This is a genomic window from Enterobacter sp. PGRG2 (assembly GCF_030291195.1).
Lineage (GTDB): Bacteria > Pseudomonadota > Gammaproteobacteria > Enterobacterales > Enterobacteriaceae > Enterobacter_D.
Genome location: NZ_CP127837.1, coordinates 333,402 through 391,072 on the forward strand (window position 1 = coordinate 333,402; position 57,671 = coordinate 391,072).

52 protein-coding genes, 1 tRNA gene and 1 pseudogene (1 of these 54 only partly in view) are annotated in these 57,671 nt (G+C 57.4%); 30 read left to right on the plus strand and 24 right to left on the minus strand.

Annotated elements, in window-relative coordinates; translation table 11 throughout:
• Nucleotides 1-21: 21 nt before the first annotated feature.
• The 6 genes from mscS to epd all read right to left on the minus strand — a co-directional run bounded on the left by mscS (nt 22) and on the right by epd (nt 7,081).
• Nucleotides 22-894, minus strand: coding sequence for a small-conductance mechanosensitive channel MscS (gene mscS / locus QRD42_RS01390; protein ID WP_072569819.1), 873 nt, complete (start codon nt 892-894; stop codon nt 22-24).
• A 152-nt stretch (nt 895-1,046) separates the two neighbouring features.
• On the minus strand, nt 1,047-2,378 hold the full coding sequence (tdcC, locus tag QRD42_RS01395; RefSeq protein ID WP_321988024.1) for a threonine/serine transporter TdcC: 1,332 nt from the start codon (nt 2,376-2,378) through the stop codon (nt 1,047-1,049).
• 20 nt (nt 2,379-2,398) lie between these two features.
• Nucleotides 2,399-3,388 (minus strand): bifunctional threonine ammonia-lyase/L-serine ammonia-lyase TdcB, encoded by a 990-nt coding sequence (gene tdcB / locus QRD42_RS01400; protein WP_321988025.1) that lies wholly within the window; start codon nt 3,386-3,388, stop codon nt 2,399-2,401.
• Between the two features lie 286 nt (nt 3,389-3,674).
• On the minus strand, nt 3,675-4,754 hold the full coding sequence (gene fbaA / locus QRD42_RS01405) for a class II fructose-bisphosphate aldolase (RefSeq protein WP_321988026.1): 1,080 nt from the start codon (nt 4,752-4,754) through the stop codon (nt 3,675-3,677).
• A 95-nt stretch (nt 4,755-4,849) separates the two neighbouring features.
• Nucleotides 4,850-6,013, minus strand: a complete 1,164-nt coding sequence (gene pgk / locus QRD42_RS01410) for a phosphoglycerate kinase (protein WP_072569815.1) — start codon at nt 6,011-6,013, stop codon at nt 4,850-4,852.
• Nucleotides 6,014-6,061: 48 nt separating this feature from the next.
• Complete coding sequence (epd, locus tag QRD42_RS01415) at nt 6,062-7,081, minus strand: erythrose-4-phosphate dehydrogenase (RefSeq protein WP_318363766.1); 1,020 nt, start codon at nt 7,079-7,081, stop codon at nt 6,062-6,064.
• A gap of 372 nt (nt 7,082-7,453) precedes the next feature.
• Here epd and QRD42_RS01420 point away from each other — a divergent pair, with 372 nt between their 5' ends.
• The 9 genes from QRD42_RS01420 to QRD42_RS01460 all read left to right on the plus strand — a co-directional run bounded on the left by QRD42_RS01420 (nt 7,454) and on the right by QRD42_RS01460 (nt 18,216).
• Complete coding sequence (locus tag QRD42_RS01420) at nt 7,454-7,873, plus strand: PPC domain-containing DNA-binding protein (protein WP_318375653.1); 420 nt, start codon at nt 7,454-7,456, stop codon at nt 7,871-7,873.
• 26 nt (nt 7,874-7,899) lie between these two features.
• The gene (locus tag QRD42_RS01425; protein WP_321988027.1) at nt 7,900-8,478 is read left to right on the plus strand and encodes an ECF transporter S component; all 579 of its coding nucleotides are present in this window, start codon (nt 7,900-7,902) and stop codon (nt 8,476-8,478) included.
• Nucleotides 8,479-9,186 carry an energy-coupling factor transporter transmembrane component T gene (locus QRD42_RS01430; RefSeq protein ID WP_321988028.1) on the plus strand — a complete coding sequence of 236 codons (708 nt, stop codon included), beginning with the start codon at nt 8,479-8,481 and terminating at the stop codon, nt 9,184-9,186.
• Nucleotides 9,174-9,848, plus strand: coding sequence for an ABC transporter ATP-binding protein (locus QRD42_RS01435; protein ID WP_321988029.1), 675 nt, complete (start codon nt 9,174-9,176; stop codon nt 9,846-9,848). Before QRD42_RS01430 ends, QRD42_RS01435 begins: the two co-directional genes overlap by 13 nt.
• Nucleotides 9,845-10,522: an energy-coupling factor ABC transporter ATP-binding protein gene (locus QRD42_RS01440; RefSeq protein ID WP_321988030.1), complete on the plus strand. Its 678-nt coding sequence runs from the start codon at nt 9,845-9,847 to the stop codon at nt 10,520-10,522. The genes QRD42_RS01435 and QRD42_RS01440 overlap by 4 nt, the downstream gene beginning before the upstream one ends.
• A 273-nt stretch (nt 10,523-10,795) precedes the next feature.
• Nucleotides 10,796-12,409: a PTS transporter subunit EIIC gene (locus QRD42_RS01445; RefSeq protein WP_321988031.1), complete on the plus strand. Its 1,614-nt coding sequence runs from the start codon at nt 10,796-10,798 to the stop codon at nt 12,407-12,409.
• Nucleotides 12,406-13,623, plus strand: a complete 1,218-nt coding sequence (locus QRD42_RS01450) for a CehA/McbA family metallohydrolase (RefSeq protein ID WP_321988032.1) — start codon at nt 12,406-12,408, stop codon at nt 13,621-13,623. The genes QRD42_RS01445 and QRD42_RS01450 overlap by 4 nt, the downstream gene beginning before the upstream one ends.
• A gap of 4 nt (nt 13,624-13,627) precedes the next feature.
• Nucleotides 13,628-15,652, plus strand: a complete 2,025-nt coding sequence (locus QRD42_RS01455) for a DUF5054 domain-containing protein (protein ID WP_321988033.1) — start codon at nt 13,628-13,630, stop codon at nt 15,650-15,652.
• A complete protein-coding gene (locus QRD42_RS01460) occupies nt 15,649-18,216 on the plus strand; it encodes a glycoside hydrolase family 38 C-terminal domain-containing protein (RefSeq protein WP_321988034.1) in 2,568 nt (855 codons plus the stop codon). The genes QRD42_RS01455 and QRD42_RS01460 overlap by 4 nt, the downstream gene beginning before the upstream one ends.
• 249 nt (nt 18,217-18,465) lie before the next feature.
• Here the strand turns inward: QRD42_RS01460 and QRD42_RS01465 are convergent, their stop codons facing one another.
• The gene (locus tag QRD42_RS01465) at nt 18,466-19,236 is read right to left on the minus strand and encodes a DedA family protein (RefSeq protein WP_321988035.1); all 771 of its coding nucleotides are present in this window, start codon (nt 19,234-19,236) and stop codon (nt 18,466-18,468) included.
• Between the two features lie 82 nt (nt 19,237-19,318).
• Nucleotides 19,319-20,164, minus strand: a complete 846-nt coding sequence (gene araC / locus QRD42_RS01470) for an arabinose operon transcriptional regulator AraC (RefSeq protein ID WP_072569802.1) — start codon at nt 20,162-20,164, stop codon at nt 19,319-19,321.
• Between the two features lie 337 nt (nt 20,165-20,501).
• Between araC and araB the strand changes: the two genes are divergently transcribed.
• From araB to rluA, 6 genes and pseudogenes are all read left to right on the plus strand, one after another.
• A complete protein-coding gene (gene araB / locus QRD42_RS01475) occupies nt 20,502-22,196 on the plus strand; it encodes a ribulokinase (protein ID WP_321988036.1) in 1,695 nt (564 codons plus the stop codon).
• A gap of 11 nt (nt 22,197-22,207) precedes the next feature.
• Nucleotides 22,208-23,710, plus strand: coding sequence for an L-arabinose isomerase (araA, locus tag QRD42_RS01480; RefSeq protein ID WP_321988037.1), 1,503 nt, complete (start codon nt 22,208-22,210; stop codon nt 23,708-23,710).
• Between the two features lie 71 nt (nt 23,711-23,781).
• A pseudogene (araD, locus tag QRD42_RS01485) lies at nt 23,782-24,474 on the plus strand (L-ribulose-5-phosphate 4-epimerase); the annotation flags it as partial.
• 79 nt (nt 24,475-24,553) lie between these two features.
• A complete protein-coding gene (polB, locus tag QRD42_RS01490; protein ID WP_321988038.1) occupies nt 24,554-26,911 on the plus strand; it encodes a DNA polymerase II in 2,358 nt (785 codons plus the stop codon).
• Between the two features lie 142 nt (nt 26,912-27,053).
• Nucleotides 27,054-29,960, plus strand: coding sequence for an RNA polymerase-associated protein RapA (gene rapA, locus QRD42_RS01495; RefSeq protein ID WP_321988039.1), 2,907 nt, complete (start codon nt 27,054-27,056; stop codon nt 29,958-29,960).
• 12 nt (nt 29,961-29,972) lie between these two features.
• Nucleotides 29,973-30,632: a bifunctional tRNA pseudouridine(32) synthase/23S rRNA pseudouridine(746) synthase RluA gene (rluA, locus tag QRD42_RS01500; protein WP_321988040.1), complete on the plus strand. Its 660-nt coding sequence runs from the start codon at nt 29,973-29,975 to the stop codon at nt 30,630-30,632.
• A gap of 100 nt (nt 30,633-30,732) precedes the next feature.
• Here the strand turns inward: rluA and QRD42_RS01505 are convergent, their stop codons facing one another.
• Genes QRD42_RS01505 through trmB form a run of 3 tightly spaced genes read right to left on the minus strand, consistent with a single transcriptional unit; the run spans nt 30,733 to nt 32,554 of the window.
• Entirely contained in the window at nt 30,733-31,452 is a 720-nt protein-coding gene (locus QRD42_RS01505) for a DUF2884 domain-containing protein (RefSeq protein ID WP_321988041.1), read from the minus strand.
• Between the two features lie 56 nt (nt 31,453-31,508).
• Nucleotides 31,509-31,835 carry a YggL family protein gene (locus tag QRD42_RS01510; protein ID WP_072569793.1) on the minus strand — a complete coding sequence of 109 codons (327 nt, stop codon included), beginning with the start codon at nt 31,833-31,835 and terminating at the stop codon, nt 31,509-31,511.
• Nucleotides 31,835-32,554, minus strand: a complete 720-nt coding sequence (gene trmB / locus QRD42_RS01515; protein ID WP_318375638.1) for a tRNA (guanosine(46)-N7)-methyltransferase TrmB — start codon at nt 32,552-32,554, stop codon at nt 31,835-31,837. Before trmB ends, QRD42_RS01510 begins: the two co-directional genes overlap by 1 nt.
• A gap of 146 nt (nt 32,555-32,700) precedes the next feature.
• Between trmB and mutY the strand changes: the two genes are divergently transcribed.
• The 3 genes from mutY (at nt 32,701) to mltC (ending at nt 35,204) form a co-directional block, all read left to right on the plus strand.
• On the plus strand, nt 32,701-33,759 hold the full coding sequence (gene mutY, locus QRD42_RS01520; RefSeq protein ID WP_321988042.1) for an A/G-specific adenine glycosylase: 1,059 nt from the start codon (nt 32,701-32,703) through the stop codon (nt 33,757-33,759).
• A gap of 24 nt (nt 33,760-33,783) precedes the next feature.
• The gene (locus QRD42_RS01525) at nt 33,784-34,053 is read left to right on the plus strand and encodes an oxidative damage protection protein (RefSeq protein WP_072569790.1); all 270 of its coding nucleotides are present in this window, start codon (nt 33,784-33,786) and stop codon (nt 34,051-34,053) included.
• Nucleotides 34,054-34,121: 68 nt separating this feature from the next.
• On the plus strand, nt 34,122-35,204 hold the full coding sequence (gene mltC / locus QRD42_RS01530) for a membrane-bound lytic murein transglycosylase MltC (protein ID WP_072569789.1): 1,083 nt from the start codon (nt 34,122-34,124) through the stop codon (nt 35,202-35,204).
• A gap of 12 nt (nt 35,205-35,216) precedes the next feature.
• Here mltC and QRD42_RS01535 read toward each other — a convergent pair whose 3' ends face one another.
• Complete coding sequence (locus QRD42_RS01535) at nt 35,217-37,358, minus strand: ornithine decarboxylase (RefSeq protein ID WP_321988043.1); 2,142 nt, start codon at nt 37,356-37,358, stop codon at nt 35,217-35,219.
• Between the two features lie 397 nt (nt 37,359-37,755).
• Here QRD42_RS01535 and QRD42_RS01540 point away from each other — a divergent pair, with 397 nt between their 5' ends.
• From QRD42_RS01540 to fucR, 8 genes are all read left to right on the plus strand, one after another.
• The gene (locus tag QRD42_RS01540) at nt 37,756-38,475 is read left to right on the plus strand and encodes a DUF554 domain-containing protein (RefSeq protein ID WP_072569787.1); all 720 of its coding nucleotides are present in this window, start codon (nt 37,756-37,758) and stop codon (nt 38,473-38,475) included.
• Nucleotides 38,476-38,579: 104 nt separating this feature from the next.
• A tRNA-Phe gene (locus tag QRD42_RS01545) sits at nt 38,580-38,655 on the plus strand.
• A 150-nt stretch (nt 38,656-38,805) separates the two neighbouring features.
• The gene (locus QRD42_RS01550; protein WP_072569786.1) at nt 38,806-39,345 is read left to right on the plus strand and encodes a DUF2058 domain-containing protein; all 540 of its coding nucleotides are present in this window, start codon (nt 38,806-38,808) and stop codon (nt 39,343-39,345) included.
• A gap of 81 nt (nt 39,346-39,426) precedes the next feature.
• Entirely contained in the window at nt 39,427-39,909 is a 483-nt protein-coding gene (locus QRD42_RS01555; protein ID WP_072569785.1) for a cold-shock protein, read from the plus strand.
• Between the two features lie 135 nt (nt 39,910-40,044).
• Nucleotides 40,045-40,605 (plus strand): DsbA family protein, encoded by a 561-nt coding sequence (locus QRD42_RS01560; RefSeq protein WP_321988044.1) that lies wholly within the window; start codon nt 40,045-40,047, stop codon nt 40,603-40,605.
• 95 nt (nt 40,606-40,700) lie between these two features.
• Entirely contained in the window at nt 40,701-41,567 is an 867-nt protein-coding gene (gene yghU / locus QRD42_RS01565) for a glutathione-dependent disulfide-bond oxidoreductase (protein ID WP_321988045.1), read from the plus strand.
• Between the two features lie 131 nt (nt 41,568-41,698).
• Nucleotides 41,699-42,679, plus strand: coding sequence for a sensor domain-containing diguanylate cyclase (locus tag QRD42_RS01570; protein WP_321988046.1), 981 nt, complete (start codon nt 41,699-41,701; stop codon nt 42,677-42,679).
• A gap of 8 nt (nt 42,680-42,687) precedes the next feature.
• Nucleotides 42,688-43,395: an L-fucose operon activator gene (gene fucR / locus QRD42_RS01575; protein ID WP_321988047.1), complete on the plus strand. Its 708-nt coding sequence runs from the start codon at nt 42,688-42,690 to the stop codon at nt 43,393-43,395.
• Here fucR and hybG read toward each other — a convergent pair.
• The 9 genes from hybG to QRD42_RS01620 all read right to left on the minus strand — a co-directional run bounded on the left by hybG (nt 43,392) and on the right by QRD42_RS01620 (nt 51,688).
• Complete coding sequence (gene hybG / locus QRD42_RS01580; protein ID WP_321988048.1) at nt 43,392-43,625, minus strand: hydrogenase maturation factor HybG; 234 nt, start codon at nt 43,623-43,625, stop codon at nt 43,392-43,394. The two genes, fucR and hybG, sit on opposite strands and share 4 nt — an antisense overlap.
• 12 nt (nt 43,626-43,637) lie before the next feature.
• Nucleotides 43,638-43,979 carry a hydrogenase maturation nickel metallochaperone HypA gene (gene hypA / locus QRD42_RS01585; RefSeq protein ID WP_072569779.1) on the minus strand — a complete coding sequence of 114 codons (342 nt, stop codon included), beginning with the start codon at nt 43,977-43,979 and terminating at the stop codon, nt 43,638-43,640.
• Nucleotides 43,972-44,439: a hydrogenase-2 assembly chaperone gene (hybE, locus tag QRD42_RS01590; protein WP_072569778.1), complete on the minus strand. Its 468-nt coding sequence runs from the start codon at nt 44,437-44,439 to the stop codon at nt 43,972-43,974. Before hybE ends, hypA begins: the two co-directional genes overlap by 8 nt.
• Nucleotides 44,436-44,921, minus strand: a complete 486-nt coding sequence (locus QRD42_RS01595; protein WP_321988049.1) for a HyaD/HybD family hydrogenase maturation endopeptidase — start codon at nt 44,919-44,921, stop codon at nt 44,436-44,438. Before QRD42_RS01595 ends, hybE begins: the two co-directional genes overlap by 4 nt.
• Nucleotides 44,921-46,624: a hydrogenase 2 large subunit gene (gene hybC, locus QRD42_RS01600; protein WP_321988050.1), complete on the minus strand. Its 1,704-nt coding sequence runs from the start codon at nt 46,622-46,624 to the stop codon at nt 44,921-44,923. The genes QRD42_RS01595 and hybC overlap by 1 nt, the downstream gene beginning before the upstream one ends.
• A complete protein-coding gene (hybB, locus tag QRD42_RS01605; RefSeq protein ID WP_321988724.1) occupies nt 46,621-47,802 on the minus strand; it encodes a Ni/Fe-hydrogenase cytochrome b subunit in 1,182 nt (393 codons plus the stop codon). Before hybB ends, hybC begins: the two co-directional genes overlap by 4 nt.
• Nucleotides 47,789-48,772: a hydrogenase 2 operon protein HybA gene (gene hybA, locus QRD42_RS01610; protein ID WP_321988051.1), complete on the minus strand. Its 984-nt coding sequence runs from the start codon at nt 48,770-48,772 to the stop codon at nt 47,789-47,791. Before hybA ends, hybB begins: the two co-directional genes overlap by 14 nt.
• Before the next feature lie 2 nt (nt 48,773-48,774).
• The gene (hybO, locus tag QRD42_RS01615) at nt 48,775-49,890 is read right to left on the minus strand and encodes a hydrogenase 2 small subunit (RefSeq protein ID WP_321988052.1); all 1,116 of its coding nucleotides are present in this window, start codon (nt 49,888-49,890) and stop codon (nt 48,775-48,777) included.
• A gap of 154 nt (nt 49,891-50,044) precedes the next feature.
• Entirely contained in the window at nt 50,045-51,688 is a 1,644-nt protein-coding gene (locus QRD42_RS01620; RefSeq protein WP_321988053.1) for a methyl-accepting chemotaxis protein, read from the minus strand.
• Between the two features lie 758 nt (nt 51,689-52,446).
• On the opposite strand from QRD42_RS01620, the gene QRD42_RS01625 reads away from it, so the two are divergent.
• Entirely contained in the window at nt 52,447-53,487 is a 1,041-nt protein-coding gene (locus QRD42_RS01625) for an aldo/keto reductase (RefSeq protein WP_321988054.1), read from the plus strand.
• A 40-nt stretch (nt 53,488-53,527) separates the two neighbouring features.
• Here the strand turns inward: QRD42_RS01625 and QRD42_RS01630 are convergent, their stop codons facing one another.
• Nucleotides 53,528-54,046 carry an ESA_00282 family adhesion-associated protein gene (locus QRD42_RS01630; protein ID WP_072569770.1) on the minus strand — a complete coding sequence of 173 codons (519 nt, stop codon included), beginning with the start codon at nt 54,044-54,046 and terminating at the stop codon, nt 53,528-53,530.
• Nucleotides 54,047-54,151: 105 nt separating this feature from the next.
• Between QRD42_RS01630 and QRD42_RS01635 the strand changes: the two genes are divergently transcribed.
• Together QRD42_RS01635 and QRD42_RS01640 are read left to right on the plus strand one after the other, a co-directional pair.
• Nucleotides 54,152-54,556 carry a hypothetical protein gene (locus tag QRD42_RS01635; RefSeq protein WP_072569769.1) on the plus strand — a complete coding sequence of 135 codons (405 nt, stop codon included), beginning with the start codon at nt 54,152-54,154 and terminating at the stop codon, nt 54,554-54,556.
• Between the two features lies 1 nt (nt 54,557).
• Complete coding sequence (locus tag QRD42_RS01640; RefSeq protein WP_234007206.1) at nt 54,558-54,980, plus strand: cytoplasmic protein; 423 nt, start codon at nt 54,558-54,560, stop codon at nt 54,978-54,980.
• A 190-nt stretch (nt 54,981-55,170) separates the two neighbouring features.
• On the opposite strand, the gene exbD is transcribed toward QRD42_RS01640, so the two are convergent.
• Both exbD and exbB read right to left on the minus strand, forming a co-directional pair.
• Nucleotides 55,171-55,596, minus strand: a complete 426-nt coding sequence (exbD, locus tag QRD42_RS01645) for a TonB system transport protein ExbD (RefSeq protein WP_072569767.1) — start codon at nt 55,594-55,596, stop codon at nt 55,171-55,173.
• A 6-nt stretch (nt 55,597-55,602) separates the two neighbouring features.
• Nucleotides 55,603-56,337, minus strand: a complete 735-nt coding sequence (gene exbB / locus QRD42_RS01650) for a tol-pal system-associated acyl-CoA thioesterase (RefSeq protein WP_072569766.1) — start codon at nt 56,335-56,337, stop codon at nt 55,603-55,605.
• Between the two features lie 248 nt (nt 56,338-56,585).
• Between exbB and metC the strand changes: the two genes are divergently transcribed.
• Nucleotides 56,586-57,671 carry the 5' portion of a cystathionine beta-lyase gene (gene metC, locus QRD42_RS01655; protein WP_321988055.1) on the plus strand. The gene runs 102 nt beyond the window's last position, so only the first 1,086 of its 1,188 coding nucleotides appear in the window; the start codon lies at nt 56,586-56,588; its stop codon lies off the right edge, out of view.

Genomic DNA, 57,671 nt, shown 5'->3' on the forward strand with positions numbered 1-57,671 from the left:
AGCCGGGCATTGATGCTCAGGTCAGGCTTCCGCTTCCGCCTGCTTTTCCGCTTTTTCGCGTTTCAGATGCACATCCATCTGCGGATACGGGAAGTTAATGCCGTTGGCATCGAAGGTTTTCTTGATGCGTTCCAGCACGTCCCAGTAAACGTTTTGCAGATCGCCGCTGTTGCTCCAGACGCGGATCACAAAGTTCACGCTTGAGGCGCCCAGTTCGTTCATGCGCACGGTCATCTCGCGATCTTTCAGAATGCGGTCGTCCGATTCGATGATCTCCGTCAGCAGTTTTCTCACAAGATCGATATCCGCGTCGTAATCCACGCCGATGATAAATTCGTTGCGGCGTACCGGCTCACGGGAAAAGTTGATGATATTCCCGGCGATGATTTTACCGTTCGGGATCACCACATAGCGGCCATCGGCAGAGCGCAGCGTGGTAGAGAAAATCTGCACATGCAGCACGGTACCGGCCACACCGCCCAAATCAACATATTCACCGGAGCGGAACGGGCGGAAGGTCACCAGCAGCACGCCCGCGGCCAGGTTCGACAGCGACCCCTGTAATGCCAGACCAACGGCCAGACCGGCGGCGCCCAGCACGGCGATCACCGAGGCGGTTTGCACCCCGACTCGCCCCAGCGCGGCAATCAGCGTAAAGGCGATAATGCCATAGCGCACCAGCGCCGATAAAAAGTCCGCCACGGTGGCGTCAATATGTCGCGCCAGCATCAGGCGATTGAGGCCGTTGGAAATGATACGCGCGATGATCATCCCGATGATGATAATGGCGATAGCCGCCACGATATTCACCGCATAACTCAGCAGTAATGCCTGGTTATGTACCAGCCATCCCCCTGCGCTATTGATGCTGCCAACCACGTTAAGATCGTCCATTTACGGTTCCTTTTTTTCTTGCCAAAACGGCGTAACACTCACGTTGCAGGCGTGAGACAGGTCAACAAAGGGTAACCATAAAAAAGATCATCTGCCAGATTTCAACGGATTAACGGAGAGGTTTCCCTCTCCGTCGTGGCATTTTTAGCCGATCAAAATAGTTTGTAGAGGATGTTGAGAATGGTCAGCAGGCCGATCAGGGTAACGAACAGGTTGTCGGCTTTGCCCTGATATTTCGCAAGCTGCGGGACTTTGCGCACGGCATACATCGGCAATAAACACAGCAGCGAAGCGATAATAGGCGCGCCCATGGCTTCGATCAGATCGAGAATATTCGGATTCGCATAGGCCACAATCCAGGTGGAACCCATGATAAACAGCATGCTGATGGTATTCAGCTTGCCGGTGGAGACGCGGGTTTTATCGCCTTTGTAAGCAAACTTGACTACCAGGCCGTTCAGCCCTTCCAGGGTGCCAAGGTAATGGCCAAAGAAGGATTTAAAAATAGCCACCAGCGCAATAATGGACGCGCCATACTCCAGCACGGTGGCAAAGGTGGATTTACTGCCGCTCATGGCGGCGAAGTGGTTTGCCAGATAAGAGAGCACCGGAATATTTTGCGCTTTGGCGTCCGCCATATCCTGCGGCGACAGGGTAAACAGGCAGCTGAAGGCGAAAAACATCACCACCGCCACCATCAGCACGCTGGCGCGGGAGATAATTTGTGCACATTTGCGTTCAGTAAAATCCCGGCCAAAATCCGCTTCATACTCCTCGCGTTTGGAGACCACGAAAGAGGAGACAATGGGCGAGAAGTTAAAGGAGAACACCATAATGGAGATACCGAGCCACACCGTCACCAGAATACCGTCATGACCGGCCAGCGAAATCTCGCTCAGGTTAACCTGGTCAATCACCGCGCTGTTCCAGTAGGGGATCAGCGACAGGGAGATCAGTACCAGGCTTGCGATAAACGGAAATACCAGCCAGCTCATCACCCTGACCATCAGATCCTTACCGAAGCAGATCACCACCGCCATTAACAGCAGCAGCGCCAGCGCCACCAGGCCACGGTTTAGCGGCATCAGCTGGAGCTGATTTTCCCAGAAGGTCATAAAGGTGTTGGTAATGGTAACGCCGTAAATCCACAGCAGGGGGCAGATGGCGAAGAAGTAGAGAAAGGTGATCACCACGCCGCCGGTCCTGCCGAAGTGCTCTTCCACCGTTTCGGTAATATTGCCCGATACCTTGCTGCCGGACAGGCACAGCCGGGCCAGCGCGCGGTGACAGAGAAAGGCAATCGGGTACGCCAGCAGCAGCATACAAAGAATAGGAATTAAGCCGCCGAATCCGGCGCGGATCGGGAAGAATAATACCCCTGCGCCAATGGCCGTGCCGAATAATCCCAGCGTCCAGGTGGTGTCGGATTTACGCCATAGCGCTTTGCCCTGCTGGCTGAGAATGGTGCTGTCAGTTGTGCTCATAAAATATCCTTTTTATGCCTTCAGAATTCACCGGCGCCGGTAATAGCGGAGACCCGCGAGAGATCGATATTCCCGCCGGAAATAAGGCTGACGGTTTTTCGCCCTTTGATAATATCGTCGAGCTTGCCGCTTAATAATGCAGCCGTGGCCAGCGCCCCTGCCCCTTCGGCGATAATCTTATTACGCTGGATCAGCGCTAACATGCTGTGGCGAATGTCCTCTTCGCTCACCAGAATCATATCTGAGACTAATGCATTGACGATCTCAAAGGTTAAATCCCCGGGACGTGAAACGTCGCAGCCGTCCGCCAGCGTACCTGTGGTGCGATGGCTGGTTATTTTCCCGGCGCGAAACGAGGCCGTCATACCGTGCACATTTTCCGCCTGCACGCCGATAATATTAATGGTGGGGTTAATAGATTTGATAGCCAGCGCGACCCCGGCAATTAAGCCGCCGCCACCGACCGGTAAAATGACGTTATCGACATCATAGAGATCTTCTAAAATCTCCAGGCCAATCGTCCCCTGCCCAGCAATGACCTTTTCGTCGTTGTAAGGCGGAATGAAAATACGCCCTTCCATTTCGACGATTTCGCTGACTTTGGCGATGGTGTCATTAAAATTTTCACCGTGCATTACCACCTGGGCGGAATAATCGCTGGTGGCGGCGACTTTCGATTTCGGCGCGCTGACGGGCATTACCACTTTGCCGTTGATGCCGAGCATGGCGCAGGAGAGCGACACACCCTGCGCATGATTACCGGCGGAGCAGGCTACCACCCCGCGCTGACGTTCCTCATCGCTAAGCGAGCTGAGTTTGTTAAACGCACCGCGAATTTTAAACGAGCCGGTGCGCTGCATATTTTCGAATTTTAAATAGATTTCGCCGTGGCAGCATTCACTGAGGTAATTTGAGCGCGGCATCCCGGTTTTGTAGATATGTCCGGCGAGCCTTTTCTTGGCGTCTAAAATATCATCGATAGTGACGGGCAGATCGTGTTGAATGTGCATCCTTTCCTCGCAATAACCAGAGATAAATTACAGCGTGCTGTAATTTACGCTTAACGGAGATATTCGCCTGAATACCCTCGCGACTCATTATGGTTATTGTGTTTGCAATAGCTTCATTATTATTTTCAACGCAACGATAACGATCATACTTATCCCACATGGCAGGTTATGTGCCTTGACTCACAATTAGCAGATGAATAAGTGTGATGAATGTTTTAAAGCGAAATAATAGCCCGGAAATAAAAATGGCTTCCCGGGGGAAGCCATTTGCACAGCTTATTTCAAATTACAGAACGTCAACCGCGTTCAGTTCTTTGAAAGCCTGCTCCAGACGGGTGATCATGGACGTCTGTGCAGCACGCAGCCATACGCGCGGATCGTAGTATTTCTTGTTCGGCTGATCTTCGCCTTTCGGGTTGCCCAGCTGGCCCTGCAGATAGGCTTCGTTTTCTTTGTAGTAGTTCAGGATACCTTCCCAGGTTGCCCACTGGGTGTCGGTATCGATGTTCATTTTGATAACGCCGTAGCTTACGGAGTCTTTAATTTCCTGCGCAGTAGAACCGGAACCGCCGTGGAAGACGAAGTTCAGAGCGTTGTGCGGCAGGTTGTGTTTCTTGCTGACGTATTCCTGAGAATCACGCAGGATGGTCGGGGTCAGTTTCACGTTACCCGGCTTGTAAACGCCGTGTACGTTACCGAAGGACGCCGCGATGGTGAAGCGCGGGCTGATAGCGTTCAGTTTGGTGTACGCGTAATCAACGTCTTCCGGCTGGGTGTACAGTGCAGAAGCGTCCATGTGGCTGTTGTCCACGCCGTCTTCTTCGCCACCGGTGCAACCCAGTTCGATTTCCAGGGTCATGCCGATTTTGGACATGCGCTCCAGGTATTTGGAACAGATTTCGATGTTCTCTTCCAGAGACTCTTCAGACAGGTCGATCATGTGGGAAGAGAACAGCGGTTTGCCGGTTGCCGCAAAGTGTTTTTCACCCGCGTCCAGCAGACCGTCGATCCACGGCAGCAGTTTCTTCGCGCAGTGGTCAGTATGCAGGATCACCGGCACGCCGTAGTGCTCAGCCATCTGGTGTACGTGATGCGCGCCAGAGATAGCGCCCAGGATTGCTGCGCCCTGCGGCACGTCGGTTTTCACGCCTTTACCGGCGATGAAGGCTGCGCCGCCGTTAGAGAACTGAACGATTACCGGCGCTTTCACTTTCGCAGCGGTTTCCAGAACGGCGTTGATGGAGTCGGTACCAACGCAGTTAACTGCCGGCAGAGCGAAGTTGTTTTCTTTAGCTACCTGGAACACTTTCTGAACGTCATCACCAGTGATCACGCCAGGTTTTACGAAATCGAAAATTTTAGACATGTTACGTAGTCCTGTATCTTGGCCGTTAGAAAAAGGGAGCGCGTGCTTGAGCAAAGCGCGCTGAAAATCAGGCGGGTTTCCCCGCCTGATCAAACTTACTGCTTAGCGCGCTCTTCGAGCATAGCTACTGCAGGCAGCACTTTGCCTTCCACGAATTCGAGGAACGCACCGCCGCCAGTGGAGATGTAGGAAATTTTGTCAGCGATACCGAACATATCGATGGCTGCCAGGGTATCACCACCACCGGCGATGGAGAACGCTTCGCTGTCGGCGATAGCGTGCGCCACAATTTCGGTACCTTTACGGAAGTTCGGGAACTCGAACACACCTACCGGGCCGTTCCACAGAATAGTTTTGGCGTTTTTCAGGATTTCAGCCAGTTTCTGTGCGGAAACGTCGCCCATATCGAGGATCTGCTCTTCATCTTTGATGTCGCTGGCAGATTTCAGTGTCGCGGTCGCGGTTTCAGAGAACTCGGTCGCCACGCGAACATCCGTCGGAACCGGGATGTCACAGGTGGTCAGCAGACGTTTTGCTTCGTCAACCAGGTCTGGTTCGTACAGGGATTTACCCACGTTATTACCCTGAGCGGCGACGAAGGTGTTCGCAATACCGCCGCCCACGATCAGCTGGTCAGCGATTTTGGACAGGGAATCCAGAACGGTCAGTTTGGTGGAGACTTTAGAACCACCGACGATAGCTACCATCGGGCGAGCCGGTTCTTTCAGCGCTTTACCCAGCGCGTCCAGTTCTTCCGCCAGCAGCGGACCTGCGCACGCCACGTCCGCGAATTTCGCGATGCCGTGGGTGGAAGCCTGCGCGCGGTGTGCCGTGCCGAAGGCGTCCATCACGAATACGTCGCACAGCGCGGCATATTTTTTAGACAGGGTTTCGTCGTCTTTCTTTTCGCCTTTGTTAAAGCGAACGTTTTCCAGCACTACCAGCTCGCCTGCGGCAACTTCAACGCCGTCCAGGTAGTCTTTTACCAGGCGAACCGGGCTGGACAGTTTGTCTTTCAGGTAGTTAACTACCGGCAGCAGAGAGAATTCTTCGTTGTACTCGCCTTCGGTAGGACGGCCCAGGTGAGAAGTAACCATCACTTTCGCACCCTGTTTCAGCGCCAGCTCAATCGTCGGCAGAGAAGCACGGATACGCGCGTCGCTGGTGACTTTGCCATCTTTAACCGGTACGTTCAGATCCGCACGGATAAAAACACGTTTACCAGCCAGATCCAGATCGGTCATCTTAATTACAGACATGGTGAATCCTCTCGTTTTTTTTAAAGTTTGGCAGATGCAATGTGCATCTCACCTGAAACCAGTCGCTGCCATGGCTAACGTCGTGTCGAGCATTCGGTTAGCAAAGCCCCATTCATTATCACACCACACCAGCGTTTTGATGAGGTGCGCGCCACTGACCCGCGTCTGCGTACCATCCACAATGGCACTGTGCGGATCGTGGTTAAAATCTGCTGAGACCAACGGTAATTCCGTATAGTCAACTATACCATGAAATGCACCCTGTGCCGCTTTTTGCAGCAACAGGTTGACTTCTATGGCTTTTACCGGTTGCTTCACCGTGACGCTTAAGTCGATTGCGGTGACGTTTATCGTCGGCACACGCACGGAAATGGCTTCGAATTTATCTTCAAACTGCGGGAAGAAACGGGTGATGCCCGCCGCGAGTTTGGTATCGACCGGGATGATGGACTGGCTGGCGGCGCGCGTGCGGCGCAGATCCGCGTGCCAGGCGTCGATCACCGGCTGATCGTTCATCGCCGAATGGATCGTCGTTACCGTGCCGGAATCAATGCCGTAAGCGTCATCAAGAAGTTTGATCACCGGAATAATGCAGTTAGTGGTGCAGGAGGCGTTAGATACAATGCGGTCATCTTCACGCAAGGTATGCTGATTTACGCCAAAGACCACGGTGGCGTCGAGATCGTGGCTGCCGGGATGCGAAAACAGCACCTTTTTAGCGCCTGCCGCCAGATGCGCTTCGCCGTGCTGGCGATTGCCGTACACGCCGGTGCAGTCGAGCACCACATCCACGCCCAGCTCACGCCAGGGCAGCGCCTCAATGGTTTCCTGATGCAGCAGGCGGATGGCGTCATCGCCGATATACAGCAGTTCGCGTTCCTGACGGACATCCCATGCGAAACGCCCGTGGGTGGTGTCATATTTCAACAAATGCGCCATGCCCGCAGCATCCGCCAGTTCATTGATTGCCACCACGCTCACTTCCGCACGACGCCCGGATTCATATAAAGCACGAACCACGTTACGCCCGATGCGACCGAAGCCATTTATCGCCACGCGTACGGTCATAGATCTCCTGCAAGGCTGTCCCTGATTTGCTGTGGCTGACAGAATAATGCAGCGGCACAACAAGGGAAACCTTACCTGTCGCAAACTGCGACCTGTTAATATTTTGTCGAAAATTTAATCGACTGAAACGCTTCAGCTAGAATAAGCGAAACGCGGAATAAAAGGAATCGACGCCCGGCGATGAACGACAGTAATCTGATCTGCATCACACTTTTACCCCCTCACGCTGCGGCCATCCTTTCCCGTAACGGGCATTTCTAAAGAATAAAAGCGTCATAACGGCGGAATATTTTAATGATATACATCAGTACACAGAACCGCCGTCACTCTTAATATTCGGCCCACGTCCGAGTTTCGGAGTTTACTCATCCCATGAATCAGTCCATTGCCTCTGCGGCGCGGTTTTACGCGCTGCGCCTCGCTCCTGGTCAGGAGCTGTTAACGGAATTACGTCAGTTTATGGCCCTTCACGGGCTACAGGCCGCATGGATTGCCGGCGCTACCGGCAGCCTGACGGAGGTCGCCCTGCGCTATGCGGGCCGCGATGAAAGCACCCGGCTTACCGGCACCTACGAACTCATCTCGCTGTCCGGCACGCTGGAATTAACGGGGGAGCATCTGCACCTGAGCATTGCCGACGAACAGGGCGCGCTGCTGGGCGGTCACGTTATGCCCGGCTGCACGGTGCGCACCACCCTGGAACTGGTGATTGGCGAACTGACGGCGCTGTCGTTTTCGCGCCAGCCCTGCCCGCTCTCCGGCTATGACGAACTCGTTGTCCATTCCCGTTAACTGTCGCTTAAATCAAAGAGGTTGCTATGGCGCGTCGCCCACTCTCCAGCCAGACGCTGGTTCTGATCGTTATTTCCGTCGCCATCAATATGATCGGCGGGCAGCTTATCAGTATGCTCAAGCTGCCGATTTTTCTTGATTCCATCGGCACGCTGCTGAGCGCCGTCCTGCTGGGGCCGGTTGTCGGCATGCTGACCGGTTTACTCACTAACCTGCTGTGGGGATTGTTAACCGATCCTATTGCCGCCGCCTTTGCACCGGTGGCGATGGTGATAGGCCTGACGGCAGGCTGGCTGGCGCGGCTCGGCTGGTTCCGCACCCTGCCCAGGGTCGTTGTCAGCGGGATCCTGATCGCCCTGGCGGTCACGATAGTGGCGGTGCCGATCCGCACCGCGCTGTTTGGCGGCGTCACCGGCAGCGGCGCGGATCTGGTTGTCGCCTGGGCGCGATCCATGGGGAACGATCTGATCGAATCCGTGGCGCTGACGGTGGTGGGCGCAAATCTGGTGGATAAGATCCTCACGGCGGCGATCGTCTGGATCCTGCTGCGCCAGTTACCGCTGCGCACCACGCGCCGTTTCCCGACCATGTCGGCCGTACGCTGAATGCATCCTTTTACCTCCCTGACGCTGTGGAGTCTGGGGGCCTGGTCGGTGCTGCTGCTGCCCGCCGGGCCGCTGCTGACGGTGGTAAGCGGCGCGGCTTTCATCAGCCTGCTGCTGTTTCGCGCCACCCGTCCCCGCGCCCGCTATGTGGCCTGGCTGATGGCGTCGCTCGGCGTCGGCATGTGGCTGGTGCACGGCGGCTGGCTGGTGGCCTGGCTGAGCGGTGAGCCGCGCGATGCCAGCCACTGGGCGCAGGCGATCGTCCTGTGGCAGCGCATTCTGACCATCGTCGCCACGTCGCAACTGTGGATGGCTTTCGTGCCGGTACGCCAGTTTATCCGCGCGCTTTTTGCCAGCCGGCTGCCGCCGGGCGTGGCGTATCTGTTCTCCGGGCCGCTGCTGATTGCCGAGCAGCTTAAACACCGCCTGGCGAGCATTCACGAAGCGCAGCGCGCACGAGGCGTCCCGCTGGACGGGCACTGGTATCAGCGGCTGTGTGCCGTCCCGGCGCTGATCGTACCGCTGATCCAGGGCGCGCTTAACGATCTGCCGGTACGCGGCGCGGCGCTGGACATGCGCGCCTTTCGTCTGCACCGCACGCGCACGACTTTTTGGTCGCCCCCCGACAGCCGCCGCCAGCGCGCGCTGCGTTATACCCTGCTCGCGCTGATGCTGGCAGAAACCGGAGCCTGGCTATGGTTACGCTAGAAAACCTCTGCTTTCAGCCCGCGCACAGCGCCGCGCCGCCGCGCAGCCTGAATTTGCAGATCGCGCAGCCGGGCATGGTGGCGATCCTCGGCGGTAATGGCAGCGGCAAAAGCACCCTCGCGCAGCTGCTTGCGGGATGGTATCCGGATTATCTGCCCGGCACCCTTAGCGGAACCGGGCGGATCCTGGGCCAGCCGCCGGGTGAACGGTCGCTGCCCGAACAGGCGCAGACCGTACAGCTGGTGCAGCAGTCCCCTGCCCTGCAATTCTCCGGCTGTACCTTCAGCGTGGAAGAAGAAATTGCCTTCGGGCCGGAAAACCTGTGCCTGGCGGAAGGTGAAATCCTCGCCCGGCTTGAAGCCGCACTGACGCTCACCGATTGCCTGCCGCTGCGTCACCGGCACCCCGCCACGCTCTCCGGCGGCGAAGCCCAGCGGGTGGTGATCGCCTGTGCGCTGGCGATGCAGCCGCGCCTGCTGCTGCTCGACGAGGCCTTCAGCCGTCTGACGCCGCAGGCCACGCAACAGATGCTTAGCCGCCTGGCGGCATGGGCAGATGCCAGCGGGGCGCTGGTGATGCTCTTTGAACGTCACCGCCAGCCAGCGCAGGCGTTTTGCCGCCAGATGTGGCAGCTCGATGAAACAGGACTGACCGCTCTATGATCGCTTTGCATAACCTTACCTTCCGCTGGCCCGCGGCCGCGGAAAACTGTCTGCATCATCTCACGCTGAACATTGAGCGCGGCGAATGGGTGGCGTTAACCGGCGATAATGGCGCCGGAAAATCCACGCTGCTGCGCCTGATGGCGGGTCTGCTGACCCCGCAGCAGGGTGAAGTTTTACTGAAAGGGCAGCCGCTGTCAGCGCTGAACGCCCCGCAACGCGCCGCGCAGATCGGCGTGCTGTTTCAGGAGGCGGAAAACCAGATCCTGCACAGCACGGTGCTGAGTGAAGTGGCTTTTGGCCTGAAGCTGCAAAAATTGCCCACCACCGTTATTGAGCAGCGCGTCCGCGCGGCGCTTGAACTGTGCGGTCTGGCGGACGTGGCGCAGGCGCATCCGCTGGATCTGCATGCTGCCCAGCGGCGAATGGTGGCGGTCGCAAGCCTGGAGGCGATGGCCCCGCCGGTGCTGCTGCTGGATGAGCCGAGCCGGGATTTTGACGCACGCTGGTTAGCACGCTTTGAAGCGTGGCTGGCGGTCTGTCGCCAGCGGCAGACGACGTTGCTCGCCATCAGCCATGATTATGATTTTACCCGCCGACACTTTCCCCGCGTTATTCGCCTGGCTGACGGGCGAATCAGCGCCGATGGTCTGCCCGCGCCATCCCTTTCCTGATAACGAAACCGCTAATAATGCCGTGAACCGCGGCATCTTTTGCTTACAAATATCCTCTGCATTGATAGCGTTACGCTGTTCACATCACAAAATCCGCGCCGTTAAATCGTTATATTCGCGCTCGTCAGCCTGATAATAAATAATTATTTTCAGGAGAAGAAATAAAATAGCGGAATAGTAATTACCGCAGTCAATATCACACAAAATAAATAAACCGGGGTACTTCAATACATTATTCAAATGAATAATTAAAGCCCGTAAAAAAGGATTTTTATGAAGCAAACAATGCAAATGATTGGCCAGGCGATGCTGGTGCCAATCTCCATCATTACCGTCGGCTCAATGTTTATGGGCTTTGGCAGCGCCTTCACCAGTAGCGGCACCATCGAAGCGCTGCATTTACAGAACATCATTACCAAAGGCTCGCTTTTATTTACGACCTTCAGCGTGATGAAAGCCACCGGCGACGTGGTATTTCGCAACCTGCCGCTGTTCTTCGCCATTGGCGTGGCCTTCGGTCTGGCGAAAAAAGAAAAAGGCTGGGCGGCGTTTTCCGGCGCGGTCTGTTTTATGGCGATGCATTTTATTATCGCCACGCTGCTGGAATTAAATGGTATTACTCCACAAACCACCAGCGTTGAATTTTTCCGGCAGCAACAGCATTTGAATGACATTGCCGCCGTACAGCGCGCCTCGATTTATACCAGCGAGCTGGGGATGTTCTCCTACCGCATGAGCGTATTCGGCGGTATGGCGGTGGGACTGATCACCGCCGGGCTGCATAACCGCTTATATAACGTCAAACTGCCGCTGGTGCTCTCCTTTTTTGCCGGTACGCGCACGGTACCTATCGTCACGCTGATGGCCGGATCGCTGCTCGGCGTGCTGCTTTATGTTATCTGGCCGCCGCTGGGCGGCATGCTGGCGCAGTTCAGCAGGCTTATCGGGGATTCCGGTCTGTTCGGCACCTTTATCTGGGCGGTGGCGGATAAATCCCTGCTGCCCGTCGGCCTGCATCATCTGATCACCACGCCGATCCGACTGACGGAACTGGGCGGCTCCATGACCGTCTGCAACCAGCTGGTAAGCGGCACCACCAATATCTATATGGCGCAGCTCGGTTGCGAGGAGACGCCGCAGCTGCTGGTGCGTGGCTTTCAGTCCGGCCGCGTGGTGGTGCATTTTGGCGCGCTGCCGGGGGCGGCGCTGGCCATCTACCAGTGCGCGAAATCGCCGCATAAAAAAGTCGTGGCGGGCTTACTGATCCCGGTGGTGGTCACCATGATCCTGTTTGGCGTCACCGAACCCATCGAATACACCTTTCTGTTTGTTGCCCCCTGGCTGTTTTATCTGGTGCATGTGCCGCTGACCGGCCTCGCCTTTGTGCTGACCGAAATGGCGAACGTGTCCATCTACGGCGGCAGCCTGAAAGACATCCTGCCGGTGCTGCTCCAGCCCGCGAAACTCAACCTGTGGGGCTATCTGTGGCTGGTGCCGCTGTTTTTCGTTCTCTACTACGCACTGTTTCGCTTTTTGATCCTGCGCTTCAACGTCATGACGCCGGGGCGCGAAGAGGATGAGGCAACTACCCGGCTTTACAGCAAACAGGATTTTAACGAGCAACAGGGAATGCGCTTCGCCCGGCACATCATCGAGGCTTTCGGCGGCAAAGAGAATATCGAGCAGTTCGACAACTGCATTTCACGCCTGCGGGTTCAGGTGAAAGACGGCTCCCGCGTCGCCCCTGAAGCGGTGTGGAAGAAAACGCTGCGGGCGAAAGGCTATGTGCAGGTCAGCGAACGGGCCTTCCAGATTATTTATGGCGCCGAGGTGGTGATGATCGCCGGTGACTGCAAGGAACTGTTAGACGAAGGAGAAACAGCATGAATACCGAGCCGGTGACACTGACCCGAATCCTGAAGGTTTCACCCCATGAGGAAAAAACTCTGCGCCGCCTGGAGTTCGATCCCGGTCTGAATACCGAGCGCATCGACATCAGCTACCGCTTCACGCCGGGTAACGTGGTGGATATGGGGCTGATGATCAATGACCGCATCAACGGCTGGAGCGGCGGCGCGCGTAAAACCATCACGCTGAGTGAAAATTTCGCCTCGCCCGGCTATCAGCGCACCAGCATCGTCAACGGCAAATGGCACGTGCTGCTCGGGTTGCATAAGATCCGCCGCCTCTGCGAAGTGGTGGTGGAGATCACCCTGTACCCGAAATTTCCGCGCTGGCTGAAAGGCGACACGCATGTGCATTCTGTGCACAGCGACGGCAGCTTAACGGTGAACGAACTGATTGCCCGCGCCCGCCAGATGGAGTTCGATTTCCTCTGTTTTTCCGACCACAACACCATTTCGCAGAACCATGAAATCGCGGGCATTAACGCCTCACTGTGCCTGATCCCCGGCATGGAGCTGACCAGCGAGCGCGGCCACGCCAACCTGCTGGGCGTCACCCGGCCGGTGGTGAACTTTCTGCCGCATTTTACCGAAGATGACATCGCCGGGCGCATTGCCGAAGCCCGCCGCAACGGGGCGCGCATCGGTATTAATCACCCTTTCTGCCACTACTGCCCGTGGCAGAACCGTTTTGCGGACCACGACTGGCTGGAGATCTGGAACGGGCCGTGGGACGGGCAGACCGGCAACGAAGACGCTTTTAACTACTGGCATCACCAGCTCTGCCAGGGCGAAAAAATCAGCGCCGTGGCGGGCAGCGATTTTCATAAAGAAAAAGGGCTGCGCTGGCCGTACATGTGGGTACGCGCCATCAGCCGCGAGCGCCAGGACATCCTCTCTGCGCTGGTCGCCGGGCGCAGCTATATGCAAAGCGATGACCAGACGCAGTTGCACCGCTTCTGTATTGGCGAGGCAGGCCCGGGCGACACCACCAGCGGCGGGATCCTGCACGTCAAACTCCGCACCCATAAAGACAACAGCGTACTGCTCTACACCGACAAAACCGTCATCGTGGTGCCCAATCGCTACGGCGACGTGAACCAGGAAATTGACATGCAGAACGCAGCCTTCGCCCTGCTGCGCATCAATCGCGGCCAGGTAGCCCAGTTGCTGACCAACCCCATTTACCGAGGATAATCCTATGCAACGTGTACATATTATCTACAAAACGCATCTGGATATTGGCTTTACCGATCTGGCCCGCACCGTCGAAGATAAATACCTGCATGAGTTTATCCCGGCGGTGATCCAGCTGGCGCAGAAGGTGAACCGGCCGGGGACGAAAAACTTTATCTGGACCTGCGGAGCCTGGCTCATCACCCGCTTCTTACAGACGGCAGACGACCAGGGGCGACGAGCCCTGACTGACGCCATCCTGCGCGGCGACATCGTCTGGCATGGCCTGCCTTTTACTTCCCACAGCGAACTGCTCAGCGCCGGCACCCTGCAATCCGGGCTCGACTATGCGATGGATTTGGATCTGCGTTTCAATAAGCGCACTATTGCCGCCAAAATGACCGACGTGCCCGGCTATACCCAGGCGATCATCCCCTGGCTGGCCGAGGCCGGTATCGCTTATTTGCACCTCGGCGTTAATGAAGCCTCCACTGCACCGGACGTGCCGCGGCTGTTCCGCTGGCGACTCGGGGAGGCGGAAATTATCGTCAACTATTCGCCGGGAGGCTATGGCAACGAATACTGGTGCGAGCCGCTCGACGAGTTACTGGTGTTCTGTCACGCCGCCGATAACTGCGCCCCGCCCGACGCCGCGCAGGTTTATGCCACTCTCGCCCGCTACCACGCGCGTTATCCCGACGCCGAGGTCAGCGCCTCCACGCTGGATGCGTTTGCTGCCCGCGTGGAAACCATCAAACATCAGTTACCGATAATCGACAGTGAAATTGGCGACACCTGGAATCACGGACTGGCGACCGATCCGGGCAAGGTCAGCCGCTATCTGCGGCTGGTGCGATTGCTGGCAAAGGAGGTGTCCGCCGGGCGGATCTCTGCCGCCAGCGAGGCGTATCGTCAGGCGATGGCGCAGCTGATCATGGTGCCGGAGCACACCTGGGGGATGGATCTCAAGCTGCATCTGGCGGATTACAACCACTACCTGCCCGGCGAATTTGACGTGGCGCGGCAGGCGGATCGTGTGGAAAACGGCATCCCGGAGCCGTACCGCTTTATCGGCGAGTTTGCCGCGCGTCTGCCGCACCGCCGTGCGCCAGGCTATCACAACATCGCCGTCTCCTGGCAGGAGCAGCGCGATTACATCGATAACGCCCTTGCCTGTCTGCCGCCTGCGATAACAGAGAAATTTACCCCCCTCGCCCCCGTCGCCATGGAGGGCATTATCGTCAACCGACGTTCACGCACTTTCGGCGATTATCATCTTTATATCGCCGATGATGGCAGCCTCAGCACCCTGAGCGTCGGCGGTAAGGTGTTCTCTGCTGCGCCACTGGGCAGAGTGATTTACCGGCAGGTAAGCGATGACGACTATCAGCGTTTTGCCAGACATTATCTGCAAAATCTGACCACCACCCGCGACTGGGCGATAGCCGACTTTACCAAACCGGGGCTGGAGCTGACCGCCGTGCCCGTGACTTCCCGCTGCGCCACGCTGCGGCTGCATGAGGTGCGCGTGGAGGAGACGCCGGACGAGTATCAGCTTTTTATCGAGGCGCGTTTTGTGCAAAACGAGGCGGGCATGGTGCTGCGGCTACCGGAAAAAGTGCGGCACAGCTGGCGTTTTGGTAAAGATCGCCCTGCCATTCGCTATCAGGTATCCATTATCGGTAAACAGGCGAACCGCCTGCCGGAGGAGATCTGGCTGCAATTCGGGCTTATCGATAAATCCCGCAGTCAGTGCCGCAAAATCGGCCAGACCATCGACTGGCAGCAGGTGGCGCGCAACGGCAACCGCAATCTGCACGGCGTCGAGCGCGTTTTCACCCCCGACTGGCAATTACAGCCGCTCGACGCGCCGCTGGTCGCCCTGCATGAGCCGCGCATTCTGTGGTTTGGCGAGCCGCATGACGAGCCGGAAGGCATTTTCGCCCACCTGTATAACAATATCTGGGGCACCAATTTCCCGATGTGGTACGGCGAGGATATTCATGCCGAATACCTGCTGGAAATGGCCAGCGACAAGGAAAGTCAATGAACGACAAGCGCATCATTCACGCGATCTCCCATACCCACTGGGACAGGGAGTGGTATTTCACCACCCTCGACACCCAGGTGTTCGCCCTGAAAGCCTTCACGGAGGCGATTGAAGCCTTAGAAACTCATCCGGAACTGGTGTATCACCTCGACGGGCAAAGCTCGCTGCTGGCGGATTATTTACAGCTCAAACCGGAGATGACCGAACGGGCGACGGCGCTGGTGCGCCAGCGTCGGTTGCTGATCGGCCCCTGGTATACGCAGCCGGATCTGTTCAGCATCAGCACCGAATCCGTGTTCCGCAACCTGCGCATCGGCATTGAGCTTGCCCGCGCGGCAGGCGGCTGCATGGACGTGCTCTATTTACCGGATACCTTCGGCAGCCCGGCACAGTTGTCGCAGCTGGCGGCGGCCTTCGGGCTGCGGCATATTTTGCTGCGCCGGGGCTACGATCCTGAGGTGATGGGCGCGACGGAAATGCGCTGGCAGGCGGCGAACGGCGACGCCATCACCACGGCGATCATGCCGTTTGGCTATTCGCTGGCGCACCCGGAGCGCGGCGGGCGCTGGCGTAATTTCTCGCTCTCGCATGTTGAGACAGAAACCTTCCCGTTGATCGCCCGCCTTAAACAGCTCACTCCCTGTCGCCATCTGCTGTGCCCCATTGGCGGCGATCAGGTCAGCTGCGACGGGGATTTCGCGAGGCTTATCGCGGAGCTTAACGCCCACAGCGAGGATGAATTCATCGCCAGTAGCTATGAGGATTATTTCGCGGCGCTGAACGAGGAAGACCTCGCCGTATGGCAGGGGGAGTTCCGCCGTCCACGCCTGTCCAGGGTGCATAAAACCATTGGCTCCTCGCGCTACGACATTAAACGGGCGAACGACGATGCGGAAACGCAGCTGATCCATCAGACCGAACCGCTGCTGGCGCTGGCGCGTTTGAACGGGCTGGCCTGCAGCGAAGCGATGCTGGAAAAAGCCTGGCGCATGCTGCTGGAGTCCCACGCCCACGACAGCATGGGCGGTTGCAACAGCGATGAAACCAACCGCGACGTGCTGGCCCGCTTCGCCCACGCCCGGCAGATCGGCGAGGCGCTGTTCAGCCTGCACGCCCGTCTGCTGCTGGCAAACCTGGCGGCGGATCGGGGCTACCGTTTTCTGCTGGTTAACGGCACGGGCGCGCCCACCCTCTGCGTACACAATCAGGTGCTGATCACGCCGACGCCTGGGTTCCGGCTGGTGGATGAACAGGGTCTGCCGGTGGAATTCATCCTGCTGGCGCAGGAAAAAATCCGCAAACCGCGGGCGGTGCTGCTGACGCCCGACGGCGAAGTGGAGACCTTTTCGGCGGACTATTACTACCGCAACCGGGTGGATATTCTCCATGCGCCTGTGCCGCCGCTGGGGATGGCGCTGTTTTTTGTGCAGCACAATGAACCTGCGGCGATGCCGTGGATGCAGTCCCTGCGCCAGACCTTTATCGAGAACGCTTACTACCGCATCAGCTGGCAGGATCAGAATCTGTGCCTGGTGGATAAGCGCCGCCCGCGCACGCTGACCCGGCTGCTCCAGCTGAGCGATCTGGGTAACGACGGCGATCTGTATGACTTTTCGCCGCTGGCGGGGGACGTGGAGTTACGTTCCGGCTGGATGGAACTGGTTTCGGTGAAGCAGAATCCGGCGAAACAGGAGATGATCGTCGCCAGCCTGCTGTCGCTGCCGGAGTGCCTGAATGCGCAGCGCACCGGGCGCAGCGGGCATCTGAAGGCCGTGGCGGTGACGCTGACCGTGACGCTGGAAGAGGCGCTGATCCGTTTTCATCTGACGGTGGATAATCAGGTACGCGAGCACCGGATGCAGCTGGTTTTCGACACCGGCACGCCCATCGCCGCGGTGCAGGCGGATATGCCCTTCGGCTGGATCACCCGGCAGAACCAGCCGGACAGCGCGCGGACGGATTTCACCGAGCGGCCGGTGGACATCGAGCCTTTTATGCACCAGCTGCGCGCCCACGACGATTTCCATTTTTTCGCCCGCGGCCTGAAAGAGTATGAATACGAGGATCGCCTGCTGCGCGTAACGCTGTTTCGCGGGGCATCGCAACTGGGCAAAGATGATTTGCTGTGGCGGCCGGGACGCGCCTCGGGGCAGCGGTTAGCCACGCCGGAAGCGGAACTGCCGGGAGTGCTGAGCTTTGATTTTGCGCTCTGTCTGACGCCGCTTGCCGCCGATGAGCGGGTGGCCTGCGCCCAGCGCTTCCGGGTTAACCCGACGCTCTGGCAATGGCAGGGTGACGAAAAATGCGTGCAGCGGCTGGATAATTTCGACGTGTTTTTACCGGCGCAGCCGGTACAGGTGCGGCAGTTGCTGGCAGATATTCCCGAAGGGCTGGCGGTCAGCGGCGTGGATGTGCTGTATGGCGGGATTCTCGTCAGACTGTTTAACCCTGGTGAGTACCCGCTAACCGTGCCGGAAGGATGGCAGACGTGCAATGCGCTGGGTGAGCCGCTGGCCGTTCATCAGGTACCCCCGTTCGGGCATGTGAATGTGCGGGTGGAATAATGGAGCCCTGTTGCCCGGCGGCGCGTCGCTTGCCGGGCCTACAAAACCTGAAGCAATGATGTTCGTGTAAATTGGGCCGTGTTGCCCGGCGGCGCGTTGCTTGCCGGGCCTACGAAACCTGAAGCAATGATGTTCGTGTAAATTGGGCCGTGTTGCCCGGCGGCGCGTTGCTTGCCGGGCCTACGAAACCTGAAGCAATGATGTTCGTGTAGGCCGGGTAAGGCGCAGCCGCCACCCGGCAATGCCCCGTCAATGCCCCCTGACGACCTTGCCGAGAATATCCACATACACCGGCATCAGCGGGTGGCGGATCACCACCACCGTCGCCACCACCGCCACACCCAGCAGCAGCGGCGCTAGCCACAGCAGACGGGCGCGCGGCAGAAAGCGCGTCAGCTTGTCGGGACTGGCTTTCGCACTGCGCCACAACCGCCAGCACATCCATGCCGCCAGCCATAACAACACCGCAGCCAACAACAGCAGCCATTTGAAGCCGCCGCTCTGTTCATCGGCGGGAATATCAATGGCTGCGCCTGCCAGAATACCCGGCAAAAAGTAGAACGGCGGCCAGAACACGCAGCCGATAATATTGGGCAGGATGAACTTCACCACCGGCAGATCCAGCATCCCCGCCACCATCGGCACCAGCGGCCGGGTTGGCCCGACAAAGCGCCCGACGAGAATGGTAAACATGCTGTGCTGATGCAGCGCATGCTCGGTTTTATCCAGCAGCGCTTTGTTTTTCTTCAGAAAGGACCAGCGGTGCAACGGTTTTTTAAAGCGCCAGCCGAGCCAGAAGGAGATCCAGTCGCCCAGCAGACAGCCGACGATGCCCGCCAGCCATGCATACCAGAAATTGACCTCGCCGCTGCCAATCAGCGCCCCAAGCCCCGCCATCATCACCGTGCCGGGTAAAATCAGCCCGACTAACGCCAGCGACTCAAAAAACGCCACCAGCGCAATGGCGATAAGGGAATACGCCGCCGACTGCGTAATAAAATGTTCCAGAAATGCCTGCATAACCTGCCCGATTAAATGATCTGATAAGTAGTTTACTGGTTAACTCAGACCACCGGACATCTCTTTTCGTTTCATTTACGTTTCATTCACATCCCGCGCGAAACTCGCTCGGACTGGCCCCGGTGCATTTTTTAAACACACGGGAAAAATAGAGCTGATCTTCAAAGCCGACGTTGCGCCCGACGCTGGCGATAGGCATCCGCGTGGTGCTGAGCAACAGCTTGGCCTGGCTGATACGCTGATCCTCGCGCCAGCTCAGCACGCTGACGCCCAGCTGCTGGCGGAACAGGTGTGATAACCGCGACGGCGACAGGCAGACATGCTGGGCGACGCTGGCGATGTCAAAATGGCTGTCGCTAAGGTGATCGCTGATGTACTGGCAGGCATCGCGCACGCGGTTATCCAGCGGCGGATGCAGGGATTCATTAATGGCCTCCATACGGCGCAACAGCACCTGCTCCAGCAGATTGATCGCCAGCAGCTCGGCGTAGCGCCCGGCGCTCTGCCCGGCATGGATAATCTGGTCGAACAGCTCGCTGAACGCCGCCTGATGCGCCTCGTCCGGACGGAAAATCCCGGTCTGACCGAAAATCGTCGGCCACGCCAGCCATTCATGCCAGTAGGCGCGTGGGCGGAAATAGACCCACTGGTGATACCATTCCCGCGCGTCAGGATGCCGCCCGTAATGGTGCACCTCGCCGGGCGGAAAGAGCAGAATGTCGCCGGGACGGCAGACAAACTCTTTGCCATTGTTATTGATGATGCCTTCGCCGCGCACCGTCAGATTGAGGATATAACCCTTCATGCCCAGCGGGCGGTCAACGAAAAAATCCAGGTAACCATCTGCCTCAATGGGCGTTAAACCCGCCACCAGATGCGCGTTGAAAGAGTAGCCAGGCAGCAGCGGATCGTTTTGCGGTTCAGCCATAATGGCAATACTCCGGATGTCATTAAAGGAAACCAATTGTCCATATTGTGATTTGTATCATCAAATCCCCCGGCGGTGCCTTCCGCAGGTAAAACAGCCTTCACCAACCCCGCCAGATAAAAGCACTTTGCCCGGTTTTGTTTCCACGCACCGGCAAAAAAGGCTTAACAAAAGTGTCTATAAAGCCAGGCGGAATGTCCACATTGATTATTTGCACGGCGTCACACTTTGCCATGCCATAGCATTTTTATCCATAAGATTAGCGGATCCTGCCTGACCCTTTCCGGCGTCTGTCTCTAATGTTTCTCCATACGCTTATTCTTGATGGAGTAACACGATGGCAATTGCAATTGGCCTCGATTTTGGCAGCGATTCGGTTCGCGCCCTGGCCGTGGACAGCGTCAGCGGCGAGGAGATCGCCACCAGCGTCGAATGGTATCCCCGCTGGCAGGAAGGGCGTTATTGCGACGCTCCTCATAACCAGTTCCGCCACCACCCGCGCGACTATATCGAATCGATGGAAGCCGCGCTGAAAAGCGTGCTGGCGGAACTGAGCGCAGAGCAGCGCGCGCAGGTCAGCGGCATTGGCGTGGACAGCACCGGATCCACTCCCGCGCCCATTGATGCCGAAGGTCGCGTACTGGCGCTGCGCCCGGAGTTTGCCGACAACCCGAACGCCATGTTCGTGCTGTGGAAAGATCACACCGCCGTCGAAGAAGCCGAAGCCATTACCCGCCTGTGCCACACCGCCGGAAAAGTGGATTACTCCCGCTATATCGGCGGCATTTACTCCAGCGAATGGTTCTGGGCGAAAATCCTGCATGTGACCCGCGCCGACGCCGCGGTGGCGCAGGCCGCCGCCTCCTGGATCGAGCTGTGCGACTGGATCCCCGCCCTGCTCTCCGACACCACCCGCCCGCAGGCGATCCGCCGTGGACGTTGCAGCGCCGGTCATAAATCCCTGTGGCATGAGAGCTGGGGCGGCTTACCTCCTGCCAGTTTCTTCGATGAGCTTGATCCGCTGATCAACAAACATCTCAGCTACCCGATGTTCACCGACACCTATACCGCTGATATTCCGGTGGGCACGCTCAGCGCCGAATGGGCGCAGCGCCTCGGCCTGCCGCAAAGCGTGGTGATTGCCGGCGGCGCGTTTGACTGCCATATGGGCGCGGTGGGCGCGGGTGCGCAGCCTAACACGCTGGTGAAAGTAATCGGCACCTCTACCTGCGACATCCTGATCGCCGATAAACCGAGCGTCGGCGATCGCGCCGTTAAAGGCATCTGCGGCCAGGTTGACGGCAGCGTGGTGCCGGACTTTATCGGCCTTGAAGCCGGGCAATCGGCCTTTGGCGATATCTACGCCTGGTTTGGCCGCATTCTCGGCTGGCCGCTGGAGCAGCTGGCGTTGCAACACCCTGAACTGAAAACGCAGATCCGCGCCAGCCAGAAACAGCTGTTACCGGCGCTCACCCAGGCCTGGGCGGATAACCCGTCGCTGGATCATCTGCCGGTGATCCTCGACTGGTTTAACGGCCGCCGCACACCGGATGCTAATCAGCGTCTGAAAGGGGTGATCACCGATCTGAACCTCGCCACCGACGCCCCGCTGCTGTTCGGCGGACTGGTGGCCGCCACCGCCTTTGGCGCGCGCGCCATTATGGAGTGCTTCACCGAACAGGGGATCGCGGTGAATAACGTGATGGCGCTGGGCGGCATCGCCCGTAAAAACCGCGTCATCATGCAGGCCTGCTGCGACGTGCTGAACCGTCCTCTGCAGATTGTCGCCTCCGATCAGTGCTGCGCCCTGGGTGCGGCTATTTTTGCTGCCGTGGCAGCGGGCGATCACCCGGATATTCCGGCCGCCCAACAGTCGATGGCCAGCCGCATCGAAAACACCCTGCAACCGGACCCGCGCCAGGCACAACGTTTTGAACAGCTCTATCGCCGCTATCAACAGTGGGCGATAAGCGCCGAACAACACTATCTCCCTTCAGCTGCCCCCGCATCGCAGGCAGCGCTGACTCATTAAGGACACGATAAATGACCGTATTCGATAACTATGAAGTGTGGTTTGTGATTGGCAGCCAGCATCTGTATGGCCCGGAAGCGCTGCGCCAGGTCACGACTCATGCGGAACAGGTGGTGAACGCGCTGAATAAGGAAGCGAAGCTGCCGTGCAAAATGGTGCTGAAACCGCTCGGTACCACCCCGGATGAGATCACCGCGATTTGCCGCGACGCCAACTATGACGACAAGTGCGCGGGTCTGGTGGTGTGGCTGCACACCTTCTCGCCAGCCAAAATGTGGATCAACGGCCTGACCATCCTCAATAAACCGCTGTTGCAGTTCCATACCCAGTTCAATGCCAGCCTGCCGTGGGACAGCATTGATATGGACTTTATGAACCTCAACCAGACTGCGCACGGCGGCCGCGAGTTTGGCTTTATCGGCGCGCGCATGCGTCAACAGCACAGCGTGGTGACCGGCCACTGGCAGGATCAAAAAGCGCAGCAGCGCATCGGTGCCTGGATGCGTCATGCGGTGTCGAAACAGGACACCCGTCATCTGAAAGTGTGCCGTTTTGGCGACAACATGCGTGAAGTGGCGGTGACCGACGGGGATAAAGTCGCGGCGCAAATCAAATTCGGCTTCTCGGTGAATACCTGGGCGGTGGGCGATCTGGTGCAGGTGGTGAACAGCATCAGCGACGGCGATATTAACGCGCTGGTGGATGAATATGAAAGCAGCTACCGCCTGACCCCGGCGGCGCAGATCAACGGCGATAAACGGCAGAACGTTATCGACGCCGCGCGCATTGAACTGGGCATGAAACGCTTCCTCGAACAGGGCGGATTCCATGCCTTCACCACCACTTTTGAAGATCTGCACGGCTTAAAACAGCTGCCGGGTCTGGCGGTGCAGCGTCTGATGCAACAGGGCTACGGCTTTGCGGGTGAAGGCGACTGGAAGACCGCGGCGCTGCTGCGCATCATGAAGGTGATGGCGACCGGTCTGCCCGGCGGCACCTCCTTTATGGAGGATTACACCTATCACTTTGAGAACGGCAACGATCTGGTGCTTGGCTCGCACATGCTGGAAGTGTGCCCGACCATCGCGCTGGACGAAAAACCGATCCTCGACGTGCAGTATCTGGGCATCGGCGGCAAAGCCGATCCGGCCCGACTGATCTTCTCCACCAAAACAGGTCCGGCGATCAACGCCAGCCTGATCGATCTGGGGGATCGTTTCCGTCTGCTGGTGAACTGCGTTGACTCGGTTGAAGCGCCGCATGCGCTGCCGAAGCTGCCGGTCGCCAACGCCCTGTGGAAAGCCCAGCCGGATCTGCCAACCGCTTCCGAAGCCTGGATCATCGCCGGCGGCGCGCACCACACCGTCTTCAGCCATGCGCTGGATCTGGAGGATATGCGTCAGTTCAGCGAACTGCATGGTATTGAACTGACGGTCATCGATAACGACACCCGCCTGCCCGCGTTCAAAGACGCGCTGCGCTGGAACGAGGTGTATTACGGTTCGAAACATTAATGGTTAATGCCCGGTGGCGCGTTGTTTATGTAGGCCACATAAGCAACGCGCCATCCGGCGTGGAGAGATGAATGTTAGAGGATCTCAAACGTCAGGTGCTGGACGCCAACCTGGCGCTGCCAAAGCATAATCTGGTGACGCTAACCTGGGGTAACGTCAGCGCCGTGGACCGCGAGCGCGGGGTGTTCGTCATCAAACCGTCCGGTGTCGATTACAGCGTGATGACCGCCGAAGACATGGTGGTGGTCAGCATTGCAACCGGTGAAGTGGTCGAGGGTAATAAAAAGCCGTCGTCCGATACGCCGACCCATCGCCTGCTGTATCAGGCTTTTCCATCCATTGGCGGCATCGTGCATACCCATTCGCGACACGCCACCATCTGGGCGCAGGCGGGACAATCCATCCCGGCGACGGGCACCACCCATGCCGACTATTTCTACGGCGCGATCCCCTGCACCCGCAAAATGACTGACGCGGAAATCAACGGCGAATATGAGTGGGAAACGGGTAACGTCATCGTCGAAACCTTCAGGACACAGGGTATCGATGCCGCACAGATGCCCGGCGTATTAGTGCACTCCCATGGCCCCTTTGCGTGGGGCAAAAACGCCGATGACGCGGTACATAACGCCATCGTGCTGGAAGAAGTGGCCTATATGGGCATTTTCAGCCGTCAACTGACGCCGGACCTGCCCGCGATGCAACAAACCCTGCTGGATAAGCACTATCTGCGCAAGCATGGCGCGAAAGCGTATTACGGGCAGTANNNCCTGTATAAAACACCAGCACCCACCTCCGAACCAGGCTATAATTACGCCTGGTTTATTTTTATGAGAGCACAGTGTGGCGCAGGCGCGAGAAGGCTTTTTACTGACCCGACACTGGCGGGATACCCCGAAAGGGACTGAGGTGGAATTCTGGCTGGCCACGGATGACGGGCCGCTGCACGTGGTGCTGCCGCCGCAGGAATCGGTGGCGTTTATCCCCTCGGAACAGGTGCCGCAGGCGCAGCGCATTCTCGCCGGTGAATCCCAGTACCGCCTCACGCCGCTGGCGCTGAAAGATTTCCATCGCCAGCCGGTGCACGGCCTTTATTGCCGCGCCCATCGCCAGCTGATGCGCTACGACAAACTGCTGCGCGAAGGCGGCGTCACGGTGTTTGAAGCGGATATCCGACCGCCGGAGCGTTTTCTGATGGAGCGCTTCATTACCGCGCCGGTGTGGGTCGACGGCGAGGCGCACAACGGTTCGCTGATCAATGCGCGCTTAAAGCCGCATCCCGCTTATCGTCCGCCCCTGAAATGGGTGTCGCTGGATATTGAAACCACCCGCCACGGCGAGCTGTACTGCATCGGCCTGGAAGGCTGCGGCCAGCGCACGGTCTATATGCTTGGTCCGCAAAACGGCGACGCCAGCGGCGTGGATTTTCATCTTGAATACGTCGCCAGCCGCCCGCAGCTGCTGGAAAAGCTCAACGCCTGGTTTGCCGCTCACGATCCCGATGTGTTGATCGGCTGGAACGTGGTGCAGTTTGACCTGCGCGTGCTGCAAAAACATGCCGAGCGTTACGGTATTCCGCTGCGGCTCGGTCGCGGCAGCACCGATCTGGAGTGGCGCGAGCATGGCTTTAAAAACGGCGTGTTCTTCGCCCAGGCCAATGGCCGGTTGATCATCGACGGCATCGACGCGCTGAAATCAGCGTTCTGGAGCTTCCCGTCGTTTTCGCTGGAGGCGGTGTCGCAGGAACTATTAGGCGAAGGTAAAGCTATTGATAATCCCTGGAATCGCATGGATGAGATCGAACGCCGTTTCGCCGAAAACAAACCCGCTCTCGCCACTTATAACCTGAAAGACTGCGAGCTGGTGACGCGTATTTTCCATAAAACCGCCATCATGCCCTTCCTGCTGGAGCGCGCCACGGTCAACGGTCTGCCGGCAGATCGTCATGGCGGATCCGTTGCCGCCTTCAGCCACCTTTATATTCCGCGGATGCACCGCGCGGGCTACGTCGCGCCCAACCTCGGCGACGTGCCGCCGCAGGCCAGCCCCGGCGGATACGTAATGGATTCGCGGCCAGGGCTGTATGATTCGGTGCTGGTGCTGGACTATAAAAGCCTTTATCCGGCCATTATCCGCACCTTCCTCATCGATCCGGTCGGGCTGGTAGAAGGCATGGCGCAGCCGGATCCGCAGCACAGCACACCGGGCTTTCTCGACGCCTGGTTTTCACGGGAAAAACACTGTCTGCCGGAGATCATCGGCCAGGTCTGGCAAGGGCGGGATGAGGCCAAACGCCTCAACAATAAACCGCTGTCCCAGGCGCTGAAGATCATCATGAACTCCTTTTACGGCGTGCTCGGCACCAGCGCCTGCCGCTTTTTCGATCCGCGGCTTGCCTCGTCCATCACCCTGCGCGGGCACGAGATCATGTTGCAGACCAAAGCGTTAATTGAAGCGCAGGGCTTTGATGTGATCTACGGCGATACGGATTCCACCTTTGTGTGGCTGAAAGGCGCGCACAGCGAAGAAGAGGCGGCGAAAACCGGTCAGGCGCTGGTGGCGCACGTTAACGCCTGGTGGCAGACACATCTGCAACAGTCCGGGCTGACCAGCGCGCTGGAGCTGGAGTTTGAAACCCATTTTTGCCGCTTCCTGATGCCGACCATTCGCGGGGCGGATACCGGCAGCAAGAAACGTTATGCCGGGCTGATCCAGGAAGGCGACAGCCAGCGCATGGTGTTTAAAGGGCTGGAAACGGTACGCACCGACTGGACGCCGCTGGCGCAGCAGTTCCAGCAGTCGCTGTATCTGCGCATTTTCCGCGGCGAGCCGTATCAGGATTATGTACGGGAAACCATCGCGCAGCTGATGGCGGGCGAGCTGGATGATCGGCTGGTGTACCGTAAACGCCTGCGCCGCCCGCTGGCGGAGTATCAGCGCAACGTGCCGCCACACGTCCGCGCAGCACGGCTGGCGGATGAACATAACCAGAAAATGGGCCGCGCGTTGCAGTATCAGAATCGCGGCACCATTAAGTACGTCTGGACGACGAACGGCCCGGAGCCGGTGGCCTATCAGCAGTCGCCGCTGGACTACGATCACTATCTGACCAAACAGCTACAACCGGTGGCGGACGGCATTCTGCCTTTCCTCCACGATGATTTTGCTACACTTGTTACCGGCCAGCTTGGGTTATTTTGAATGATGACGAAAAGGTGACGAAAGCTGTGCCTTCCAGTACCATAGCGCCCTTCCCAATCCTGGCCCCAAATTTTGATGTGCCGTCGCTTTCAGACGGTGGTCAAACTATTGCCTGCAATTAGAGATATAGAGCCGAATACATATGCCTTTTACACTTGGTCAACGCTGGATCAGCGATACAGAAAGCGAACTGGGACTTGGAACTGTTGTCGCCATGGATGCGCGTACCGTCACTCTGCTTTTTTCCTCCACCGGAGAAAACCGCCTGTATGCCCGTAGCGACGCTCCCGTAACCCGCGTGATGTTCAATCCAGGTGACACAGTGACCAGCCACGAAGGCTGGCAGCTCAATATTGAAGAAGTAAAAGCAGAAAACGGCCTCCTCGCCTACATAGGTACACGCCAGGATACCGGCGAGGCGAACGTCATGCTGCGCGAAGTGCTGCTGGACAGCAAACTGGTGTTCAGCAAACCGCAGGACCGTCTGTTTGCCGGTCAAATCGACCGTATGGATCGCTTCTCGCTGCGTTACCGCGCGCGTAAATACCAGAGCGAACAGTACCGGATGCCGTGGAGCGGCCTGCGCGGTCAGCGTACCAGTCTGATCCCGCACCAGCTGCATATCGCCCACGATGTGGGCCGCCGCCATGCGCCGCGCGTACTGCTGGCGGATGAAGTGGGCCTGGGGAAAACCATCGAAGCGGGCATGATCCTGCACCAGCAACTGCTCTCCGGCGCGGCCGAGCGCGTGCTGATCGTGGTGCCGGAAACCCTGCAACATCAGTGGCTGGTGGAGATGCTGCGCCGCTTCAACCTGCGTTTTGCCCTGTTTGACGACGAGCGCTACGCCGAAGCCCAGCACGACGCCGATAACCCGTTTGAAACCGAGCAGTTAGTGATTTGCTCGCTGGACTTCGTGCGCCGCAGCAAGCAGCGCCTGGAGCACCTGTGCGACGGCGAATGGGATCTGATGGTCGTCGATGAAGCCCACCATCTGGTGTGGAGCGAAGATGCGCCAAGCCGCGAATACCTCGCCATTGAACAGCTGGCGGAACGCGTGCCGGGGGTGCTGCTGCTCACCGCGACGCCGGAACAGCTGGGGCTGGAGAGCCACTTCGCGCGTCTGCGCCTGCTGGATCCGAACCGCTTCCACGACTTTGCGCAGTTTGTCGAAGAGCAGAATAACTATCGCCCGGTGGCCGATGCGGTCGCCATGCTGCTGGCAGGAAAAACCCTTACCGACAGCGAGCTGAACACGCTGGGTGAACTCATTGGCGAGCAGGACATTGAACCGCTGCTGCAAACCGCCAACAGCAACCGTGACGGCGCTGAATCCGCCCGTCAGGAGCTGATCAACATGCTGATGGACAGACACGGCACCAGCCGCGTGCTGTTCCGTAACACCCGTAACGGCGTGAAAGGCTTCCCGAAGCGCGAGCTGCACACCGTTAAACTGCCGCTGCCGATGCAGTATCAGACGGCGATCAAAGTCTCCGGCATTATGGGCGCGCGTAAAAGCGCCGAAGATCGCGCCCGCGACATGCTCTATCCGGAGCAGATTTATCAGGAATTTGAAGGCGATTCCGGCACCTGGTGGAACTTCGATCCGCGCGTCGAATGGCTGATGGGCTATCTGACCAGCCACCGCTCGCAGAAAGTGCTGGTGATTTGCGCCAAAGCCGCCACCGCGCTGCAACTGGAGCAGGTGCTGCGCGAGCGCGAAGGCATTCGTGCGGCGGTGTTCCACGAAGGCATGTCGATTATTGAACGCGACCGCGCGGCGGCATGGTTCGGCGAAGAAGACAGCGGCGCGCAGGTGCTGCTGTGCTCGGAAATCGGCTCCGAAGGCCGTAACTTCCAGTTCGCCAGCAACCTGGTGATGTTCGATCTGCCGTTCAACCCGGATCTGCTGGAGCAGCGTATTGGTCGTCTGGATCGTATCGGTCAGGCGCATGATATTCAGATCCATGTGCCTTTCCTGGAAAAAACCGCCCAGTCTGTGCTGGTGCGCTGGTTCCATGAGGGTCTGGATGCGTTTGAACACACCTGCCCGACCGGGCGCGCTATTTATGACAAGGTGTATACCGATCTTATCGGCTATCTGGCAGCGCCGGAAAACACCGACGGCTTTGACGATCTGATCAAATCCTGCCGCGAGCAGCACGACGCGCTGAAAGCCCAGCTTGAGCAGGGGCGCGATCGTCTGCTGGAGATCCACTCCAACGGCGGCGAAAAAGCGCAGGCTCTGGCGGAAAGCATTGAAGAGCAGGACGACGACACGGCGCTGATCAGCTTTGCCATGAACCTGTTCGATATTGTCGGCATTAATCAGGACGATCGCGGCGAAAACATGATCGTGCTGACGCCGTCCGATCATATGCTGGTGCCGGATTTCCCTGGCCTGCCGGAAGATGGCTGCACCATCACCTTTGAACGTGATGTGGCGCTGTCCCGTGAAGACGCGCAGTTTGTCACCTGGGAGCACCCGCTGATCCGCAACGGTCTGGATCTGATCCTCTCCGGCGATACCGGCAGCAGCACCATTTCGCTGCTGAAAAACAAAGCCCTGCCGGTGGGGACGCTGCTGCTGGAGCTGATCTATGTGGTGGAAGCACAGGCACCGAAACAGCTTCAGCTTAACCGCTTCCTGCCTGCCACCCCGGTGCGCATGCTGCTGGATAAAAACGGCAACAACCTGGCGGCACAGGTGGAGTTTGAAACCTTTAACCGTCAGCTGAGCGCGGTGAACCGTCATACCGGCAGCAAGCTGGTGAACGCGGTGCAGCAGGACGTGCACGCCATTCTGCAACAGGGCGAAGCGCAGATCGAAAAAGCCGCGAAAGCGCTGATCGAAGCCGCGCGTACTGAAGCGGATGAGAAGCTCTCTGCTGAACTCTCCCGTCTGGAAGCGCTGAAAGCGGTCAACCCGAACATCCGTGATGATGAACTGGCGGCCATTGAAAGCAATCGCCAGCAGGTGATGGAGAGCCTGGCCGAAGCGGGCTGGCGTCTTGATGCCCTGCGTTTGATCGTCGTGACGCATCAGTAACCGGAGCCTGCAATGTTGATGGAACCCTACAATCCGCCGCAGGATCCGTGGCTGGTCATTCTGTATCAGGATGAGCACATTATGGTGGTCAACAAGCCGAGCGGCCTGTTGTCCGTGCCCGGACGTCTTGACGAGCATAAAGACAGCGTGATGACGCGCATTCAGCGCGATTATCCGCAGGCTGAATCCGTCCATCGTCTGGATATGGCCACCAGCGGCGTGATTGTGGTGGCGCTGAACAAAGCCGCTGAGCGCGAGCTTAAGCGGCAGTTCCGCGAGCGTGAGCCGAAGAAGCAGTATGTGGCCCGCGTGTGGGGCCATCCGGCAAAAGAAGAGGGGCTGGTGGATTTACCGCTGATTTGCGACTGGCCGAATCGCCCGCTGCAAAAGGTGTGTTATGAAACCGGGAAACCGGCGCAGACGGAGTATCGCGTGCTGGAGTATGCGGCGGATAACAGCGCGCGCGTCGAGCTAAAGCCGATCACCGGGCGTTCCCACCAGCTGCGTGTACATATGCAGGCGCTGGGACATCCCATCTTAGGCGATCGGTTTTATGCCACCCCCGAGGCGCTGGCGATGGCCCCACGCTTGCAACTGCATGCGGAAATGCTGACCATCACCCATCCGGCTTTTGGCAACAGTATGACGTTTAAAGCGCCGGCAGATTTCTGAAACTCCCCTCACCCTGACCCTCTCCCCAGGGAGAGGGGACCAGCCGGCGGATGATTTCTCCCTCTCCCTCCGGGAGAGGGCCGGGGTGAGGGGAAAAACCTTACTTCAGCCCGCTGACCAGCGCTTTGCGGCTCTCTTCCAGCGACACCACGCGGCTGCACACGGCTTTGCCGAACTGTTCGAAATCAGCTTCCTGATTCTTCCATTCGTTCTGGATCGCGGTCTGTAACCCGCCGAGGCTGCCGAGCACGCCCTGCAACGGATTGCCGCCGCCTTTCAGGACGGCTTTCGCGCCCATCTCATTGATGCTGTCCTGCAGGATGCCGCCCATCGCCTGATTGACCAGCTGCTGGCCGTTGGCGCGCACTTCATCAATGGCTTTGTAATGGAAGGTGATGCCGTCAGGACGACGCTCAAGAATGCGGTTCATCTGCTCTTTTAACTGCGCGTCGAGTTTGGTGAGGCGACCGCGCATATTGCTGCTTTCACCCACTTCTTTCGCGATGATGTTATCAAGCGCCACGCGGCCTTTTTCGACGCGGCTACGCGCACCGTCGTCGATCCACGGCAGCGCCGTGCGCAGATCCGCCTGATAATCTTTCGCCTGCTCGCGCTGGGCGGCGCTCAGGCTGTATTGCTTGCCGTTAAACATCACGTTGCCGTCCGGCGTCATCACCAGATTGCCGTTCTCGCCTTTCACCTGCACGGTTTGCGGGCTTACCACCACGTCATCACGCGGCGTGACGCTACATTTATATTCAGCCTGTGCGGTAAATGCGGTTACCGTCAGGACAGCCGCCAGCAGCGTTTTGCGCAACATAAAAACTCCTTCAGAGACAAAATGGGCCGGCATGTGCCGGCCCTTTCGGTATGTACTTAGTCCCACCAGACGTCAAAAAGTTCGCTGATGCGGACATCGTCGAACTTACGATCTTCGAGCCATTTACGCACAATGGCCTGGTGCTCTTCGGTGCATTTGCCGATTTCCTGTTTGCAAATCAGCCCTTCCCACACCAGATAGCCGCTGCCGTCAAACGCCAGCTTGTTCGGCTCGATCACTTCGTTGATGAAGTCATCCACGGTCTGGTCGATCTGCTCTTCGCTGGTGCCTTCCGGGAAACGCCATGCGACGGAAAAGCCTAATTCCTGAAACTCGTCGATATGCATTTTCTTACGCAGACGACGGCTACGGTTCGTTGCCATTATTTCACCCTCTCGAACATTAAGTCCCATACGCCGTGACCAAGACGATGGCCACGCTGTTCAAATTTGGTTACCGGACGCGATTCAGGACGCGGCACATAGTCATTGCTGGCGGACTGGTTTTTATAGCCGTCCAGCGATGACATCACTTCCAGCATGTGTTCAGCATAGGCTTCCCAGTCGGTTGCCATATGGAATACGCCACCCAGCTTCAGTTTGCTTTTTACCAGTTCAGCAAACGGCGGCTGAACGATACGGCGTTTATTATGACGCGCTTTATGCCATGGGTCAGGGAAAAAGAGTTGCACCATGTTTAAAGAATTGTCAGGGATCATTTTGTGCAGCACTTCCACCGCGTCGTGGCACATCACGCGCAGGTTCTCGACACCCTCTTCATGGGCGGTGGCAAGACAAGCGCCCACGCCCGGCGAATGCACTTCAATGCCGAGGAAATTCTGCTCCGGCTTCGCTTTCGCCATAGTGACCAGCGATGCGCCCATGCCGAACCCTATCTCCAGCGTAACCGGCGCGTCGCGGCCGAACAGCGCGGCGAAATCCAGCGGTTCTTCGGTGAACTCCACGCCCATCACCGGCCAGAAGTTTTCCAGCGCGTGCTCCTGACCTTTCGTCAGACGCCCCTGGCGGCGGACAAAGCTGCGAATACGGCGCAGCGGGCGACCGTTTTCATCAAATTCCGGTGAAATGACGTCGTTCTTCATAAATATGTCTGCTTGTGAGAGTGTTCGGGAAACGGGCATTATCCAAAGTTAGTTGCCGGATGCAAGCACCGGAAACTTCTGGTTTACACCTCTGTGCCGCTGTGCTGCAATCTGGCTCCTCCAAATCGTTACCCGGAATCCCTGCTTTGACCTTAAACGCGTCGCAATTTTCAGCCCAGGTGCTGGAGTGGTATGACAAATACGGGCGTAAAACCCTGCCCTGGCAACTCGAAAAAACGCCCTACAAAGTATGGCTCTCTGAGGTGATGTTGCAACAAACGCAGGTCACCACCGTGATCCCCTACTTTGAGCGCTTTATGGCGCGTTTCCCGACGGTGACGGATTTAGCCAATGCGCCCCTTGATGAGGTGCTGCACCTGTGGACCGGCCTTGGCTATTACGCCCGCGCGCGCAATCTGCATAAGGCAGCGCAGCAGGTGGCGACGCTGCATCACGGGCAGTTCCCGGACACCTTTGAGGAAGTGGCGGCGCTGCCCGGCGTCGGGCGCTCTACCGCCGGGGCGATTTTATCCCTGTCGCTCAATAAACATTTCCCGATCCTCGACGGCAACGTGAAGCGCGTGCTGGCCCGCTGCTACGCGGTCGGCGGCTGGCCGGGCAAAAAAGAGGTGGAAAAACGCCTGTGGGACATCAGCGAGCAGGTGACGCCCGCCGAGGGCGTGGCGCGCTTTAACCAGGCGATGATGGATTTAGGGGCGATGGTCTGCACCCGTTCAAAACCCAAGTGCTCGCTTTGTCCGCTCAATAATGGCTGCGAAGCGTATCAACATGAGAGCTGGGCGCTGTATCCGGGCAAAAAACCGAAGCAGACGCTGCCGGAGCGTACCGGCTATTTTCTGATGCTTCAGCACGGCGACGAAGTGTTTCTGACCCAGCGTCCGCCGGTCGGCCTGTGGGGGGGATTATTCTGCTTTCCGCAGTTTGAAGATGAAGACAGTCTGCGTCGCTGGCTGGCGGAACGTCAGATTAGCGCCGATACTCTCAGCCAGTTAACGGCGTTTCGCCATACTTTCAGCCATTTCCATCTGGATATTGTGCCAATGTGGCTTCCCGTGTCCTCATTCACCGCATGCATGGATGAAGGAGCGGGTCTCTGGTATAACTTAGCGCAACCGCAATCCGTCGGACTGGCGGCGCCCGTTGAGCGCCTGTTACAGCAATTACGTACCGGCGCCGCTGTATAGCGCTGAGATGAAAGAGGAATTTTTATGAGCAGAACCATTTTTTGTACCTTCCTGGGCCGTGAAGCGGAAGGTCAGGATTTCCAGCTTTATCCGGGCGACGTCGGTAAGCGCATCTATAACGAGATTTCCAAAGAAGCCTGGGCGCAGTGGCAGCAGAAGCAGACCATGCTCATCAACGAAAAGAAACTCAATATGATGAACCTGGAGCACCGCAAGCTGCTGGAGCAGGAGATGATTAACTTCCTGTTCGAAGGCAAAGATGTGCACATCGAAGGCTATAAGCCGCAGGAATAAGAATAACAGTGCCGGGGTAACCCGGCTTTTTCACCTATAACACCAACACAACACGCACCTGCGGAATGATGAAAAAATATTTAGCGTTTGCCCTGATCGCGCCGTTACTCATCTCGTGTTCCAGTTCCAACAATAAGGGCGATAGCTATAACGAAGCCTGGGTAAAGGACACCAACGGTTTTGACATTCTCATGGGGCAGTTCGCCCATAACATCGAAAATATCTGGGGATTTAACGAAGTCCTGATTGCCGGCCCCAAGGACTACGTTAAATACACCGATCAGTACCAGACCCGCAGCCACATCAACTTTGATGACGGCTCGATCACCATCGAAACCATCGCCGGGACAGATCCTGCGGCGCACCTGCGCAAGGCGATCATCAAGACGCTGTTGATGGGTGACGATCCTGGCTCTATCGACCTCTACTCCGATGTCGATGACATTCCTATTTCCAAACAGCCGTTCCTCTACGGACAGGTGGTGGATAACAATGGCGAGGCCATTCGCTGGCAGTGGCGCGCGGCACGTTACGCGGATTATCTGCTGCAAACGCGCATGAAAAGCCGGCAGAACGGGCTGAAAGTGATCTACAGCGTGACCATTAATCTGGTGGCGAACCACCTGGATAAACGCGCCCATAAGTACACCGGCATGGTGCGTCAGGCGTCACGCAAGTATGGCGTCGATGAATCGCTGATCCTGGCGATTATGCAGACCGAATCCTCCTTTAACCCGTACGCCGTCAGCCGCTCCGATGCGCTGGGGCTGATGCAGGTTGTCCAGCACAGCGCCGGGAAAGACGTGTTCCGCGCCCAGGGTCGCTCCGGGATGCCGGACCGCAACTTCCTGTTCGATCCGGCGAGTAATATTGATACCGGCACGGCTTATCTGGCGATGCTGAACAATGTTTATCTGTCCGGCATCACCAACCCGACCTCACGGCGTTATGCGGTGATCACCGCCTATAACGGCGGCGCGGGCAGCGTGCTGCGGGTGTTCTCCAGCGATAAGGTGCAGGCGGCGAATATTATTAACCGCATGACGCCGGGGGATGTGTACGAAGCGCTCACCACGCGGCATCCGTCCGCTGAATCGCGCCGCTATCTGTATAAAGTGGATACCGCGCAGAAGAGCTATCGCCGCAGGTAAGGCATCCCGGTTTTATTTCTCTGTTAACACATAGCGAAACAGACGCTTGATACCATCGGCGTCTGTTTCGCTATACACGCCCTGTAGCTCCGGCGAGAAGCCCGGCAGCAGGTTCACGCCCTCTTCCAGCGCGAGGAAATAGCGCTGTACGGCGCCGCCCCACACTTCTCCCGGCACCACGCATAAGACGCCCGGCGGATACGGCAGTGCGCCTTCCGCCGCGATGCGTCCTTCGGCTTCGCTGATGCGCACCAGCTCGACGTTGCCGCGAATGAACTCGCTGTTCGCATCCTGCGGATTCATCGCCACCCGCGGGAAACTGTCGGCGCGGAACATCGCTTTTTGCAGATCTTTAACGTCAAAGCTGACGTACAAATCGTGCATCTCCTGACACAGCTCGCGCAGGGTGTAATCGCGGTAGCGCACCGGATATTTGTTGAAGATGGTCGGCAGCACGTCGGCCAGCGGCGTATCGTCTTCAATGTGCTGCTCAAACTGACCGAGCATCGCCACCAGCTGCGCCATTTTCTCCGCGCTCTCGGCAGGGGTCAGCAGGAAGAGGATCGAGTTCAGATCGCACTTCTCCGGCACGATGCCGTTCTCGCGCAAGTAGTGCGCCAGAATGGTCGCCGGAATACCAAAATCGGTGTAGTCGCCGGTCTGCGCATCAATCCCCGGCGTGGTGAGCAGCAGCTTGCAGGGATCGACAAAATATTGCTCGCGGGCATAGCCTTCAAAACCGTGCCAGCTCGCCCCCGGCTCAAAGCTGAAGAAACGGCGTTCGCTGGCGATAGCGTGAGTCGGATGATCCTGCCACGGTCGCCCCGCCACTTCCGGCGGCACAAAAGGTTTGATCATCTTACAGTTGGCGATGATCGCCTTGCGCGCTTCGATGCCCAGTTCGACGCACTCCGCCCACAGGCGGCGGCCGCTTTCGCCTTCGTGGATCTTGGCATTGACGTCCAGCGCGGCGAACAGCGGATAAAACGGGCTGGTGGAGGCGTGCAGCATGAAGGCGTTGTTCAGCCGTTTATGCGGGCAGAAGCGCGTCTGGCCGCGAATGTGGTTATCTTTCTTGTGGATCTGCGAGGTCTGGGAGAAGCCCGCCTGCTGCTTGTGCACCGACTGGGTGACGAAGATCCCCGGATCGTTTTCATTCAGATCGAGCAGAAGCGGCGAGCAGTCGGCCATCATCGGAATGAACTGCTCGTAGCCCACCCACGCTGAGTCAAAAAGGATGTAATCGCACAGCGATCCGATCTTGTCGATCACCTGGCGGGCGTTGTAGATGGTGCCGTCGTAGGTGCCGAGCTGGATCACCGCCAGGCGGAACGGCCGTGCGTCGTCCGCTTTCTGCGGCGCGACGGCGCGGATCTGCTCGCGCAGGTAACGTTCGTCGAAACAGTGCTCGTCAATGCCGCCGATAAAGCCAAACGGATTGCGCGCCGCCTCCAGATAGACCGGCGTCGCCCCCGCCTGGATCAGCGCGCCATGGTGGTTGGATTTATGGTTGTTGCGGTCAAAAAGCACCAGATCGCCGCGCGTCAGCAGCGCATTGGTGACGACTTTGTTCGCCGCCGACGTGCCGTTCAGCACAAAGTAGGTTTTATCCGCATGGAACACTTTGGCGGCAAATTTCTGCGCGTGTTTGGCGGAACCTTCATGGATCAGCAGATCGCCGAGCTTAACGTCGGCATTGCACATGTCGGCGCGAAAAACGTTCTCGCCAAAGAAGTCAAAAAACTGACGTCCGGCAGGGTGTTTTTTGAAGAACGCGCCGTGCTGATGTCCCGGACAGGCAAAGGTGCTGTTGTCCATCGCCACATACTGCGTCAGGGTATCGAAAAACGGCGGCAGCAGGTTTTCTTCGTAACGGCAGGCCGCGGATTCCAGCTCCAGCATCTCCTGCGCTTTACCGCCGATCACCGCCTCGACGCCCGCTGGCGCATCGGCAGGCGTGTCGCTGAACAGAAATACCGGCAGCTTAAAGCCTGTACGTTTTAAGAGCGCGAGAATGCCGCTGTAACTGTCAGCCACCGTAATGACGACTGCCGCCACGTCGGTAAAATCCGTGTTGTCCAGGCTGACCACCTCGCGATGGGTGGAAAGCTGGGAAACCAGCTCGCGGCTGGCGGCAATTTTCATGGTTTTCATAAGCACGTTTACCCGTTTCAGGGGAGTAAAAAGCCCCGGGCGAGATGGCGATCTCACCCAATGAAGGTATCTGACTGGAGCCAGCTCCAATCGCCAGACATCAGTAAAAACAGATCGCGTCTGCCTTTACGGTTGCCCTCGGATGAGCCTGCGTTGCCCTCACCGCATGGTGAGAAGAGTATGGATCATGGCAGAACGGGTACGCGATCGCATAAGTATGCGACAGGTCTGGCGAGCAGAATGTGGTGTCATCCAGGCGGCCCCGTGATTAAGAGAGGAAATTTCGCGCAATAATGTCACTTTTGACCGGCAGGTGCAACACGCAAAAAATGCCTGGAACCTGAGTTTTTGCGGCATACTATGCAGTAGTGCAAACAAATTTTTCAGGAGTAACAGCGTGTTAACTGGCCCCTTTATCAATGCCGCTGCCGTACTGATCGGCGGCACCCTCGGCGCGGTGTTAAGCCACCGTTTACCCGAACGCGTGCGTGGTTCGATGCCTGCTATTTTCGGCCTGTGCTCGCTGGGTATCGGCATTCTGCTGGTAATGAAATGCGTCAACCTGCCGGTGATGGTGCTGGCAACCCTGGTGGGCACGCTGATTGGCGAGATCTGTTACGTCGAGCGCGGCATCAGCGGCGGGGTGAACCGCCTGCGTAAACTGGTGCAGCGCGGCAAAAAATCAACCGGCGTGCCGGAAGGTCATGACGCTTTTATCGAAAGTCTGGTCGCCATCATTATTCTGTTCTGCGCCAGCGGCACCGGCATTTTTGGCGCGATGCGCGAAGGCATGACCGGCGATCCGAGTATTTTGATCGCCAAAGCCTTTCTCGACTTCTTTACTGCGGTGATTTTTGCCACCTCGCTGGGCATTGCCGTGGCGGCCATTTCGGTGCCGATGCTGATTATTCAGCTTACCCTCGCCACCTGCGCGACCTTTATTCTGCCGCTCACCACACCGGCGATGATGGGCGATTTCACTGCCGTCGGCGGTATTCTGCTGCTGGCCACCGGCCTGCGTATCTGCGGCATCAAGATGTTTGCCGTCGCTAACATGTTGCCCGCGTTGATTATCGCCATGCCGATCTCCGCCGCCTGGAGCGCTTTTTTCGCCTGAACCGCGTGCACTGACGCCAGATTGCTGATAGATTGTGCAGTCTGCAACGATTTAAATAAATTTCGTTGACGACACGAGGCGGATCAGGTTTAATGCGCCCCGTTGCCCGGATAGCTCAGTCGGTAGAGCAGGGGATTGAAAATCCCCGTGTCCTTGGTTCGATTCCGAGTCCGGGCACCACTATTTAAAGAACCCGCCCACAAGGCGGGTTTTTGCTTTTGGACGTTCTGCCCGCTGCGCTCCCACTCCCCCGCCTCCATCGGTACCTGTCACAGCCTCAGCAATTGCGGGTATAATGACAAAAATTATCCAATGAGTTCAGAAACGACGATGACCAAACTTACCTTACAAGAGCAGATGCTGAAAGCGGGCCTGGTGACCAGCAAAAAAATGGCCAAAGTGCAGCGCACGGCGAAGAAATCCCGCGTGCAGACGCGTGAAGCCCGTGCTGCGGTGGAAGAGAATAAAAAAGCGCAGCTGGAGCGCGACAAGCTGCTGAGCGAACAGCAAAAACAAGCAGCGTTGTCCAAAGAGTACAAAGCGCAGGTGAAGCAGCTGATTGAGATGAACCGCATCAACATTGCCAGAGGCAATATTGATTTCAACTTTACCGACAATAACTTTATTAAAAAAATCGCCGTCGATAAGGTGACCCAGGCGCAGTTGATTAGCGGACGTCTTGCGATTGCGCGTCTGATGAAAGACAGCAGCGGCGAGAGTGAATACGCCATTATTCCGGCAAGCGTTGCCGATAAAATTGCGCAGCGGGATGCAGAAAGTATTGTCCTCAACAGTGCGTTGAGTCAGGAAGCGCAGGATGAAGACGATCCGTATGCAGATTTCAAAGTACCTGATGATTTGATGTGGTAAGCAAAACGTAGTACGCGCAGGCGTTGTGCATTACACTGCGCGCGGCAAGAACTGAGCAGATAAACGATTAAACAGGCGGTAATGGCGATGAACGGAACAATCACAACCTGGTTCAAAGACAAAGGTTTTGGATTTCTCAAAGATGAAAACGGGGATAACCGTTATTTTCATGTGATTAAGGTCGCCAACCCTGAACTCATCAAGAAAGATGCGGCGGTGACCTTTGAACCCACCACCAATAATAAAGGCCTGTCCGCCTACGCAGTGAAAGTGCTGCCGGAAAGCAAATACATCTTCATCGCCGGTGAGCGCATTAAGCTTACAGCCATCAAATCTTACGTGGTTTTCAGCGAAGAAGTCCCCGTCGAGGCGCGCATCGATAAAGAAAATACCGTGCTGTCCGTAGGGCTGCTGATGGGCAACATTCGCCCAAAAACCGATATCAAGCCGGGACAAATGCGGACGCTGAAAAAACTGGCGATCACCACCTTCCAGGGAGAGACGTTAATCTTTACGGAAGATGAGATCGACGTGGATGCGACGGTGAAAATGCTTAAGGTTTGATGTTACGTCAAGGACCTGCCCATAAAGATTAAAAAGGCACGCCAGCGTGCCTTTTCCTTTCTCTGCCCGCCATGCTAAAAACATTCATCACGCTTTTGATATAGTGAATAAAAACACACAACATCAGGAGTTAACATGAGTCAGCAAGCTGCCCTTAACGCGCAACCGCTGGAGTGGGGCCACGGGCCACGCACCTTTGAAGTTTTTCTTGAGCCTACCTGTCCGTTCTCCGTCAAAGCCTTTAACAAGCTGGACGCGCTGTTACAGCATGTCGGCGAAGATAAAGTCACCATCAAAATCCGACTGCAATCCCAGCCGTGGCATCTGTATTCCGGCGTGATCGTGCGCTATATCCTTGCGGCCTCGACGCTGCCGGACGGGCGCGACGCGGCGCATAAAGTCATGCAGGCAGTGGCCGATCATCGTGAAGAGTTTGAATTTACCGATCATTGCAGCGGTCCGAATATGGACGCCACGCCAAACGATATTCTGGCGCGCCTTAAAGCTTATAGCGGGGTGGATGCCTCGGTACCCTTTGGCCGGGCGGATCTGCAAACCGTTATTAAATGGCACTGCAAATATGCCCGTCAGAACGGCATTCACGTCTCACCGACCTTTATGGTCAACGGTCTGGTGCAGCCGGATCTTGGCAGCGGAGATGACGTCACCGTCTGGGCTGAACGCCTTTTTTCCTGAATAACAATGACCTGGCGTTAAGCGCACTAACCGTCCGTTTCTGCGCGTAGCGCCTGCTACACTGCTTCAACACATCAATGAAAAGGCAGGTTAACATGTCAGACAATCAGTATCAGCCACCGAAAACCTGGACGTGGGATAAATCCGCAGGCGGCGCCTTTGCCAGCATCAATCGCCCGGTATCCGGCGCCACGCATGAGAAAACCCTGCCAGTCGGCAAGCACCCGCTCCAGCTTTACTCCCTCGGCACGCCGAACGGCCAGAAGGTAACTATTCTGCTGGAAGAGCTGCTGGAAAAAGGCGTGACCGCCGCGGAATACGATGCCTGGCTTATCCGTATTGGCGAAGGCGATCAGTTCTCCAGCGGCTTTGTTGAGGTGAACCCGAACTCCAAAATCCCGGCGCTGTGCGATCACTCCACTACCCCGCCGGCCCGCGTGTTCGAATCCGGATCCATCCTGCTTTATCTGGCGGAAAAATACGGCCACTTCCTGCCGAAGGATCCGGCCGGGCGTACCGAAGCGCTGAACTGGCTGTTCTGGCTACAGGGCGCAGCCCCGTTCCTCGGCGGCGGCTTCGGTCATTTTTATCACTACGCGCCGGTGAAAATCGAGTACGCCATCAACCGCTTTACCATGGAAGCCAAGCGTCAGCTCGACGTGCTGGATCAGCAGCTGGCGAAGCATAAGTTTGTGGCCGGTGACGAATACACCATCGCGGATATGGCGATCTGGCCGTGGTACGGCAACGTGGTGCTCGGCACCATCTATGACGCCGCCGAATTCCTCGATGCCGGCAGCTACAAAAACGTGCTGCGCTGGGCGAAAGAGGTGGCGGAGCGTCCGGCCGTGAAGCGTGGCCGCATCGTCAACCGCACCAACGGGCCGCTGAACGAACAGCTGCATGAGCGTCACGACGCCAGTGACTTCGACACCAACACCGAAGACAAGCGCAACAGCTAACCTGTGTAACCGGGCGAACTACGCCCGGTTTTTCTTTTCTCTGCCGCCCGCCGGTTTCTTTTTCCCGCCGCATATTTACAACAAAATAATAACTGGTAAGAATGATTTTTTTTCATTCATTGCGGACACCTATGTCTGAACGCGCCCTGACACAGCAGATCCAGAATCTGAAAAAGCATAATGCCCGTCTGGTGAGGCTGGCGCGTGACGCCCGCAGTAAACTCAGCGCTGCGCTCGACGGCACCGGCCTGTGCCTGTGGCAGCTGGATGTGCCCAGCGGGAAACTGATCATCTTTAACCGCCGCTGGGGATCGATGCTCGGCTATCAGCCGAAAGAGCTCAGCGCGCAGTTTGAGGTATGGAAAGATCATCTGCATCCGGAGGATCGTCCCTGGGTACTGAAGGCCTTTTACGATCATCTTGAGGGCAAAGCCCCTTACTACGAAGCCCTGCACCGCATGCAGCATAAAAACGGCACCGTAACCTGGGTGCTGGATCGCGGGCGCGTCAGCGAGCGGGATGCCAGCGGCAATCCGCTGAAGGTCACCGGCACACACATCGACATGACCAAAGAGAAGCAGTACGAAGAGCAACTGGCGCTGCTGGCCAATCACGATCCGCTCACCGGACTTGCCAACCGTCACGCGCTGATCAAACAGTTCGACGAGCGTAAACAGACCGGGCCGCTGTGCGTGGCTTTTATCGATCTGGATAATTTTAAGCATGTTAACGATACCCTCGGGCACCGTAGCGGCGATGTATTGCTGATCCAGCTCAGCCAGCGTCTGCGCGACACCTGTCCGCCGGGCACCACTATCGGGCGGCTTGGCGGCGATGAGTTCGTGCTGTTGCTGCCCTTTGCGCTGGCGGATGCGACGATCTACCGCGCGGCGCAGGATCTGCTGCACGCCGTGCTGACGCCCTTTGATCTGGATAACGGTGTCGGATCGGTGGGCGCATCCATCGGCATTGATGAAGTGCAGCCGCAGGACAGCTTTGTGGAAGCCTTAACCCGCGCGGACGAGGCGATGTATCACATCAAGCACAGCGGCAAAAACGGCGTGGCGATGGGTGCAACGCTGATCTCCGTTTCCCCGCGGCTGACAGCCTGAGGCCGGGCATGAAATCCGCACGACAACAAACCCTTCTGGCGCTCCTCGCCCGCCACGACACCCTGACCACCGCCAGCCTGGCGGCACAGCTCGGCATCAGCAAAGAGACGCTGCGCCGGGATCTCACGGCGTTACAGGCGCAGGGGAAAATTGTGCGTCATCACGGGCGCGCGCGGCTGATCCACACGCAAAATCACGATGGCGGCGAGCCCTTCGTCGCCCGGCTGAAAAGCCATTATGCGGATAAAGCCGATATTGCCCGCCATGCGCTGGCGTGGATCGAAGAGGGGATGTGCCTGGCGCTGGATGCCAGCTCCACCTGTTTTCATCTGGCGCGACAGCTGCCGGACGTGCCGCTGACCGTATTTACCAACAGCCAGCCCGTTTGTCAGGAGATGGCGCGCCGCCAGCACGTCAGGCTGATTTGCACCGGCGGCGAACTGGATCGTAAATACCGCTGTTATATGAATCCAACGCTGGCCCCCTTACTGAAAGCGCTTGAGATCGACCTGTTTATCTTTTCCTGCGAGGGTGTTGATACCCACGGCGATATGTGGGATCCGACGGTACATAATGCCGGATTCAAAACGCAGTTGCTAAGCCGGGCGCAGCAGTCGTTATTGCTGATTGATAAAAGCAAATTTCAGCGCGCCAGCGATGTAAAAATTGGCAACCTGAGCGCGGTGACGCAGATGATCACCGACGTCCGCCGTTAACTGTCCAGCTGCTCTAACGCCGCCAGCGTTTCTCTCGCCTGCTGTTCATCAATGATGCTCATCGCAAAACCGACGTGCACCAGCACCCACTTCCCCAACAGCGCGGCGGGATCGCCATCGCACACCAGCGCGATGATAATCTGTCGTTGTACGCCGCAAATGTTTACCGTCGCCAGCTGGTGGAGATCTTCCCCAACCGCAACGATCTGCCCCGGCACGCCTATACACATCGGTTATTCCTTTTATTCGATTTCGATACTTTTTACCCGCAGCGCCTCGCCGCCTTCCACGCTAAGGCTCGCGCCATGACAGCACGGACAGACCGCGTCGTGACGCTGCACTTCCACGCGGGCGCTGCACGTCCAGCACCACGCCTGCGCCGGGCGATGGATGAGATGTAACGCGCAGCCCTGCGCCGCCGTCTGCGCGCAGACGCTGGCAAAGCTAAAGCGCAGCGCGTTTTCTTCCACGCAAGCCAGCGCGCCAATCTCCAGCCAGACGCCTGTTACGCGCCGGGCACCGGCCTGCGCCGCCTGCTCCAGCACAATTTCCACCACGCTCTGGCACAGCGACAGCTCATGCACGGGCGCGCGCCTGCCAGCCAAACAGCGCCCGCCGGCGCGACAGATCCGGGGTGTTTACCGGCAGCGAGAGCAGCATACGGGCGCAGTCGTTCGTAAGGTTTATGCCCTGCGCCGCCGTCAGCCCGCGCTGCACCGGCGACATCAGCGAACAGGCCAGATAGTGCCCGATGCTTTCCAGCTCACCGACGGTAAAGGTGATGTTTCCCGCAGGCAGCGCGAGGGCGAGTTTTCCCCCTACCGGACGCGGCTGCCAGCGCTGATGCGGGCCGGGCAGCACCAGCGCGCTGAGCATCCACGGCGTGATGAGACAGCCGATCCACTGCTCTTCAAACAGGGTAAAGGGCGCGGCATATACCGGCATTGCCGGATGCAAAAACGCCAGATCGTGCAGCGTGCGTGCGCCGATCGCCGCAAAGGCCGTCTGCACCTGCTCCGCCGGATCACCGGAAAAGCCGCTCATGCCGCACGCTCCACCAGCGTCACCCCGCTGTCACGCAGTTCAGCGATCACCCGCGCCAGCGCAGGCTCCAGACTGGCGGCCACCACCGGCGTTAAGCCGACGTGCGGTTCCAGCGATGCGGGAATGACGCCGATAAGCGTCAGCTTGCGCGGAAACTCGCCGGTAAAACGCAGCGCCGATAACACGTCCGCCAGTCCCAGCTGATGGGGCGAAACTTTGTTGGTGAACAGCACCGGCACCTCTTCATCGCGCAGCGTCAGAACGGTGCCGGGGGAGTATTTACGCGAGACAATGGCGTCGACAATAATCAGATGGCGGCGATTCGCCATCGCCTCCAGCAGCTCCATGCCCGCCGTGCCGCCATCAAGCACTTCCACGTGCTCCGGCAGATGGTAACGCGCCGCCAGCACCCCGGCGATGCGCACGCCAATGGCTTCGTCGCTGAGCAAAATATTGCCCACGCCTAACACTAAAATGGTCATCACAGCATCTTTACCGATACCGGATCGCCGCCGTCCGTATCCACCAGATGCACGGCACAGGACATACACGGATCGAAAGAGTGAATGGTGCGCACCACTTCCAGCGGCTTATGCGGATCGGCAATGCGCGTACCCACCAGCGCCTGTTCATAAGGCCCCGGCTGATCGTTAAAGTTGCGCGGTCCGGCGTTCCAGGTGGACGGCACCACCGCCTGGTAGTTAGCGATTTTGCCGTCCTTGATCACTATCCAGTGGGATAACATGCCGCGCGGCGCTTCCAGAAAACCGACGCCGTAAAACTCCCCCGTTTCGGGGATGACCGGCTTCACCCAGGTGAGGTGATCGCCTTTGCCGATATTGGCGATCAGCGCCTGATACTGATGTTGCAGGATCAGCTGCAGTTCACAGGCGTGAACGGTGCGGCCAATAATGCGTCCCAGTGTCGAATGCAGTTGCGCCACGTCGAGGCGTTGCCCGGTGAGCTGCTGGTAAATGTCGTTAATTTCCTGCAATTTCGTTTGGGTCTCCTGCCGCCCGGCCGCCAGCTTGCACAGCAGCGTCGCCAGCGGTCCGACTTCCACGGTTTTGCCGTAAAAGGTCGGCGATTTCACCCAGGAATATTTGCCGTCATCCGCCCAGCCGGTGTGGGCCGGATGTGTGGTTCCCTGCCAGGGAGCCTGGGGTTCGTCGTCCTGGTACCAGGCATGTTTCGCGCTCTCCTGAATGCCGTTGATCAGCCACTGGTTGCTGTGGGCGTTAATCGGGCGGAAGGTAGCGAAATCGCCATCGGTAATGGCCCCGCCGGGGAACAGGAAGCTGCCGTTCTGGCTGTCGGTTGGGTATTCCGGCGCGCAGAGATAGTTCACCGCCCCCTGCCCCTGCGCCAGCCATTCCGGGTAATACGCGGCGATCACCGCCGTGTCGATTTTATAGACCTGCTCGATAAAATCGCCGAGCTTGTCGATAAAAGATTTGATGTACATCAGCCGTTCAAGGTTAAGCACGCCGATGCCGTCGGGGTTGATGGGGTTCGCCACGCCGCCCACCGCCAGATTCTGGATATGGGGCGATTTGCCGCCCAGCAGCGCCACAATACGGTTCGCATCCCGCTGACACTCCAGCGCCTGTAAATAGTGGGCGACGGCGATCAGGTTCACCTCCGGCGGCAGCTTCATGGCCGGATGTCCCCAGTAGCCGTTGGCGAAAATCCCCAGTTGTCCGCTGGCGACCAGCTCCTTCACTTTGTTCTGCACGCGGGTAAATTCCGCCGCGCTGTTGAGCGGCCAGCGGGAGATCCCCGCCAGCAGCGCCGCCGCTTTGGCCGGATCGGCATTGAGCGCCGCGGTAATATCCACCCAGTCCAGTGCCGACAACTGATAAAAATGGACGATATGATCGTGGGTAGTGTGCGCTGCGAGAATGATATTGCGGATGTACTGCGCGTTCAGCGGTACGTTGATCCTGAGCGCGCTTTCGACGGCGCGCACCGACGCGAGCGCATGGGTGGTGGTGCAGACGCCGCAGATGCGCTGCATGATCATCCAGGCATCGCGCGGATCGCGATCCTTAACGATAGTTTCCATGCCGCGCCACATGGTGCCGGAGGCCCAGGCTTTCGACACCACGCCGTCGGCGATCTCGCAGTCAATGCGCAGATGGCCTTCAATACGGGTAACGGGATCAATAGTAATTCGTTGGCTCATGCTTTACTCGCTCCCTGAGGACAATGAACAGGTTGTTGTAGCGGAGGAATGATCGGCAGCAGGCGGACCAGTAAGATGTAGGCGCAGATCTCAATGGCCACAAAGCCGATGGAGATCAGCAGCTCTTCCCAGGTCGGAAAATAGCGCCAGCCGCCGCCGGGGTTAAAGGCCAGCAGCGAATAAGAGAGCCGCCAGCAGGCGCAGCCGAGCAGCTGGCTGAGCGCCGCCAGAAAAAGTACCCGGCCATCGCGCCGCCAGCGGGTTACCCGCAGCACCAGCAGCGGAAACGCCAGCAACGCGATTTCACCCCAGAACAGCGCAGAGTAAACGTCTCCGGCAAAGGCGTAGTGCAACTTGTCGCGCCAGAGCAGTTCGCCAAAACGCAGCAGCAGGAACAGCGCCAGCAGAAGGCTTAACAGCCAGGTCAGTTTGATAAACAGCGGCTTTTCATCCGCGCCCCTGCCACGCAGCGCGCTCTGCACCAGGGATCCTTCGAAAATCACAATGGAGAAGCCCATGATAAAGGCGGTGAGCAGGGAAAACAGCGGCAGCATTTCATAGCTCTGCCATAGCGGATGCACTTTGTGCCCGGCGACGATCATTAATGATCCCATCGACGACTGATGCATAGTGGGCAGCAGCGCCCCCAGCGCGATAATAAAAAACATCACTTTGTTGATGCGCCTGAGCGACACTTTCCAGCCGAGGCGCTCCAGCACTGCGGGCGCGAATTCCAGCGCCATCACGCCGATGTAGATCGTCATACAGACGGCGGTTTCAAACAGCACCGAGTTGACGTTGAAATGCCCTGGCAGATAGAAATACGGCAGGTTCCAGTAACGCCCGACGTCAATGGTGATCGACAGCCCGCCCAGGGAGTAACCGAACAGGCTGGCCAGCAGCGCCGGGCGCACCAGCGGGTGATATTCGCCGCGGTTAAAAACGTACACCGCCCACGCCAGCGCCCAGCCGCCGCAGGCGAAACCGGTGCCGATTAACAGATCGAAGGCGATCCAGATCCCCCAGGGGTAGCCGCCGTTAAGATCGGAAACCGATCCGAGACCGAACACCAGCCGTTTGCCGATAAGGATCAGGCACAGCACCACCAGCGGCGCGAAGATCAGGATCGCCTTATTGATGAGTTTTCCGCCCAGCGGCTGCGGATCATGATGCGTCATCATCGTCCTCCTTATGCTGATCGCCTTTACTGTGACGACGCACCAGCACGGTCAGGCCCGCCAGCATCGCCAGCGGCAGCAGCATGCCTTTGTAAACCGTATGCTGAATATTTTCGGCACGTGCGCCGGTAGAGAGCTCATCCAGCGGCGGCAGATCGAGGTTTTCCATCGGCACGGCGCTCAGCACCAGCACCTGGGTGCCGCCCGCCTCCCTTTCGCCATAGATATGCGGCACATAACGCGCCACCGGATGCAGGTAAGTATCTCCCGTACTGAGCGTCTGGCGCGGATAGCGGTACTGGCTGCCGGGCGTCAGCGCCAGCCGCTTTTTCGCTTCCGCCAGCAGCGCGTCGCGGGTGCCGAAAATGACCGCTCCCGCCGGACAGGCCTCCACGCAGCCGGGCAGACCGCCGTTATCAAGCCGCGCCAGCCCCGGCTGATTACACAGCTCACATTTATGCAGCGCCCCGAACGGGTTAGCGTAATCATATTTCGGCACGTTAAACGGGCAGCCGACCATGCAGTAGCGGCAGCCGGTACAGACGCTGGCGTCGTAATGCACAATGCCGGTGAGGGGATCTTTTTTCAGCGCCGATACCGGGCAGACCGATACGCAGTTAGGATCAACGCAGTGCATGCACTGCTTTTTGATGTAGGCGTAGCCATCTTTCACCTGGTCTTTGTGCAGCCCGCTGCCGCTGCGCCACACCTGAATAATGTTGTTGGTGTAGGGGGAAAGTTTGTCATTGTTCGACCAGGTGGCTTCCCCCTGCGGATTGCGGGCGGGAAAGTTAAGATCCTGGCAGCGGGTGACGCAGGCCTGGCAGCCGATGCACAGCGTGGAGTCGTACAGCATCCCCAGCGCGCCGGGGATCGGCGGGCGGTTGGTGGCGGCGGCGAAAGCGGGAGACGCGCTGCCTGACAGCAAGGCGCTCCCGGCAGAGAGTTTGAGGAAATCACGTCTGTCCACGATCACTCTCCCTGACGATCGGCGTCATCGTGCTTTTGCTGACGCCCCAGTTCGCGCACCGTCATCAGGCTGACGCCGCCCACCACGCCAATGACGCCGCCGAGTAACCCCATTGCCGTGGCAGAAACCGCGCCGCCCTCTTTTTGCGCCACCTCCGGTTTGTCGGCGCGCGGCGTCGGATTTTCCACGCTGGCGAGCTGGTGAATGCCTTTATGAAAGCCGATGCCTTCTTCGTTACAGCCGTAGCACGGATGACCAATCGCCACCGGCCACACGCCACCGACATCGCAGAATTGCAGCGTCGAACAGTTGCCCCAGGTTTCCGGGCCTTTGCAGCCTAAATGATATAAACACCAGCCGGCGCGATGGCCCTCGTCGCCAAAGGCGCGGGCGAAGCGTCCGGCGTCGAAGTGCGGTCGCCGTTCGCAGTGTTCATGGATCAATCGACCATAAGCAAAGGTCGGGCGGTTTTTGGCATCCAGCGCGGGCGGCTTGCCCCAGGTAATGATGTGCGCCACGGTGGCAAGAAAGTTATGCGGATTCGGCGGGCAGCCGGGAATATTGATCACCGTTTTGCCTGGCAGTGCCGCCTGCAATCCGACGGCGCCGGTTGGATTGACGCCTGCCGCCGCCACGCCGCCCCAGGCGGCACAGGAGCCAATGGCGATAATGGCCGCCGCATGTTCAGCGGCTTTACGGATATGGTCGACAATGGGCTCACCGGCGACCATGCAGTAAATGCCGTTGTCCTTCAGCGGCACCGAGCCATCCACCACCAGCACGTACTGCCCCTGATATTTTTCCAGCGCCTGATGTTTGTTGTCTTCGGCCTGATGCCCAAAGGCCGCGCTCAGCACTTCGTGATATTCGAGGGAAAGGGTTTCCAGCAGCAGATTTTCAATGGTGGGATGGGTGGCGCGCAGCAGCGATTCGGTACAGCCGGTACATTCCTGCGCGCCGATCCAGATAACCGGCAGGCGCTGCGGCTGGCTGAGCGACCCGGCCATGCGGGCGGCCGCCTGGCTGCTAAGCCCCATGGTGGCGGCCAGCGCGGTGCATAACGTCATGAAATCCCGGCGCGTGATGCCGGGCGGAATAGCAGATGTTGTTGTAACCATAATTGCGCTTCCTTATGCAAAGGTGGCGCTATTTCAAACCCTTCCCTGGAAAATTGCTGCGATCGGCCCGACAATTAACCTTAAAAGTGACATGGTTATTTACAAAAAAAGCCACAACGTTACCGTCGTGGCCTGATGATCAGAATACTAAAAGTTAAAACGCGACCCACTCGTCAGAGGCGGGGGATTTTACTGGCGGGGTATAGCGTGACGACGATGTCGCAACAGGCGCGGCGGCAAGCTTTTGCTCGTCTGCCGATAAACGGAACTGCTGAACCGCACGCTGCATCTCCTCCGTCTGACGCTCCAGCGCCACGGCGGCGGCCGATACCTGCTCTACCAGCGCGGCGTTCTGCTGGGTGACGCTGTCCATCTGGGTGATGGCCACCCCGACCTGCGAAATGCCTTTGCTCTGCTCCGCGGACGCGCCGGCGATCTGCTTCATAATAGTGGTCACTTCAGTAACCGCACGCAGAATGCCTTCCATGGTGGTGCCGGTATCGTTCACCAGTTTTGCGCCTTTATCGACGCGGCTGACCGAGTCCGCGATCAGGGTTTCGATCTCTTTGGCCGCCCCTGCGCTGCGGCTGGCCAGATTACGCACTTCACCCGCCACCACCGCGAAACCACGGCCCTGTTCACCGGCACGCGCCGCTTCAACGGCGGCGTTCAGCGCCAGGATATTGGTCTGGAAGGCGATACTGTTGATCACCGTGGTGATCTCGGCGATTTTCTTCGAGCTGTCTGAAATGTCGCTCATGGTGGTGACCACTTCGCTGACCAGCGCGCCGCCTTTGCTGGCAGTGGTGGACGCCACTTCCGCCAGTTCGCTGGCCTGACGTGCGTTGTCCGCGTTCAGCTTCACGGTGGCGGTCAGTTGTTCCATGCTTGCCGCCGTCTCTTCCAGCGCTGCCGCCTGCTCTTCCGTACGGGATGAGAGATCGTTATTGCCGCTGGAAATCTCCGTTGCACCGCGCCAGATATTGTCGCTGCCGGAACGAATGGCGCTGACCGCATCACGCAGGCTATCCTGCATTTCCTGCAACAGCGGCACCATCTGTCCCACACAGTTACGGCCCATCGCCTCTACCGGCTGGCTGAGATCGCCCCGGGCGATCAGGCTGAAGTGCTGGCGAATTTTCGCCAGCGGTTTAACCAGCATGGCAACCAGATAGCGATCGGAGAACAGCAGTAACAGAAGGCCTAAGATCACCGCCGCGATGATCGCCGTGCGGGTAACGCTGGTCTGATGGTCTACCATGACGCGGGTATCATCCAGCATCTGGTTCGCCGCTTTGTTGAACGCTTCGGTGCTGGCACCAAAGGCGCGGCTCAAAGCGGGCGTTACGTTGCTCGCCTGATTGCGGTAAGCGTCAAGATTGCCTTGCTGCGCAAACTGAACCTGCGCCGTCACGCCCTGATCCAGCAGCGCCTGCCAGTTACCGATCACCTGTGCGGAAACATTCGCATCAATCGGGCCGGGTGAGATCGCCTTCAGCGCGTCCAGTTTGGTTTTCATATTGTCCAGCGCCTGCTGAACCGGGCCAAAATCGGCGCTGCCGCCCGCCGCTTTTGCCTCCATTGACCGTGACAATCGGGTGACGACGCGGAAATACTGATCATTGCCCTGGCTGAGCAGCGTCATCTGCGTGACCAACTGGCGATCCATATCATTGCCTTCAGCCACTTTCGACAGCGATAACACGCTGAATAATCCGACACCCGACCACAGCAGGCAGAAAACGCCAAGAATGGCGAGCATCACAAAGCGAATTGTGAAGTTTTGGAGCATACGCATAGTTAATTCCTTGCTTGAGGTGCATTCCCATCCAGAAGGTGGGACTTATTATGGTTATCGGCAAAATATGCGTAATATGTATGCCACGGCGGACCTTTTTTGATCAAAAAATAATCCACCAGGAATCCTTTAAAAAACAAGGCTCCAGGCATTTAAATAATATCGCCATTCACTTTTGCTCACACTTTTACATATAGTTCAGCAGATAGTTACAGCGGCAACTATCTGTAAGCTACTTATCTTAAAGAGAAAATCCCCACTCCATTTATTTAGCCTGCTAACATTCTTATTGATGCGAAAAATAAGAATCCTCCCAAAACTAATAGATTCTCGGGTTGGTTTAAACAATGTTTATGGGGGAATAAATCCCTTATTTAAATAATACTATTTACTATCTGTAGTCGCAGCATCTCAATATAGACGGTAATTTAAAAAGGGTGCATTAATTTAAATTAAGTAATCTTAAATATGGCACGTATAGTTAATTACGTGTTTCGCCATATTATGCATATGTTACCCGTAATAAAGATGCGCTTTTTTTGATGAGCCAAACCCGCAAGCGCTCACCGCGCCTGCCTTCCAGCCTGGTATCCGGGCCGCGTGACGCCTGAGTGCTTAAACCATAAGGCGCATTAATGAATAGTTAAGCAACGCTACATAATCATAAAGATTTGTGACCGCTGCGGCTTGTGGCGATCGGCGGTAACGCTAAAATAGAAACAGCGTTTCGAATATTTATAATCAAAAAAGGAGACATCATGCCCTGGTTAGCCAATCCTGCCCGTTACGAGCAGATGCAGTATCGCTACTGCGGGAAAAGCGGGTTACGCCTGCCTGCTCTTTCGCTGGGTTTGTGGCACAGTTTTGGTCACGTTCAGCCGCTGGATACCCAGCGCGCCCTGCTACGCACCGCCTTTGATGCGGGCATCACCCATTTCGATCTGGCCAACAACTATGGTCCGCCGCCGGGCAGCGCCGAGGAAAATTTTGGTCGTCTGCTGAGGGAGGATTTTGCGGCCTACCGCGATGAACTGCTCATCTCCACCAAAGCGGGCTATGACATGTGGCCAGGCCCCTACGGGTCCGGCGGCTCGCGTAAGTATCTGCTGGCCAGCCTCGACCAGAGCCTCAGCCGCATGGGGCTGGAGTATGTCGACATTTTCTATTCCCACCGCGTTGATGAAAATACGCCGATGGAAGAGACAGCCTCGGCGCTGGCGCAGGCGGTGCAGAGCGGTAAAGCGCTGTACGTGGGTATCTCGTCCTACTCCTCTGAACGCACCCAGACGATGGTCGATTTGCTGCGTGAATGGAAAATCCCGCTGCTCATCCACCAGCCCTCGTACAATCTGCTCAACCGCTGGGTGGATAAAAGCGGCCTGCTGGATACGCTGGAGCGCAACGGCGTGGGCTGTATCGCCTTTACGCCGCTGGCGCAGGGTCTGCTGACCGGGAAATACCTCAACGGTATTCCTGACGGCTCGCGTATGCAGCGGGAAGGGAAAAAGGTGCGCGGATTAACCGAGAAGATGCTGACCGACAGTAACCTGAACAGCCTGCGCCTGCTCAACGAGATGGCGCAACAGCGCGGACAATCGATGGCACAGATGGCGTTAAGCTGGTTGCTGAAAGATGCGCGCGTCACCTCGGTGCTGATCGGCGCAAGCCGTCCCGAGCAAATCGAAGAAAACGTGCGGGCGCTGGACAATCTGACCTTCAGCGCGGAAGAGCTGGCGCAGATCGATAAACACGTGGCAGATGGCGAGCTGAATCTCTGGCAGGCGTCGTCGGACAAATAATCTCACCATGCCGGGGACACCCCCCCGGCATGTTCAGCCATCAAATTTGCGCGGTGCGCACATCCCGCGGATCCACGTCCGGGCGGGCATACTCCGGCCACACCAGCGTGACCAGTTCCGGATAGGCGTCGAGACTGAATTCGTGAAAACACTGACTTAAGTTCAGTAATTCCAGATCGGAGTGCGGAACTTTCTCACCGTTAAGGCAGCGTTTTTTTATATTATCGTAATACTTATACACTGCTGAATTCAGATCGCTGCAACGACGTTGCGCTTCAAATAAGCCCGGCACGCTATTTATTTGCGATATGTTCATTCTTTTAATTGTCGCGTGCAGAAAATCAATATATTCATGATTGACACGCCAGTACCACACCGGCGTAATGGCATTCATTAACATTGAAAAGTGATCTTCTCCCTCCTCCTTTGACAACGGCGCGGCCTCAGGAAGTGGGTTGCTGTCTGCGGCTGGCGTGCCTTTATTCAGCTCGCGCATCATAAAAAGTACGCCCGCAGTAAGTAACAACAAAGCAATAACAGAATAAAAAATACTGTTCATGGGCTGGCTCCATTTTTTTTGATTTTAAAAGTCTGCCATGATATTGTCAACGAACCTCACGCCCGGACCCCTTCCCCACTCGTTTGAAATCAAAGGATATTAGAGATGCTGCCCGAGAACCTTGTCCCGGCTCGTTTTCACATTTCCGCGAAGGAAACTGAATCGGGGGAAGCAGAAAAAGACGTTAATTTCACTCAGGGAAAAAGAACGCTCTCTGATTTCGAAAGCGATATATTAACGAATGTCAGCCATACCAGGCAATCGAGAAATATGCTGCTGGAAGAACGCGACCGCCATATAAAAGATCGATTATACCGCGTAGTAAAAATTGAAACATTTACCCGTCTGCTTAACGATTTACAAGCCGAAGGGGACATTGATGCCCAAACCTTAAGTCAAATAATTGCCGAAAAAACCGAAGAGATAAATGCCGCCGGTAATGATGTCTGGCTTAACCTCATTACCCGCGAAAAAGATGCGCCTTTGTTTTATAAACTAGAGGATGAATAACGTGAAAGATGTTGAAGATAATAACGTTTATTTGGCTTTAGATAATCATAAAAGCGACGAATTTATCTTAAAGCAAAATCTCGATGCCCTGGTACAGAGTAAAAATGATCATATTACCCGTCTGGCGCGGGATCTGATCTCCATTCCTGCCGCGCTGGTGCGCTTAAAATGGCAGAACCGCCGCGAAATTTACGCGTTGCAGATTAAAGAAGAGATTTACGGCGCTGCGATAAACGAAGTGGCGAAGCGCCACCCTGAACTGTACGAAAAAATCATGTCCCGCCTCGAAGCCAACTACCAGCATCTGCTGGCGCGAGAGACGGCTACGCTGCGTATTACCCGCAAGCTGGCTGACGGGGGCTATCTGACGTCTAACGTCACCAGCGTAGCGCTGACAGAGAAAACGCCGCCGGTTGCGGAATAACGCGCAAAAAAAAGCTGACCGGAGTCAGCGTTCTTTTGTCGGGTGGCGCTTCGCTTACCCGACCTACACTCTGGGCGGCTTCGCCTCACCCGGCCTACACTTTGATTTGCCGGGTGGCGGCTTCGCCTTACCCGGCCTACCAGATCCAGTAGGCCCGGCAAGCGCAGCGCCGCCGGGCGTGATAAGGCGATTACTGCGCTTTCGCGACCTCTTCACCCACCAGACCTATCTTCAGATAGCCCGCCTGATGCAGCGTATCCATCACCTTCATCATGGTTTCATAATCCACGGTTTTATCCGCGCGGAAGAAAACGGTGGTGTCTTTTTTACCCGCGGTCACGGCGTTCAGCGCGTTGATCATGGTTTCTTCCGTCACCTGATCGTTGCCGATAAACATCGATTTATCCGCTTTTACCGACAGATAGACCGGTTTTTCCGGACGCGGTTGCGGCTGGCTGGACGAGGCAGGCAGATTGACCTTCACGTCCACCGTCGCCAGCGGCGCGGCCACCATAAAGATAATCAGCAGTACCAGCATGACGTCGATAAAGGGCGTCACGTTGATTTCATGCATTTCGCCGTTATCGTCCAGATTTTCATTAAGACGCATTGCCATAGGACATTAACCTAAACGTAATTTCTGTGCAGCGTGCACCGGTTTAGCCGTCGGGCTGGCGGCAAGATCAAGATCGCGGCTTTGCAGTAACAGCACCTGCGCGGCGACGTCGCCCAGCGAGGCTTTATAGCTGCCAATCATGCGGGCGAAGATGTTGTAGATCACCACCGCCGGAATAGCGGCAACCAGACCAATGGCCGTGGCTAACAGCGCTTCCGCGATACCAGGCGCGACAACCGCCAGGTTAGTGGTCTGCGTCTGGGCGATCCCGATAAAGCTGTTCATGATGCCCCACACGGTACCGAACAGGCCGATAAAGGGCGAGATCGCGCCAATGGTCGCCAGATAGCCATTCCCACGGCCCATATGACGGCCCACAGCCGCCACGCGGCGCTCAAGGCGGAAACCGGTACGCTCTTTAATGCCTTCGTTATCTTCCGAACCGGCAGAGAGCTCAAGCTCGTTCTGCGCTTCGTTAATTAACAGCGTACTGAGGCTTTTAGATTTAAAGGAGGCGGCGATTTCACTTGCCTGATCCAGCGAACGGGCTTCGCCGAGCAGTTGCTGTTCGCGCTTAAGGCGGCGCTTTTGCGAGATCAGCTCAACGCTTTTGCTGAAGAAAATTGCCCAGGTGACTACTGACGCCAGGATCAGGCCAATCATCACGATTTTTACAACAATATCGGCATGATGATACATACCCCAGACGGAGAGGTCCGTCTGCATCAAATTATTACCCACTGTGTATCTCCGGACATAAATCACAAATTCTGAGCATAATAATATCAAAACAGCGTCGAATTGATAGTAGTTCTCATTAGTATTTACATGATGCCCCAATTCCTGTGCATTTTCATTGCGCTTACTCAGTAAAAGCTTTCATCGGGCCATTTTCAGAAAATATTGTGCTGAATGAATAACCCTCAGGATGCAGAATCGGGCATTCATGGTAGTCTGGACATCCAGACGTATAAAAACAGGTTTCGATTATGGCAGCGAAGCACATTGATACCGCGCTGGTGAATGCCGGGCGCAGCAAAAAATATACTCAGGGTGCGGTGAACAGCGTTATCCAGCGCGCCTCTTCTCTGGTGTTCGACACGGTGGAAGCAAAAAAGCAGGCCACGCGAGGGCGCGCCAGCGGCGAGCTGTTTTATGGCCGTCGCGGCACCCTGACGCATTTCTCCTTACAGGACGCCATGTGTGAACTGGAAGGTGGCGCGGGCTGTGCGCTGTTTCCCTGCGGCGCGGCAGCGGTAGCCAATACCATTCTGGCCTTTGTTGAACAGGGCGACCATATTCTGGTTACCCATACCGCCTATGAACCGACGCAGGATTTCTGCACGAAAATCCTGGCAAAAATGGGCGTGACCACCGAGTGGTTTAACCCGCTGATCGGCGGCGACATCGCCGGACTGATCCAACCCAATACCCGCATCGTTTTCCTTGAATCCCCCGGCTCGATCACCATGGAAGTGCACGACGTGCCCGCTATCGTGGCCGCTGTGCGGCGCGTGGCTCCGGAAGCGATCATCATGATCGACAACACCTGGGCGGCGGGCATCCTGTTTAAAGCGCTGGATTTCGGCATTGATATTTCCATTCAGGCGGCCACCAAATACCTGATTGGCCACTCCGACGGCATGATCGGCACCGCCGTGGCGAATGCCCGCTGCTGGGAGCAACTGCGCGAAAACGCCTACCTGATGGGGCAAATGGTGGACGCTGACACCGCCTATATGACCAGCCGCGGCCTGCGCACCCTGAGCGTGCGTCTGCGCCAGCATCATGAAAGCAGTCTGCAGCTTGCCGAATGGCTGGCGGCGCATCCGCAGGTAGCTTGCGTGAATCACCCTGCGCTGCCGGGCAGTAAAGGCCATGAATTCTGGAAGCGCGACTTTACCGGTAGCAGCGGTCTGTTCTCATTTGTGCTGCGTAAGAGGCTGAATAATCAGGAGCTGGCGGCTTATCTTGATCACTTCACGCTGTTCAGCATGGCCTACTCCTGGGGCGGCTATGAATCGCTGATCCTGGCGAACCAGCCGGAGCATATTGCGGCGATCCGTCCGGGCGCT

Excerpts from the sequence above, each read along its gene's own strand:
- exbD (WP_072569767.1), bottom strand. The coding sequence starts at position 55,596 with ATGGCAATGCGTCTTAATGAAAATCTGGACGATAACGGCGAAATGCAT.
- hybO (WP_321988052.1), bottom strand. The coding sequence starts at position 49,890 with ATGGTTACAACAACATCTGCTATTCCGCCCGGCATCACGCGCCGGGAT.
- yghU (WP_321988045.1), top strand. The coding sequence starts at position 40,701 with ATGTCAGACAATCAGTATCAGCCACCGAAAACCTGGACGTGGGATAAA.
- QRD42_RS01625 (WP_321988054.1), top strand. The coding sequence starts at position 52,447 with ATGCCCTGGTTAGCCAATCCTGCCCGTTACGAGCAGATGCAGTATCGC.
- QRD42_RS01440 (WP_321988030.1), top strand. The coding sequence starts at position 9,845 with ATGATCGCTTTGCATAACCTTACCTTCCGCTGGCCCGCGGCCGCGGAA.
- QRD42_RS01570 (WP_321988046.1), top strand. The coding sequence starts at position 41,699 with ATGTCTGAACGCGCCCTGACACAGCAGATCCAGAATCTGAAAAAGCAT.
- araB (WP_321988036.1), top strand. The coding sequence starts at position 20,502 with ATGGCAATTGCAATTGGCCTCGATTTTGGCAGCGATTCGGTTCGCGCC.
- pgk (WP_072569815.1), bottom strand. The coding sequence starts at position 6,013 with ATGTCTGTAATTAAGATGACCGATCTGGATCTGGCTGGTAAACGTGTT.
- QRD42_RS01455 (WP_321988033.1), top strand. The coding sequence starts at position 13,628 with ATGCAACGTGTACATATTATCTACAAAACGCATCTGGATATTGGCTTT.
- hybE (WP_072569778.1), bottom strand. The coding sequence starts at position 44,439 with ATGAGCGGCTTTTCCGGTGATCCGGCGGAGCAGGTGCAGACGGCCTTT.
- QRD42_RS01620 (WP_321988053.1), bottom strand. The coding sequence starts at position 51,688 with ATGCGTATGCTCCAAAACTTCACAATTCGCTTTGTGATGCTCGCCATT.
- QRD42_RS01445 (WP_321988031.1), top strand. The coding sequence starts at position 10,796 with ATGAAGCAAACAATGCAAATGATTGGCCAGGCGATGCTGGTGCCAATC.
- QRD42_RS01630 (WP_072569770.1), bottom strand. The coding sequence starts at position 54,046 with ATGAACAGTATTTTTTATTCTGTTATTGCTTTGTTGTTACTTACTGCG.
- QRD42_RS01420 (WP_318375653.1), top strand. The coding sequence starts at position 7,454 with ATGAATCAGTCCATTGCCTCTGCGGCGCGGTTTTACGCGCTGCGCCTC.
- QRD42_RS01560 (WP_321988044.1), top strand. The coding sequence starts at position 40,045 with ATGAGTCAGCAAGCTGCCCTTAACGCGCAACCGCTGGAGTGGGGCCAC.
- epd (WP_318363766.1), bottom strand. The coding sequence starts at position 7,081 with ATGACCGTACGCGTGGCGATAAATGGCTTCGGTCGCATCGGGCGTAAC.
- rluA (WP_321988040.1), top strand. The coding sequence starts at position 29,973 with ATGTTGATGGAACCCTACAATCCGCCGCAGGATCCGTGGCTGGTCATT.
- tdcB (WP_321988025.1), bottom strand. The coding sequence starts at position 3,388 with ATGCACATTCAACACGATCTGCCCGTCACTATCGATGATATTTTAGAC.
- QRD42_RS01525 (WP_072569790.1), top strand. The coding sequence starts at position 33,784 with ATGAGCAGAACCATTTTTTGTACCTTCCTGGGCCGTGAAGCGGAAGGT.
- QRD42_RS01510 (WP_072569793.1), bottom strand. The coding sequence starts at position 31,835 with ATGGCAACGAACCGTAGCCGTCGTCTGCGTAAGAAAATGCATATCGAC.
- QRD42_RS01505 (WP_321988041.1), bottom strand. The coding sequence starts at position 31,452 with ATGTTGCGCAAAACGCTGCTGGCGGCTGTCCTGACGGTAACCGCATTT.
- QRD42_RS01595 (WP_321988049.1), bottom strand. The coding sequence starts at position 44,921 with ATGACCATTTTAGTGTTAGGCGTGGGCAATATTTTGCTCAGCGACGAA.
- QRD42_RS01430 (WP_321988028.1), top strand. The coding sequence starts at position 8,479 with ATGCATCCTTTTACCTCCCTGACGCTGTGGAGTCTGGGGGCCTGGTCG.
- fbaA (WP_321988026.1), bottom strand. The coding sequence starts at position 4,754 with ATGTCTAAAATTTTCGATTTCGTAAAACCTGGCGTGATCACTGGTGAT.
- QRD42_RS01635 (WP_072569769.1), top strand. The coding sequence starts at position 54,152 with ATGCTGCCCGAGAACCTTGTCCCGGCTCGTTTTCACATTTCCGCGAAG.
- QRD42_RS01435 (WP_321988029.1), top strand. The coding sequence starts at position 9,174 with ATGGTTACGCTAGAAAACCTCTGCTTTCAGCCCGCGCACAGCGCCGCG.
- QRD42_RS01450 (WP_321988032.1), top strand. The coding sequence starts at position 12,406 with ATGAATACCGAGCCGGTGACACTGACCCGAATCCTGAAGGTTTCACCC.
- rapA (WP_321988039.1), top strand. The coding sequence starts at position 27,054 with ATGCCTTTTACACTTGGTCAACGCTGGATCAGCGATACAGAAAGCGAA.
- tdcC (WP_321988024.1), bottom strand. The coding sequence starts at position 2,378 with ATGAGCACAACTGACAGCACCATTCTCAGCCAGCAGGGCAAAGCGCTA.
- araC (WP_072569802.1), bottom strand. The coding sequence starts at position 20,164 with ATGGCTGAACCGCAAAACGATCCGCTGCTGCCTGGCTACTCTTTCAAC.
- QRD42_RS01535 (WP_321988043.1), bottom strand. The coding sequence starts at position 37,358 with ATGAAAACCATGAAAATTGCCGCCAGCCGCGAGCTGGTTTCCCAGCTT.
- fucR (WP_321988047.1), top strand. The coding sequence starts at position 42,688 with ATGAAATCCGCACGACAACAAACCCTTCTGGCGCTCCTCGCCCGCCAC.
- hybB (WP_321988724.1), bottom strand. The coding sequence starts at position 47,802 with ATGACGCATCATGATCCGCAGCCGCTGGGCGGAAAACTCATCAATAAG.
- trmB (WP_318375638.1), bottom strand. The coding sequence starts at position 32,554 with ATGAAGAACGACGTCATTTCACCGGAATTTGATGAAAACGGTCGCCCG.
- hybG (WP_321988048.1), bottom strand. The coding sequence starts at position 43,625 with ATGTGTATAGGCGTGCCGGGGCAGATCGTTGCGGTTGGGGAAGATCTC.
- hybC (WP_321988050.1), bottom strand. The coding sequence starts at position 46,624 with ATGAGCCAACGAATTACTATTGATCCCGTTACCCGTATTGAAGGCCAT.
- araA (WP_321988037.1), top strand. The coding sequence starts at position 22,208 with ATGACCGTATTCGATAACTATGAAGTGTGGTTTGTGATTGGCAGCCAG.
- mltC (WP_072569789.1), top strand. The coding sequence starts at position 34,122 with ATGAAAAAATATTTAGCGTTTGCCCTGATCGCGCCGTTACTCATCTCG.
- QRD42_RS01550 (WP_072569786.1), top strand. The coding sequence starts at position 38,806 with ATGACCAAACTTACCTTACAAGAGCAGATGCTGAAAGCGGGCCTGGTG.
- QRD42_RS01425 (WP_321988027.1), top strand. The coding sequence starts at position 7,900 with ATGGCGCGTCGCCCACTCTCCAGCCAGACGCTGGTTCTGATCGTTATT.
- mscS (WP_072569819.1), bottom strand. The coding sequence starts at position 894 with ATGGACGATCTTAACGTGGTTGGCAGCATCAATAGCGCAGGGGGATGG.
- QRD42_RS01555 (WP_072569785.1), top strand. The coding sequence starts at position 39,427 with ATGGCGATGAACGGAACAATCACAACCTGGTTCAAAGACAAAGGTTTT.
- QRD42_RS01460 (WP_321988034.1), top strand. The coding sequence starts at position 15,649 with ATGAACGACAAGCGCATCATTCACGCGATCTCCCATACCCACTGGGAC.
- QRD42_RS01465 (WP_321988035.1), bottom strand. The coding sequence starts at position 19,236 with ATGCAGGCATTTCTGGAACATTTTATTACGCAGTCGGCGGCGTATTCC.